This is a genomic window from Cellulomonas sp. P5_C6 (assembly GCF_054049635.1).
In genome coordinates, this window is the sequence record NZ_JBFULZ010000005.1 from 1 (window position 1) to 45478 (window position 45478).

General features: G+C 72.4%; 39 protein-coding genes, 1 tRNA gene, 1 other RNA gene and 1 pseudogene. 21 read left to right on the forward strand and 21 right to left on the reverse strand.

Features of this window, described 5'->3' with window-relative positions; genetic code table 11:
* The 3 genes from ACXJKG_RS01200 to ACXJKG_RS01210 form a co-directional block, all read left to right on the forward strand.
* On the forward strand, positions 1-303 hold a 303-nt coding region (locus ACXJKG_RS01200; RefSeq protein WP_456843933.1), incomplete at its 5' end, for a hypothetical protein.
* A 178-nt stretch (positions 304-481) separates the two neighbouring features.
* A complete protein-coding gene (gene glnA, locus ACXJKG_RS01205) occupies positions 482-1906 on the forward strand; it encodes a type I glutamate--ammonia ligase (protein ID WP_456843934.1) in 1425 nt (474 codons plus the stop codon).
* Between the two features lie 638 nt (positions 1907-2544).
* Positions 2545-6750 (forward strand): nSTAND1 domain-containing NTPase, encoded by a 4206-nt coding sequence (locus tag ACXJKG_RS01210; RefSeq protein WP_456843935.1) that lies wholly within the window; start codon positions 2545-2547, stop codon positions 6748-6750.
* 126 nt (positions 6751-6876) lie between these two features.
* On the opposite strand, the gene ACXJKG_RS01215 is transcribed toward ACXJKG_RS01210, so the two are convergent.
* From ACXJKG_RS01215 to ACXJKG_RS01235, 5 genes are all read right to left on the reverse strand, one after another.
* Positions 6877-8400, reverse strand: a complete 1524-nt coding sequence (locus tag ACXJKG_RS01215) for a Ppx/GppA phosphatase family protein (RefSeq protein WP_456843936.1) — start codon at positions 8398-8400, stop codon at positions 6877-6879.
* The gene (locus tag ACXJKG_RS01220; protein ID WP_456843937.1) at positions 8387-9178 is read right to left on the reverse strand and encodes a hypothetical protein; all 792 of its coding nucleotides are present in this window, start codon (positions 9176-9178) and stop codon (positions 8387-8389) included. The genes ACXJKG_RS01215 and ACXJKG_RS01220 overlap by 14 nt, the downstream gene beginning before the upstream one ends.
* Before the next feature lie 120 nt (positions 9179-9298).
* Positions 9299-9628, reverse strand: a complete 330-nt coding sequence (locus ACXJKG_RS01225) for a hypothetical protein (protein WP_456843938.1) — start codon at positions 9626-9628, stop codon at positions 9299-9301.
* The gene (locus ACXJKG_RS01230) at positions 9621-10604 is read right to left on the reverse strand and encodes a hypothetical protein (RefSeq protein WP_456843939.1); all 984 of its coding nucleotides are present in this window, start codon (positions 10602-10604) and stop codon (positions 9621-9623) included. Before ACXJKG_RS01230 ends, ACXJKG_RS01225 begins: the two co-directional genes overlap by 8 nt.
* A gap of 66 nt (positions 10605-10670) precedes the next feature.
* Positions 10671-11234, reverse strand: coding sequence for a YqgE/AlgH family protein (locus ACXJKG_RS01235; protein ID WP_456843940.1), 564 nt, complete (start codon positions 11232-11234; stop codon positions 10671-10673).
* 135 nt (positions 11235-11369) lie between these two features.
* Between ACXJKG_RS01235 and ACXJKG_RS01240 the strand changes: the two genes are divergently transcribed.
* Positions 11370-13226, forward strand: coding sequence for a carboxypeptidase-like regulatory domain-containing protein (locus ACXJKG_RS01240; protein ID WP_456843941.1), 1857 nt, complete (start codon positions 11370-11372; stop codon positions 13224-13226).
* 41 nt (positions 13227-13267) lie between these two features.
* Here ACXJKG_RS01240 and ACXJKG_RS01245 read toward each other — a convergent pair whose 3' ends face one another.
* Complete coding sequence (locus tag ACXJKG_RS01245) at positions 13268-13813, reverse strand: NUDIX domain-containing protein (protein WP_456843942.1); 546 nt, start codon at positions 13811-13813, stop codon at positions 13268-13270.
* A 162-nt stretch (positions 13814-13975) separates the two neighbouring features.
* Here ACXJKG_RS01245 and ACXJKG_RS01250 point away from each other — a divergent pair, with 162 nt between their 5' ends.
* A complete protein-coding gene (locus tag ACXJKG_RS01250) occupies positions 13976-15529 on the forward strand; it encodes a DUF4153 domain-containing protein (RefSeq protein ID WP_456843943.1) in 1554 nt (517 codons plus the stop codon).
* 7 nt (positions 15530-15536) lie between these two features.
* On the opposite strand, the gene ACXJKG_RS01255 is transcribed toward ACXJKG_RS01250, so the two are convergent.
* Entirely contained in the window at positions 15537-17270 is a 1734-nt protein-coding gene (locus ACXJKG_RS01255; RefSeq protein ID WP_456843944.1) for a hypothetical protein, read from the reverse strand.
* A 207-nt stretch (positions 17271-17477) separates the two neighbouring features.
* On the opposite strand from ACXJKG_RS01255, the gene ACXJKG_RS01260 reads away from it, so the two are divergent.
* Positions 17478-18644, forward strand: coding sequence for an AI-2E family transporter (locus ACXJKG_RS01260; RefSeq protein ID WP_456843945.1), 1167 nt, complete (start codon positions 17478-17480; stop codon positions 18642-18644).
* Here the strand turns inward: ACXJKG_RS01260 and ACXJKG_RS01265 are convergent.
* Complete coding sequence (locus tag ACXJKG_RS01265; protein ID WP_456843946.1) at positions 18635-21685, reverse strand: bifunctional [glutamine synthetase] adenylyltransferase/[glutamine synthetase]-adenylyl-L-tyrosine phosphorylase; 3051 nt, start codon at positions 21683-21685, stop codon at positions 18635-18637. The genes ACXJKG_RS01260 and ACXJKG_RS01265 overlap by 10 nt on opposite strands.
* Positions 21682-23019 (reverse strand): type I glutamate--ammonia ligase, encoded by a 1338-nt coding sequence (gene glnA / locus ACXJKG_RS01270; protein WP_456843947.1) that lies wholly within the window; start codon positions 23017-23019, stop codon positions 21682-21684. The genes ACXJKG_RS01265 and glnA (ACXJKG_RS01270) overlap by 4 nt, the downstream gene beginning before the upstream one ends.
* A 141-nt stretch (positions 23020-23160) precedes the next feature.
* Here glnA (ACXJKG_RS01270) and ACXJKG_RS01275 point away from each other — a divergent pair, with 141 nt between their 5' ends.
* From ACXJKG_RS01275 to ACXJKG_RS01285, 3 genes are read left to right on the forward strand one after another with little or no spacing between them, the layout of a single operon-like run.
* Positions 23161-24846 (forward strand): NAD+ synthase, encoded by a 1686-nt coding sequence (locus tag ACXJKG_RS01275; RefSeq protein ID WP_456843948.1) that lies wholly within the window; start codon positions 23161-23163, stop codon positions 24844-24846.
* A 23-nt stretch (positions 24847-24869) separates the two neighbouring features.
* Positions 24870-25682 carry a 3-methyl-2-oxobutanoate hydroxymethyltransferase gene (gene panB, locus ACXJKG_RS01280; protein ID WP_456843949.1) on the forward strand — a complete coding sequence of 271 codons (813 nt, stop codon included), beginning with the start codon at positions 24870-24872 and terminating at the stop codon, positions 25680-25682.
* Positions 25679-26650: an endonuclease/exonuclease/phosphatase family protein gene (locus tag ACXJKG_RS01285; RefSeq protein WP_456843950.1), complete on the forward strand. Its 972-nt coding sequence runs from the start codon at positions 25679-25681 to the stop codon at positions 26648-26650. Before panB ends, ACXJKG_RS01285 begins: the two co-directional genes overlap by 4 nt.
* On the opposite strand, the gene ACXJKG_RS01290 is transcribed toward ACXJKG_RS01285, so the two are convergent.
* On the reverse strand, positions 26647-26820 hold the full coding sequence (locus tag ACXJKG_RS01290) for an SPOR domain-containing protein (RefSeq protein WP_456843951.1): 174 nt from the start codon (positions 26818-26820) through the stop codon (positions 26647-26649). The two genes, ACXJKG_RS01285 and ACXJKG_RS01290, sit on opposite strands and share 4 nt — an antisense overlap.
* Before the next feature lie 70 nt (positions 26821-26890).
* Between ACXJKG_RS01290 and map the strand changes: the two genes are divergently transcribed.
* The 5 genes from map to ACXJKG_RS01315 are packed head-to-tail and all read left to right on the forward strand — an operon-like array spanning position 26891 to position 30066.
* Positions 26891-27763, forward strand: a complete 873-nt coding sequence (gene map, locus ACXJKG_RS01295; RefSeq protein ID WP_456843952.1) for a type I methionyl aminopeptidase — start codon at positions 26891-26893, stop codon at positions 27761-27763.
* Positions 27760-28536 (forward strand): polyphosphate--glucose phosphotransferase, encoded by a 777-nt coding sequence (ppgK, locus tag ACXJKG_RS01300; RefSeq protein ID WP_456843953.1) that lies wholly within the window; start codon positions 27760-27762, stop codon positions 28534-28536. Before map ends, ppgK begins: the two co-directional genes overlap by 4 nt.
* 4 nt (positions 28537-28540) lie before the next feature.
* Positions 28541-29314, forward strand: a complete 774-nt coding sequence (locus ACXJKG_RS01305) for an MBL fold metallo-hydrolase (RefSeq protein WP_456843954.1) — start codon at positions 28541-28543, stop codon at positions 29312-29314.
* Between the two features lie 5 nt (positions 29315-29319).
* Positions 29320-29607, forward strand: coding sequence for a DUF6191 domain-containing protein (locus ACXJKG_RS01310; RefSeq protein ID WP_456843955.1), 288 nt, complete (start codon positions 29320-29322; stop codon positions 29605-29607).
* Between the two features lie 39 nt (positions 29608-29646).
* Positions 29647-30066 (forward strand): VOC family protein, encoded by a 420-nt coding sequence (locus ACXJKG_RS01315; RefSeq protein WP_456843956.1) that lies wholly within the window; start codon positions 29647-29649, stop codon positions 30064-30066.
* Between the two features lie 313 nt (positions 30067-30379).
* On the opposite strand, the gene ACXJKG_RS01320 is transcribed toward ACXJKG_RS01315, so the two are convergent.
* Positions 30380-30829, reverse strand: coding sequence for a GatB/YqeY domain-containing protein (locus tag ACXJKG_RS01320; protein WP_456843957.1), 450 nt, complete (start codon positions 30827-30829; stop codon positions 30380-30382).
* 183 nt (positions 30830-31012) lie between these two features.
* Here ACXJKG_RS01320 and ACXJKG_RS01325 point away from each other — a divergent pair, with 183 nt between their 5' ends.
* Positions 31013-31942 carry a hypothetical protein gene (locus ACXJKG_RS01325; protein WP_456843958.1) on the forward strand — a complete coding sequence of 310 codons (930 nt, stop codon included), beginning with the start codon at positions 31013-31015 and terminating at the stop codon, positions 31940-31942.
* A gap of 59 nt (positions 31943-32001) precedes the next feature.
* Here the strand turns inward: ACXJKG_RS01325 and rnpB are convergent.
* An RNA gene (gene rnpB, locus ACXJKG_RS01330) (RNase P RNA component class A) lies at positions 32002-32384 on the reverse strand.
* Between the two features lie 78 nt (positions 32385-32462).
* On the opposite strand from rnpB, the gene ACXJKG_RS01335 reads away from it, so the two are divergent.
* On the forward strand, positions 32463-32756 hold the full coding sequence (locus ACXJKG_RS01335) for a LuxR C-terminal-related transcriptional regulator (protein WP_456843959.1): 294 nt from the start codon (positions 32463-32465) through the stop codon (positions 32754-32756).
* Here the strand turns inward: ACXJKG_RS01335 and ACXJKG_RS01340 are convergent.
* Positions 32738-33121 (reverse strand): tautomerase family protein, encoded by a 384-nt coding sequence (locus tag ACXJKG_RS01340; RefSeq protein WP_456843960.1) that lies wholly within the window; start codon positions 33119-33121, stop codon positions 32738-32740. The two genes, ACXJKG_RS01335 and ACXJKG_RS01340, sit on opposite strands and share 19 nt — an antisense overlap.
* A 47-nt stretch (positions 33122-33168) precedes the next feature.
* On the opposite strand from ACXJKG_RS01340, the gene ACXJKG_RS01345 reads away from it, so the two are divergent.
* Positions 33169-33948, forward strand: coding sequence for a YaaA family protein (locus tag ACXJKG_RS01345; protein ID WP_456843961.1), 780 nt, complete (start codon positions 33169-33171; stop codon positions 33946-33948).
* A complete protein-coding gene (locus ACXJKG_RS01350) occupies positions 33949-35118 on the forward strand; it encodes an SLC13 family permease (protein WP_456843962.1) in 1170 nt (389 codons plus the stop codon).
* Between the two features lies 1 nt (position 35119).
* Here the strand turns inward: ACXJKG_RS01350 and ACXJKG_RS01355 are convergent, their stop codons facing one another.
* From ACXJKG_RS01355 to ACXJKG_RS01385, 7 genes and pseudogenes are all read right to left on the reverse strand, one after another.
* Positions 35120-35851, reverse strand: coding sequence for a histidine phosphatase family protein (locus ACXJKG_RS01355; RefSeq protein WP_456843963.1), 732 nt, complete (start codon positions 35849-35851; stop codon positions 35120-35122).
* A gap of 39 nt (positions 35852-35890) precedes the next feature.
* Positions 35891-36091 (reverse strand): C4-type zinc ribbon domain-containing protein, encoded by a 201-nt coding sequence (locus ACXJKG_RS01360; protein ID WP_456843971.1) that lies wholly within the window; start codon positions 36089-36091, stop codon positions 35891-35893.
* Positions 36068-36700, reverse strand: a pseudogene (locus ACXJKG_RS01365) (zinc ribbon domain-containing protein); the annotation flags it as partial. The gene ACXJKG_RS01360 and the pseudogene ACXJKG_RS01365, both read right to left, overlap by 24 nt.
* Positions 36634-37833, reverse strand: coding sequence for a Nif3-like dinuclear metal center hexameric protein (locus tag ACXJKG_RS01370; RefSeq protein WP_456843964.1), 1200 nt, complete (start codon positions 37831-37833; stop codon positions 36634-36636). The pseudogene ACXJKG_RS01365 and the gene ACXJKG_RS01370, both read right to left, overlap by 67 nt.
* A 22-nt stretch (positions 37834-37855) precedes the next feature.
* Positions 37856-38710 carry an MOSC domain-containing protein gene (locus ACXJKG_RS01375; protein ID WP_456843965.1) on the reverse strand — a complete coding sequence of 285 codons (855 nt, stop codon included), beginning with the start codon at positions 38708-38710 and terminating at the stop codon, positions 37856-37858.
* 47 nt (positions 38711-38757) lie between these two features.
* A tRNA-Val gene (locus tag ACXJKG_RS01380) sits at positions 38758-38831 on the reverse strand.
* Between the two features lie 60 nt (positions 38832-38891).
* Positions 38892-39362 (reverse strand): peroxiredoxin, encoded by a 471-nt coding sequence (locus ACXJKG_RS01385; protein WP_456843966.1) that lies wholly within the window; start codon positions 39360-39362, stop codon positions 38892-38894.
* 390 nt (positions 39363-39752) lie between these two features.
* On the opposite strand from ACXJKG_RS01385, the gene ACXJKG_RS01390 reads away from it, so the two are divergent.
* A complete protein-coding gene (locus tag ACXJKG_RS01390; RefSeq protein WP_456843967.1) occupies positions 39753-41645 on the forward strand; it encodes a hypothetical protein in 1893 nt (630 codons plus the stop codon).
* 79 nt (positions 41646-41724) lie between these two features.
* On the opposite strand, the gene ACXJKG_RS01395 is transcribed toward ACXJKG_RS01390, so the two are convergent.
* Positions 41725-42147, reverse strand: coding sequence for a DUF3052 domain-containing protein (locus ACXJKG_RS01395; protein ID WP_456843968.1), 423 nt, complete (start codon positions 42145-42147; stop codon positions 41725-41727).
* Positions 42148-42316: 169 nt separating this feature from the next.
* Here ACXJKG_RS01395 and ACXJKG_RS01400 point away from each other — a divergent pair, with 169 nt between their 5' ends.
* Together ACXJKG_RS01400 and aceE are read left to right on the forward strand one after the other, a co-directional pair.
* Positions 42317-42784, forward strand: a complete 468-nt coding sequence (locus ACXJKG_RS01400; protein WP_456843969.1) for a hypothetical protein — start codon at positions 42317-42319, stop codon at positions 42782-42784.
* A gap of 194 nt (positions 42785-42978) precedes the next feature.
* The coding region (aceE, locus tag ACXJKG_RS01405; protein WP_456843970.1) for a pyruvate dehydrogenase (acetyl-transferring), homodimeric type at positions 42979-45478 on the forward strand (2500 nt) is incomplete at its 3' end.

A 45478-nucleotide genomic window follows, 5' to 3' on the forward strand; every position in this document is an offset into this window, starting at 1 on the left:
CGGCACCAGACCGACGTCGCCCTGAACATCGGCGCGCTGAAGTCCGTCGGCGTCGACGTCGACATGGCCCCGCTGGACGAGGTCAGCACCCCCGTCGCCGCCCTCCGTGCCGGTCTGACCACGCTGCGAGAGGCTCTGAAGGCCGACGTGGGCCACTCGGCGCTGGCCGAGGCCGAGCACGCCCGCGACGCCCTGCTCCCCGCGATGGCGGAGGTCCGGGCGGCCGCGGACGCCCTCGAGGAGATCGTGGCCGACGAGCTGTGGCCCCTGCCGACCTACCAGGAGATGCTCTTCATCCTCTGACCGTCCTAGGGCCGGGCACCCTGACGAACCGGCGCCCCGGGGGCATAGGGTCCAACAGTCGTCACACGGGGTGCGAGTTCGTAACGCCGTCGAAACACTTGGTACACGGCGGAGAAACGGCCCGCTCGTAACCTCACCTTGCCCGACCCCACGGGTACCACCGACCGAGGAGCAGCGGATGTTCAGCAAGCCAGAGGAAGTCCTGGCGTTCATCAAGAGCGAGGACGTGAAGTTCGTCGACGTCCGGTTCTGTGACCTGCCCGGCACGATGCAGCACTTCAACGTCCCGGCCTACTCGCTGGAGCTGGACTTCTTCACGGACGGCCAGATGTTCGACGGGTCCTCGATCCGCGGGTTCCAGGCGATCCACGAGTCGGACATGAAGCTGATCCCGGACATCAGCACCGCCTACATCGACCCCTTCCGGGTCGAGAAGACGCTGAACATCAACTTCCACATCGTGGACCCGTACACCGACGAGCCCTACAGCCGCGACCCGCGTCAGGTCGCCGCGAAGGCCGAGGCGTACCTCAAGTCGACCGGCATCGCGGACACGGCGTTCTTCGCCCCCGAGGCCGAGTTCTACATCTTCGACGACGTCCGCTTCCACACGAAGCAGAACGAGTCGTTCTACTCGATCGACTCCTTCGAGGCGGCCTGGAACACCGGCCGCGAGGAGGAGGGTGGCAACCTCGGCCACAAGATCCCCTACAAGGGCGGCTACTTCCCCGTCCCGCCGGTCGACGGCTTCTCGGACATCCGCGACCAGATCAGCCTGCAGCTGGACGCCCTCGGCCTCGGTGTCGAGCGCGCCCACCACGAGGTCGGCACCGCCGGCCAGCAGGAGATCAACTACCGCTTCGACAAGCTCGCCATCTCGGGCGACAAGGTCATGCTCTTCAAGTACGTCGTGAAGAACGTGGCGCACGAGAACGGCAAGACGGCGACCTTCATGCCGAAGCCGCTCTTCGGCGACAACGGCTCGGGCATGCACGTCCACCAGTCCCTCTGGAAGGACGGCGAGCCGCTGTTCTTCGACGAGAAGGGCTACGGCGGCCTGTCCGACCTGGCGCGCTGGTACATCGGCGGCCTGCTCAAGCACGCGCCCTCGCTGCTGGCGTTCACCAACCCGACGGTGAACTCGTACCACCGCCTGGTCCCCGGCTTCGAGGCCCCGGTCAACCTGGTCTACTCGGCCCGCAACCGCTCCGCGTGCATCCGCATCCCGGTCACCGGTTCGAACCCGAAGGCCAAGCGCATCGAGTTCCGCGTGCCGGACCCGTCGTCGAACCCCTACCTGGCGTTCGCGGCCATGCTCATGGCCGGCATCGACGGCATCCAGAACCGGATCGAGCCGCCGGACCCGGTGGACAAGGACCTCTACGAGCTGCCCCCCGAGGAGCACGCCCTCATCCAGCAGGTCCCGGGCTCGCTCGGCGAGGTGCTGGACAGCCTCGAGGCCGACCACGACTTCCTCACGGCCGGCAACGTCTTCACGCCCGACCTGATCTCGACGTGGATCGACTACAAGCGCAACGCCGAGGTCGACCCGATCCGCCTGCGCCCGCACCCGCACGAGTTCGAGCTCTACTACGACGTCTGAGTTGTCCGCTCTCCCCTAGCGAGAAAAGCCGCTGGTCGCTGCTCCGACCAGCGGCTTTTCTGTGCTCTGAGCAGTTCCCTCGCTCTCAAATCTCCGGCGGAGCGAGAGCGGAGCGGAAGACGCTCCCCCAGACGCGGAGTACCCCTGCCACCACGGGACCGGGACCCGCCTGGCGCGCGGACCGGGCGGACGTCGGGGCCTGAGGACGATCAGGCCGGACGATGCGCTCCAGCCATGCATCACGCTCGACGATCGCCCGGATGGCCGGGCAAGGACAGCCCAGCCACCCCCTGCGATGGCTGGGCCGGCGCTCGTGCGGCGACAGCGATCAGACCGCGCAGAGGAACCGTGAGCAGCGGGTCGATGGGCGCTCGGGCGAGTGCACCTGGCTGACGGTGGGCGGGCCCGCCGGCGACGAATGGGACTGGGCGGTGCTGCAGGCGCTGAGCCCAGCCGTGAACACGAGTGCGACGAGGAAACTGATGCCCTTCTTCATGATGCCCTCCGAGGTGGTCGGCGCCGCCGAGTACGGCGCTGGTGACCGTTGTCGTCCTCGCCGGTAACACGGCGCCGGGCAGCGGTAACACGGCGGTATCGCGGCCGTTGACCGGCCGGAACCCAGGGCGGACAGTCGGACGGTGGGCATCCAGGTGCTCGGTCCCCTCGCCGTCGGCGGCTCCGACGGCTACGGCCTGCGCGATCGCGTGGTCCTCGAGGTCCTGGTGGTCCGGGCCAACGCAGCGGTCGACACGGAGGTCCTCGCGGACGCTCTCTGGGCGCAGGCTCCGCCGGTCACCTGGCCGAAGGTCGTCCAGGGGTGCATCAGCAGGCTGCGGAAGCAGCTCGGCCCGGACGCGATCGAGACCACCGCCTACGGCGCCTACGTGCTGCGCGTGCACGAGGACCAGATCGACAGCCGGCGGTTCGAGCGCCTGCTGGGCCGGGCGCGCGACCATCTCGCCGACGGGGACCCGGACCGGGCGTCCTACGTGCTCGACGAGGCGCTGTCGCTGTGGCGGGGCCGGGCCCTGGCCGACCTCGACGAGTGGGAGCCCGGCCGCACCGAGGCGGAGCGGCTCGACGGCCTGCGGATGGAAGGCCAGGAGCTGCGGGTCGAGGCCGAGATCGCCGCCGGTCGCGCACGGGCAAGGCTGGACGACGCGCGGGCGCTGGTCAGAGAGGCGCCATTCCGTGAGCGACGGTGGGCGCTGTTCGCCCGGGCGCTCTACCAGTCGGGACGACAGACCGAGGCCTTGGACGTGCTGGGTCGAGCCAAGCGGATGCTGCGCGAGGAACTCGGGCTGGACCCCGGGACGGAGCTGCTGACCCTCGAGGCCGCAATCCTGAGACAAGACCCGGACCTGGATGGTGCGGAGTCGCTGACCACGAGCCTCGTCTGCCCATACCGAGGGCTGCTGCCCTACGAGAGCGAGGACGCGGAGACGTTCTTCGGCCGAGAGGTAGACGTGGAGTCGTGCCTGTCCCGGCTGCGTGAACGCGGGGTGCTCGCGGTGGTCGGTCCGTCGGGGACGGGCAAGTCATCCCTGGTCCGTGCCGGTGTCGTCGCCGGCCTCCGAGCCGAGGGTGTGGCGGTCGTCGTGACGACTCCGGGGAGCCGGCCGCTCGACTCCCTCGCGGCCCTGGCGGCTCGGCCACCGTTCCCGGTGCTCGTTGTCGACCAGGCCGAAGAAGCGGTGACCCTGTGCACTGAGGCGACCGAGCGGACGGCGTACCTCGACCGTCTCGCGGCGTACGACGCTCCGGTGGTACTCGCCCTGCGCGCGGACCGGCTGGGCGAGCTCTCGACGCATCTGGGGTTCGCCCGGCTCGTCGAGAAGGGTCTGTACCTGCTCTCTCCGATGAGCGAGACCAACCTCAGAGCCGCGATCGAGGGTCCGGCCCGGCAGGCGGGGCTGCGCCTCGAGCCCGGACTCGTCGACCTGCTTGCGCGCGAGGTGGAGGGCGAGCCGGGCGCGCTGCCGATCCTGTCGCACGTCCTGCGGCAGACCTGGGAGCGCCGGGAAGGGCCGACGCTCACGGTCGAGGGCTACCGCGCCACCGGCGGTATCCGGGACGCCGTCGCCCAGTCAGCGGAGAACCTCTACAACGGGTTCGACGAGCACCAGCAGGCCCAGGTCCGGGGAATGTTCCTGCGTCTCGTCGCACCCAGCAGCAACGACGGCGCGCCGATCCGCGCCCGCGTGCCTCGGGACAGGCTGGCGCTCGACGCGTCTCACGAGCGGCTCATCGACCTCCTGGCTGCAGCCCGCCTGGTCAGCAGCGACGAGGGTGATGTCCAGATCGCCCACGAGGCTCTCGCGCGGGAGTGGCCGCGACTGCGCGGCTGGCTGGAGGACGACATCGAGGGCCAGCGCGTCTTCCGCCACCTCACGGGTGCCGCCGAGGCGTGGGACGTCATGGAACGCCCCGACAGCGAGCTCTACCGGGGCGTCCGGCTGGCCGCCGCCACCGAGTGGGCCGACCGGCACCACGGGGAGCTGACGGAGACCGAGCAGTCGTTCCTGGACGCGTCAGGGAGGAACGCCGAGCGAGAGCTCCGGGCGAAGGCACGCAGCAACCGTCGGCTGCGGCTCGCGCTCGCGGGCGTCGCCACGTTGCTGGTCGTCGCGCTCGTCGCCGGAATCACTGCACTCGGTGCGGCCCGCCGGTCCGACGACCAGGCTCGGATCGCCGACTCGCGCCGACTCTCGGCCGAGGCCCTGACCACGACCGAACCCGATCTCGCCGCGCTGCTCGGCGTGCAGGCCGTGCGGCTCGACGACTCCGTCGCGGCACGCTCGGCGCTCCACGACATTCTCGAGCGGACCGGTGACCTGGTCGCCGTCACCCGCGGAGCCGGCAAATACCTGGACGTCAGCCCCGACGGGCGGACCGTAGCCGTGACCAGCGCATTCGGTACCGGCGACGGGGGTCAGACGACCTTCGACGCGCAGGACCTGACGAGAACGGGCGGACGGCCGGACCTGCGCACGTTGTCCCTCACGTACTCACCGGACGGCGCGAGCCTCGCCGTTGCGGTCGTCGACCCGGACCCGTCGGGGACCGACGTCGACCTGCCCGACCCGCACCCCGTCCGCATCCTCGACGCGCGGACGCTCGAAGAGAAGGAGACCCTGGGCGGCTTCCCCGAGGGCGCCTGGGTCGATTGGGATGCCCTGGTCTTCAGCGCGGACGGTTCACGGATCGCGGCCGTGACCTGGCGTGACAACTGGACCGACGAGGCCGTGGTCTGGGACGTCGCCCGGCCCGCCGAACCGGTCCTGCGCATCGCCATGCCGCAGATCTACGGCCGCGTCCTGCTCAGCCCGGACGGGCGGACCGTCTACGTCATCCAGAGGTACGGCACGGACAGTCTTCGCGCGTTCGACGTCGACTCCGGCAGGCTGCTGCTGGCCAGAACCCCCGAGTACCGGGGCGAACGGGAGGCGATCATCGCCCTGAGCCCCGACGGCTCGACGCTGGTCCACTCCGACGCCGACGGGGTGGTGGTCCTCGACGCCGCGACGTTCGAGCCGCGGTTCACCCTCGTCGGCGAGTCCGAGGGGGTCAACGCGCTCGAGTTCGGTCCGGACGGCAACCGGCTCGCGGCGGGCTACACCGACGGGAAGATCGTCGTCTGGGACCTCCCGACCCGTGGTCAGGCGCACGACTTCCTGGGGCACACCAAAGAGGTGACGGACCTCGCCTTCAGCCCCGACGGGGGCACCCTGTACTCCGTCGCACCGGACCAGATGCTCCTCGCGTGGGACCTGGACGGGACAGGCGGGTTCCCGGGGTGGCGTTCGTTCCCGACAGAGCCAGAGGGGATCGACCTCGCGCGCAGCATCCCGTCGCCGGACGGGGCAAAGGTCATGTACCAGTCGTACGGCAACGGCCTGGAGGGCCAGTCGATCCAGTTTCGCGACCTGGCCACGGGGGACCTCACCCCGCTCACCGAGGTGAGCTCCGTGGGGCCGGCCCTGTTCGCGTGGAGCCCCGACTCGAGCATGTTGCTGTCCGCGGACACCGACCCTGAGACGGGTACGCCCTGGCTGGAGCTGTGGGACCCCGAGACGGGAACGTCGATCCGGCGCAACGACCACGCGCCTGGAAACGCCGTGACCTTCACGCCCGACGGGCAGAAGATCGTCGCGATGAGCGTCGAATCCGTCTGGATGATCGATCCGACGACGCTCGAGGTAGATAAGCAGCCCGTCGCGCTGCCGGCGCTGAACGCCGAGGAGTGGGATGTCCCGGCGCTCAGTCCCGACGGCCGCACCTTGCTGGCGCGTCGATGGAGCGTCAACAAGACGCTCGCGGTGGTGGACCTCGCGACGGGTTCGACCCGCGACGTCCTGCTCGACGGCTACGCCGACACGGTGGCCTTCTCCCCCGACGGCACCAGGCTCGTCGTCTACTACGGCCTCGAGAGCCTGTGGGCCGTGATCGACGTCGCGGCCCTCCGCGCAGGACGACTCGAGTACGTCGTCGACAAGACCCGCTTCCCGAACAACCACGTCTGGGAGATGACCTACAGCGCCGACGGCTCGCAGATCATCACGGCCGGCAACGGCGTGGTGGACCTCTGGGACGCGAGCACCCTCGAGCCGCTGGGCAGCCTCACCGCCGGGAGCCCTGACGACGTCGCGATGGCACGACCGATGAAGGACGGGCACACCATCGTCATCGCTCAGCCGCGGGGAAAGGTGCTCACGTGGGACTCCCGGCCGCAGCACGTGATCGACATCGCCTGCCGCCTTGCAGGCCGGAACCTCACGCAGGCCGAGTGGAACCGGTACGTGGTGAACCGCGACTACGAGCCCACATGCCCCCACGTCGAGTAGCGGCCAGTTCGGCAGCCGGAGCCGTGGCCCGAGGGTCCGCCCGCGACCGCCCGGGTCGCCAAGCCCTGCCGACGTTCCAGGGCGCTGCTCCGCGAGATCATCGACCCCCACGCGTGAAGTCCGGCGTCATCTGCTGTTCGCCTCCAGCTCGCCGCGGCCGAACCGTTCGACGATGAGGCCGTGCCGCAGTCCGCGGTCGCTGACCGTCAGACGATCCATGCCGAGCTTGTCCATGACGGTGCGCACGATGCAGGCGCCGGCGAGGATCACCTCGGCGCGCTTGGGCTGCAGCCCGACGATCGACCGGCGTCCCTCGGCGTCCTGGGTCCGGTACAGCTCGATCTGCCGGTCGACCTCGGCGCGCTCGAGGACGGAGCCCTGGACCGCGTCCGCGTCGTACGTCTCGAGGCGCAGCGTGACGGCGGTGAGGTTCGTCATCGCGCCGCCCATGCCCACCAGGACGTCCGGGGTCGGCCGGTCGTCGAGCCGGTCCAGGTCGTCGCCGATCGCGGCCAGCGCCGCCTCGAGCGTCTCGCGGGTGACCTGTCCGTCGAGCCCGAAGCGCTCGGTGTAGCGGGCGGCTCCGACGTCGACGCTGAAGCGCTCGTCGACGGCAGCGCCCTGGCCGAACGTGAACTGGGAGCTGCCCCCGCCGGTGTCGAAGACCACGATCGAGCCGTCGGACGCCCCGAGGCCGGCGAGCGCGGCGACGTAGGCCAGCCGGCTCTCCTCCTCACCGGAGACGACCTCGATGGACACCCCCGTCTCCGCGTGGATGGTCTCCAGGACCTCAGCCCGGTTGCCGGCGATGCGCAGCCCGGCGGTCCCGACGGCAGCGATCTCCCTCACCAGGTACCTGCGGGCCTCCTCGACCATCCCCCGGATGGCCTCAGCCGTCCGTTCGAGCGCCTCGGGCGAGATGCTGCCGGTCTGTGCGAGGCCCGCACCGAGCTGGGTCACCTCGGCGCGGTCGACCAGCGTCTCCCACCCGCCGTCCGCGGCAGGCTGGCCGACGTGGAACTTCACGGAGTTGGTGCCCACGTCGATGGTCGCGTAGCGGGGCGGCTCCCCGTCGAACAGCGCACCCATGCCGCGCGGGTAGCTGGTGTTGACCCGGTTGCCCAGTCCGACGGCTCGGACGGCGGCCACGACCGCGTCGAGATCCTCCGACTCGATCGCGATCGTCCTGGTCGCCCACTCACCGAGCTCGACCTCGGAGAACTCGCCGATGCAGCCCTCGACGGTGTACCGGACGCGCCGCTTGTGGACGGGCACCGCGCGCACGCCCGGGTGGGGGTCCACGACCTCGCGGAGGAGCTCCTCGAGGCTGTACGTCTCGCGCGTCAGCTCGGGCACGGGCTCGCGCAGTGCCGCGAAGACGGCGTCGATGTCGCCGCGGCCGAGCGGGAACGCGGCCTTGAGGACCGGTTCCCACCGTTCCAGGCCGGCGGTGCCGACCTCGCGGAGCAGCTTGATGTCCATGAGCCCGTCGCGCACCTTGACGGTGTCGCCGCCCACCGACAGGAGGTAGAGCTCGTCGCTCTCCTTGCTCCCCGTCGGTGTCAGGCGGGCCAGGTAGTCCTCCGCGGGGCCGAACTGGACGCCGAACGTCCGCCACTCCCACCGCGGGATGATCTCAGTGCTCGACATCGGTCACCGGCTTGGCCTGCAGCTCCGCGGAGAAGAACTCCAGGGCGGTCTTGGTCTTGGTCTGCTGCGCCCCGGTGAGGTCGACGCCCTTGTCGGCGAGGAGCCGCCGCAGCTCGGCGGTGACGCCGAGCGCTTCGCCCGGGAGGCACTTCGTCGACAGCTCGAGGATGCGGGAGCCGTCCGGGTAGAACCACATCTCGGCGACGAGGCTGCGGTGGAACGTCTCCGGCACCACCTTCAGCTTGAGCACGAAGATCGGGCCCAGGACCGCCAGGTCGTCGATCGTCAAACCGTCGGGGGCGTGCTCGGCGAAGAACGCCCGCTGCTCCTTGGAGAACAGCTTGCGCAGCGGCTGCTCGCCCGACACCGCGGAGCGCACCGCCCTCGGCGGAAGCTTGCCCTTCAGCGACGCGGAGCACACGTAGCTGCCCGGCACGATGTCGACCTCGACGTTGAAGTTCGGCGACTTGCGGATCTCCCTGGGGAGGTCGGTGGGCACCACGGGCCGCAGCTTCACGACCGAGTCGTTCCCCCGTCCCTGGATCCGCCGCGCTCGCACCACGACACCTGCCTTGCTGAGCCGGAGATCAGGGGTGTCGAAGAAGTACACGTGGCGGATCTGGGCGTCGAGCGGGTCCAGCCCGAGAGTCGCCGTCGTCGATCGATGGGAGATCTCGGGCACCGTCAGCTTGAGCTCGACACTGTCAGCGCCCTGGATCAGCTCTCGGAGCCGAAGCAGGTCGTCCGACAGCAGTGGCAGGCTCCCCGTCGCAGTCACGTCACTCGCTCTCCGCCCGCGCCGCACGGGGCGCTCCGACACTTCGCAATCTACGCCCGCCGAGAGCCAGAAACAGGTCCTGACGTGGCCCGATACGCCCGTGTCACGCCGGCCCGCCGCTCACCCCTCGGGCGTCGCCCATCCCAGGTCGTCGCAGGTCTCGAGGAACTCCGCCGACGCCTTCTGGCGAGCCTCCGGGTCCCCGGCCGTGGCGGCCTCGAGGGAGCCGATCGCGGCCTCGAGACCGTGCTCGTCGCTCCGACCGGCGTGCTCGCGGGCCGTCGCCACGGCGTCCGGGTACGCGTCGTCCTCCTGGCCGCTGATCACCCACACGAAGACGTCGTGACAGGCGTCGGAGATGTCGGGGTCGGGGCCGCCGGCGCACCCGGTCAGCAGCAGGACGACGGGCACGAGGGCGAGACAGCCGCGGCCGCGGCGGCCGTCACGCACGGGGACGCTCGCCTGCGTCGCGGGAGAACTGCCAGCCTTCCGGAGCCGGGGGCCAGCTCGGGTCGGGCTCCCACCCCGGCGGGGGTGTCCATCCGGGCGGCGGTGGTGGCCACCCCGGCGGCGCCGCGAACACCGGTCGTCGCCGCGGGGTTGCGGCATAGACGACGAGCATCACGAACGATGCCGGCGCGACGAGCACGACCGCCAACGTGGCCAGCGAGGCGGCCTGGACCCAGGTGTCCGACGCCACGCCCGCGACGCCGAGGTTGTTCGGCAGGACCGCGCCGGCCCGGAGCACGACCAGCACGGAGACGGCCAGCGCACCGGCGGCCAGGATCATCGCGCGGGCGCGACGGCGCCGACGGACGTACGTGACGACGGACCAGACGAGCAGCGCCAGGCCCAGCCCGGTCAGCAGCACCGCCATGACCCCGAGCCAGGGTGCGGGCGACATCACGAGCTCGCCGTACGGCGCCGTCGTTCCGTCGGTGATCCCCCACCATGCCCACGTGGACTCGTCCTCCCCACGGGACGGGGTCCACGACGAGGTCAGCGGTACCCGGGGCGAGTCGATGGAGACGTCGACGACGTCCACGCCGTCCGGGCCGTCGGCCAGCAGCCACGTCACGGCATCGCGGGTGTCGAGCGAGACCTGGGGCTGCGGCCCTGGCCGGTACAGGTCCTGCGCGTCCACGACGACGAACGGGTACCCGCCACCGTTGGGGTCGACGCGGACCGTGCGCGACGACGCCGACGGGAACAGGCGTGCGCCGACCTCGTCGCCCCAGGCGCGCAGCTGCGCGTCGCTGCGGACGGTGGTGTCGTCGAGGTACAGCTCCGCCGTACCGGAGCCGTCGGCGTTGACGACGACGTCGAGCTCGGCCCCGTTCGTCTCGCCGGACGGCATGGCGGGGTCGCACGCCGACAGCGCCAGCGCCACGACCGCGGCCAGGGCGGCGGCAACCCATCGCTTCACGCTCGCACTGTGCCAGCCCGCGACCCGTGAGGGCCCCCCGCGCGGACGATGTTGCGATTCTGTGACTCAGTTCAGCGACGCGTCCTCGGCGAACGTCGAGACGATCGCCAGGTCGCCGCCCTGCCGTCGCAGCACCCGCCGCCACAGCTGCTCGGGCTCCGGGGTGAGCAGGTCGTCGGGCAGCGCGTCGAGCAGGTACCACGAGCGCTCGGCGAGCTCGCCCTCGAGCTGGTCGTCGCCCCAGCCCGCGTAGCCGGCGAACACACGGACCCCCACGACGTGCGGCTCGATCTCCTCCGGCGCCGCATCCAGGTCGACCAGCCCGAACGGGCCCGTCAGCGTGTCGACGCCGGGCGAACGGCCGGCACTCCCCGCCAGGACGGCGACCCCCATCGCCGTGTCGGGACCGACGGGTCCGCCGACGAACAGCCGCGCCGGGTCGGTGACGTGAGCGTGCCACTCGGGCAGGACCGCGCCGACGTCCACCGGCGACGGGCGGTTGAGCACGACACCGAGCGCACCGTTGGCGCCGTGGTCGAGCAGCAGGATGACGGTCCGGTGGAAGGCGGGCTCGCGCAACGCAGGGGCGGCGACCAGGAGGTGGCCTCGCAGCTCCGGGCGGTCCGACATGTCCCCATCATCGCCGAGACTTCCCGCAGCGCCCGGGTGATCCGCCCCGCGCCCCGTATCTCCCCCTCGGCGCACCCCTCCTGATGAGCAGGCGGGCACACCGACGTGCCGGCCACTCATCAGGGGGTGGGCACGGTGGCATACGAGATTCGCGGGTCCTTGTGGGGCACGCTGTGTCACGACGTCCGGGAGCCGCTCGCGGGCCTCGAGCTGCGGGCGTACCGGTCGACAGGTGATCGGGCCACGGAGCAGGCGGTCGCGGCCGAGAAGGAGACCTTCCGCGAGGTGGCCGAGGGCGAGCGCACGGGTGCGCCGCTCGCGGTGGCCCGCATCGAGGAGTCGGGGAAGTACGTCCTGACGATCGACGACAAGGAGTACGACGGCGGCGCCCTCGACCTCGACCTGTTCGTCGGCACACCGCCGCGCCCGAGGCACGAGCCGGGCGCGAAGGCCCGACAGCTCGCCGTCACGACGCTCCAGCCGCGGTGGCGGCAGCGGGAGGACGCGTACCTCGCGGTGTGGGAGTACGCGATCCCGAACCGCTTCTGGTGCCACATCCTGGCGCTCTTCGGCATCTGGACCATCAGCGGCCGGATCACCACGTGCGACGACCACACGCCGATCCCGGGCGCGGTCGTCACCGCCTTCGACGCCGACTGGCTGCAGGACGACGCCCTCGGCACGGCCACGACCGACGGGTCCGGCCACTACGTCCTCACCTACCTCGCGTCCGACTTCCGCCGCACGCCATTCTCGCCGTTCATCAACGTCGAGCTGACCGAGGGCCCCGACGTCTACGTCACGGTCACGCTCGGCGGGCAGCCGATCATCACGGAGACCCAGTCGGACGGGCGCAGGACGGGCCGGCAGAACGTCGGGCACTGCTTCTGCCTCGACCTCTGCACGGACAAGGTCATCGGTGACCCGGAGACGACGCCGCACTGGCAGCAGGTCGAGGTGTTCGACATCCACCCCGGGAACGGGCTGCCGGGCTCCACGTTCGACTCTCTCGGCTACGCCGACCCGGCCGGCGGCGCGTACGTCTTCGGCGGCTCCGTGCGGCTGCGCGGCAACTGCCCGCTCACCGACGTCGGCACCGGGCACGCGCTGAAGTACCGGTTCCTCGTCGGCGAGTACACGTGGACGGGCGGCACGGAGGACCCGACCAACCCGCCGACGGTCGCCCCCGCCACGCTCACGCCGGTGACGACGCAGGTCACGGGCACGCACGTCGGCTACCTGTTCTACACGGACGGCAACGGCGCCACGCAGTCCGCCCCGGTCGTCGTCACCGCGGCCGACGTCGCACCCGACGGCTTCGTCACGGTCGACGGCCTGCAGGTGACCGTGCCGATGTACAACCCGCCGGGCTCGACCGCCGTGATCCCCGTCGACCCGTCGCACTTCCTGCGGACGTTCGACCTGCTGAACCTGAACACCGCGGCGTTCACGGCCCTGCACCCGCCGAAGAAGCCGGGCGGGCTGCCGAAGGCCCAGGCCGGCGAGACGCTCCCGGTCAACGAGCGGGAGCCGGTGCGGCGGTACCAGGTGCGGTTCGAGGTCCGCGACGCCAGCAACGACAACCCGCTGTTCGCCGACCAGCTCGACTCGATCATCTTCGACAACTCGGCGGTCGTCGCCACCCTGGACCTCGAGGAGCTCCGCTTCAACGGCTGCAACCCGCTGTCCGGCGCGACGACGATCCACCTGCTGCACACGGTCGACCACGCGCACCTGTCGAGCTTCTCGGTCTCGATCGCCAACAACGGCGGCACGGTGCACGCACCGCCGCAGACACCGTCGGGGGCCTTCACGACGGGGGCCTACTCGTTCCGGGGCGGGGCGTCCGGCCCGCACAACGGCACGAACACGGGCGGCATCCCGATCGACGTCTCCGCCGACCCGGCCTGCGCCTACTCGGTGAACCTCGGGTGGGTCACGCGCCGCTACGGCGACACGGGTCAGTCGCTCCAGCGGCTGTACTGCCACTGACCGCCGGCACGGAGGGCGTCGGGCGACGCCCTCCGTGCCCGTCAGGAGACCCGGCCCAGCGCGATCGCCGCGTACATCAGCGCCGCCACGGTCTCGCCGTCGGTGATCGTCCCGTCGGCCACCAGCCCCAGGACCTCGGACCACGGCACGGTCCGCACGGCGGTGATGCCTTCCTCCGCCTGCTCCGTCGGCTCGTCGGCCGGGCGCAGCACGCGCGCGAGGAAGACGTGCTCGGGGGCGCGGGCGATCCCGTTGAGCGCGAACATCGACCCCAGCCGCTCCCAGCGGGCCGCCACCAGCCCGGTCTCCTCGCGCAGCTCCCGACGCGCCGCGAGCACCGGGTCCTCCCCGTCGGAACCGCCGGCGGGCACCTCGAGCGAGAGCCCGCCGGTCGCGTACCGCGCCACCTCGACGAGCACGACCTCGTCGTCGTCGGTGAGCGGGACGACGAAGACGGCGTCGTGGCGGACCTCGACGACGCCATAGATCCCGGGGGTGCCGTCCGGGCGGTCGACCTGGTCCTCGCGGACGCGGATCCAGGGGTTCTCGTAGACGGTCGTGCTGCTGCGGGTGTGCCACGGGCTCATGGCGACCACCCTGGCAGAGCACCGGTCGCGGCCGCGCCGGGCCGCCTGTGTGCGGGCTGGGCAGCAGTTGTGCGCGGATCGCCGGCCGCTGCACAGAACGTGCACGAGACCCCCGCCGCAAGTCTCTGACGTGCAGGGATGCCGGTCCTTAGCGTGGCGCTCATGAGCGACTCCGGTGCACCGACGCCCCCGTCCACCCCCTCCCGTCCCGCTCTCCTCGGCCCGCCGCCCTCCTGGGTGGCGGGCGGTCCTGTGGCGGTCCTCCGCGAGCCCGGCCGGCTCGCCCGGGTGCTCGTCCCGTTCTGGGCGGAGCGCCGACGACCGATCGCGACCCGCACGATCGCCCTGTGCGCGACGGCCGGGGTGCTCGGCGGAGCGCTGCTCGTCGGTCACCGGCCGGGCCTGGGAGCGGCCCTCGTCGGTCTGCTGGTCTGGGCGGCCGCCGCTCCGGCCCTCGTGCGCCGACGCGACGTCAACGACCTCGCGACGGCCGTGCTGTCGATCGGGCTCTTCGCCGTGGTCGCGTTCCGCGACGCCGGTTGGGTGGTCGTGCTGTGCGCCCTGGTCGCCGCGTGGGCGGGGGCGGTCGCGGTGACGTCGTCGAGGTCGGCCCCGGCGGCCGTGCTCGCCCCGCTCAGCTGGGCCGCCGGGGCCGTCCGCGCGCTGCCGTGGGTGGCCAAGGGCATCGAGACGCGGCTGGGCGAACGCCGCGGGCAGCTGCTGGTGGCGCTGCGCAGCGTGGCGATCACCGTCGGGCTGCTGCTCGTGTTCGGGCTCCTGTTCGCCAGCGCGGACCGCGTCTTCGCCAGCTACCTGCCGCACGTCCAGGCCGACCTGCTCCCCGGCCAGGCCGTCGTCGGCCTCCTGGTCGCGCTCGTCGCGGCGAGCCTGGCGCACCTCGCGATCGCCCCGCCCAGCTGGTCAGACGCACGCCTCCCCGAGAAGGCGCCCGCGCGGCGAGCCGAGTGGCTCCTGCCGGTGGTGGCCCTCGACGCGATGGTGCTGGCGTTCGTCGCCGTGCAGGTGGGTGCGCTGCTCGGTGGGCACCGCCACGTGCTGGAGACGGCCGGCCTCACCTACGCGCAGTACGCCCGCGAGGGCTTCGCGCAGCTGGTCGTCGTCACCGCGCTCACGCTCGTCGTCGTGGCCGTCGCCGCCCGGCGCGCACCCCGGCAGACCCCGCAGGACCGGCTGCTGTCCCGGATCGCCCTCGGGGTGCTCTGCCTGGGCACGCTCGGGGTCGTGGCGTCGGCCCTGCGCCGGATGGACCTGTACGTCGAGGCGTTCGGCCTGACCCGCCTGCGCGTGTTCGTCGCGGTCGTCGAGGTGACGCTCGCGGCGGTGTTCGTGCTGGTGATGGCCGCGGGCGTGCGGTGGCGCGGCCGGTGGCTCCCGCGCGCGGTCGTGCAGGTGGTCGCGGTCGCGATGCTGGGCCTCGCGCTGGTGAACCCCGACGCCCAGATCGTCCGGCACAACACGACCGCGGACCTCGTCAACGGTGTCGACGTCGGCTACCTGGCCGGACTGTCCGCCGACGCCGTGCCGGCGGTCGACCAGATCGAGGGCGATCCCGTCCTGCGCCGGTGCCTGCTCGGCTCGGCCGACGTCACCGCGGCGACCGGCCTGGCCGACTGGAACCTCGGTCGGCAGCGCGCAGCGCAGGTGCTGGCCGACGCGGACGTCAGGCAGACCTTCCCGTGCGGCAGCGGGCAGTGACCCGCCCTCACACCAGGACGGGCGGCTCCTCCTCGACCTCGGCCTCGACCTCGGCGGTGCTGCGCGGACGGGCCGCCAGCGTCGCCAGACCGAGGACCACGAGCGCGATCACGAAGACCGCGATCACGTACGCGGGCGTGAGCATGTCCGCCAGCACGAGCGCGAGGGCGGCCAGCGCGATCACGACGACCCGCACGAGCGTGCGCTGCTCGTCGAGCCAGACGCCCACCGGCCCGGTCGAGATGCCCCGACGGTCGCCCGCGTTGCGCAACCAGCTCGAGGCCTGCGACGACGACGCGCGCAGCTGACGGGCCGCCGTCGTGCCGCCGGCCGCGAACGCGATGATCGCCACGAGCAGGCCCAGGACCAGGCCGACGCGCAGCTCGATGCGCAGCAGCGAGATGACCTGGTCGTAGATGGACACCGCGGTGTCGACCCGTTGCACGGTGGGCGGCAAGGAGTTCGCGTACAGCGAGCGACCGATGGTCAGCGCCGCGCCGAGCAGCACCATCGCCCCGGCCAGCGAGAGGCCGGCGACGACCAGGGCGCGGGACCGGCGCTGCGCCAGGAGCACGCCGGCGCCGAGCAGGGCCAGGGACAGGTACGGCAGGATCCCGCCGACGATGTCGATCAGCCGGTAGGCGTTCTGCAGCCGCACCAGGTCGGCGCTGGACGCGATCGGGAACGTCACCTTGATGTCCGGGATGCGGCTCACCAGCCCGAACCCGGCGTCCTCCAGCGACGTCTTGACCTGGTCGATGATCGGCGTGATGTCGAGGGTGAGCACCCCGCTGTCGCTGATCTTGGCCAGCGCGTCCGGATCCCCGCGCAGCGTCGCGACGATCTGCTCGTGCGCCACCTTGTTCGCCTGCTCCCACGTGTTCGAGAACGCGTCGGAGCTCACGACCTTGGTGACCTGCTTGTGGATGAAGTTGGTGATGGCGTCCTGGAGCGGCGCCTGGAGCGACTGGACGGCGGTCGAGATGAGCGGCGGCAGGTTCAGGTTCGCCACGGCGTCGGTCGCCTGCGTGGTCAGCTCCGGGACGTTCAGCGCGTCGACCACCGCCGTGGTGACCCGGTTGGTCACCGCCGACTGGACCAGCGGGTCGTCGGCGATCGGCGCCACCGTGTTGACGTACCGGTCGGTGTCGACCACGAGGCCCCGCGCCCAGCTGCCGACCACCGCGAGCGGCGCGAGCAGGGCGCCGATGAGGATGAGGATCACCGCACCCGTCGAGCGACCCCACTTGCGGCGGGGGCGCGGTGGCGGCGGCTGCATCACGACGACCTGCGGGGTCGCGGACGCCGAGCGCAGGCGCGCGTTCTCGGTCTCCAGCAGCTGAAGGCGTGCGAGCAGGACCGCCGTCTCGTCGGCGGCCGTCGACGCGGGGACCTCGACGTCCAGGGTGTCGGGGAGCTCCGAGGTGTCGAGCGGGAGCGTGTCGTTCTCCGCCGGGCTCGCCGCGTCGTCGGCGGGGGCCTCGACGGCCGGCGTCGCCTCGTCCGCGGTCGTCTCCTCCGGCGTCGCCTCGTCCGCGGTCGTCTCCTCCGCAGTCGCGTCCTCCGGGGTCGCCTCCGCCGGGGTCGCCTCGTCCGGCGTCACGTACGGCGAGGTCGTGTCGGGGATCTCCGGCGTCTCGTCCGCGGCCTGCGCGTCCGCCGCCCCGGGGTCCGGCGCCGCGACCGGCGGCTCGGCAGGAGCCCGCCGGGGCTTGCGGGGCGACGGATTGTTCTCGACCACGGGATACCCCCATATGTCCGGATTCACGACGACCACCCGAGCATGTCAGTTCCGCAGGTCAGAGCGCGACACCGACCGCCGGGCGAACTGTCCGAGTTGCGCGACCGACCGCGCCGGACCGCGAGGAGGCACCGCCCGGCCGGTACCGTGCGACTCGAGCCGAACGTCGCACGCGAGCCAGCTCGCCCACCCTTCCGGGGGACCCTGATGCCGAAACGAACCGTCGCCGGTCCCGTCGTCCTGGCCACCGGCGACCCGCGCAAGCCGCCTCAGTGGCTGCCGCGCGCCCTGCTCATGGCGGCCGTCGCGGTCTTCCTCGGCCTCTTCGCGTGGAAGGCGCTGGCCCAGCTGGGCAACGTCATCTTCATCATCGTCATCTCGTGGTTCCTGTCGCTCGCCATGGAACCGCTGATCCGCTGGCTGGTGGCGCGCGGGCTGCGGCGCACGCGGGCCACCGGCGTCGTCATGTCGGTCTCGCTGCTGGCCATCCTGGCGGTGATCGCGCTCTTCGGGGGCCTCTTCATCACGCAGCTCGTCGAGCTGGTGCAGTCCCTGCCCGAGTACTACGCGCAGTTCGCCGACTGGGTGACGACGACCTTCGCGGTCGACATGCCCGAGGCCGACGACCTGCTGATCAACCTCAGCGCGCACTGGCAGGAGCTCGCTCCGGGGCTCATCGGGCTCGGCTCGTCGATCGTCGGCGGCCTGTTCACCGCGAGCTCGGTGCTGCTGGTCGTCTACTACATGGCGAGCGCCGGACCTCGGCTGCGCGCGGCGATCTGCCGGATGCTGGCCCCGGCCCGGCAGCGCGAGGTGCTGCGGCTGTGGGAGGTCTCGCAGGAGAAGGTCGCGGACTTCATCAACTCGCGGATCGTGCTCGCCGCGCTGTCGACGGCGTTCACGTTCCTCTTCCTGAGCCTGCTCCACATCCCCTACGCGCTCCCGCTGGCCGCGTTCACCGGGGTGGTCTCGCAGTTCGTGCCGACGATCGGCACGTACATCGGCGGTGCGCTCCCGGTGGCTGTCGCCCTCGCGATCGACCCGGTCAAGGGGCTCCTGGTGCTCGCATTCATCATCGCGTACCAGCAGGTGGAGAACCTCGTGTTCTCCCCCAAGGTGTCGTCGCGGTCGCTCGAGATCAACCCGGCGGTGTCGTTCCTCGGGGTCATCGGGTTCGGCGCGGTGTTCGGACCCATCGGGGCGTTCCTCGCCCTCCCGGTGGTCGCGACGGTCCAGGCCGTCTCCTCGACCTACATCCGCCGGCACGACCTGATCGACGACGAGCTGCTCAAGGAGGACGAGGCCGCCCTGCGCCGCCAGCGCGGCTGGGTCGAGGTGCCCGAGGAGTCCCCCGGCGAGCCGGATCAGCCGTAGAAGACGCGCTCCACCACGGCGCGCGCGCGCCGGGCCGTGCGCAGGTAGTCCTGCTCGAGCTCGCCGCCGGAGCCCGCCGGGTACCCGACGACCCGCGCCAGCCCGGCCAGCGCCTGCCGGTCGTGCGGCAGCACGTCGGCGTGCGACCCACCGCGGCCGCTCCACAGCACGTTGGCGTCCCGCAGGCGGCTCGCCAGCAGCCACGCCTCGCTGAGCACCCGGGCGTCGTCGGCGTCGAGCAGGCCGGCGGCCGCCGCGGCGTCGAGCGCCTCCAGGGTCGCCGTCGTGCGCAGCGCGGGCACCACGTGGGCGTGCTGGAGCTGGAGCAGCTGCGCCGTCCACTCGACGTCCGAGATGCCTCCCCGACCCAGCTTGAGGTGCCGGGCCGGCTCCACCCCTCGTGGCAGCCGCTCGGACTCGACGCGCGCCTTGATCCGGCGCACCTCCCGCTCGGCGGCCGGGTCGACGCCGCCGGCCGGGTACCGCAACGGGTCGATCAGCCGGACGAAGCGCTCCCCGAGCTCGTCGTCGCCGGCGACCGGTCGGGCGCGCAGCAGCGCCTGGCTCTCCCACGTCGACGACCAGCGCTCGTAGTACTCGGCATAGGCGTCGAACGACCGGACCAGCGGCCCGTTGCGACCCTCGGGGCGCAGGTTGGCGTCGACCTCGAGCGTCGGCTCGGGTCCGACGGTGCCGAGCAGCGACCGCAGCGACATCGTGACCTGCAGCGCGAACTCCTGCGCCGCGACGGGGTCGGCACCCTCGACCGGGTCGTGCACGAACAGGACGTCGGCGTCGGACGAGTACCCCATCTCCCCGCCGCCCCAGCGGCCCATCGCCACCACCAGCAGCCGGGTGGGGCTCTCGGCCAGGCCGCGCTCCCGGCGCGCCTCCCACTCCGCCACCCGCAGCGCACCGACGAGCACCACGTCGGCGGCGGTGCTCAGGCTCCGCGACGCCCGCTGCCCCGTGACCACGCCGAGGACGTCGGCGGCGGCCGTGCGGGACAGCTCGCGGCGGCGCAGCCCGCGCAGCGCCGTGACGGCGGGCACGGGCTCGTCGGACCGGGTGAGGATCGCGTCGGCCTCGGCGGTCAGCCGCTCGAACGTGCGCGGCACCAGGTCCGCGTCGTCGGCGAGCCACGTGACCGACTCCGGCGAGCGGGCCAGCGCGTCGGCCACGTAGCGGGACGTCGAGAGCACGCGCGCCAGCCGGCGGGCCGCCGTCCCGGAGTCGCGCAGCAGCTTGAGGTACCAGTGGGTGGCGCCCAGCTCGTCCGACAGCCGACGGAACGCGAGCAGCCCGCCGTCGGGGTCGGCGCCGTCCGCGAACCAGCCGAGCATGACCGGCAGCAGCTGGCGCTGGATCGCCGCTCGGCGCGAGACGCCCTCGGTGAGGGCCGCGATGTGCCGCATGGCGCCGGCGGGGTCGGTGTAGCCGATGGCCGCGAGCCGGGCCTTGGCCGCCTCGGGCGCGAGGCTGGCCTCCTCCGTCGAGAGCTGGGCCGTCGCCGGGAGCAGCGGGCGGTAGAACAGCTCCTCGTGCAGCCCCCGGACCTCGCGGCGGGCGGCGCGCCACCGCTCGAGCAGCCCCGCGGCACCATCGGCCCGCATCCCGATCGACCGGGCGAGCCGGCGCAGGTCGGGCTCGGAGGTCGGCATGAGGTGCGTGCGCCGCAGCCGGTGCAGCTGGATGCGGTGCTCGAGCACCCGCAGAAGGCGGTAGCAGACGGCCAGCTGCGCGGCGTGCGACCGGCCGACGTACCCGCCGGCGGCCAGCGAGGCGAGCGCGGTCAGCGTGCTCGGGCTGCGGATCGACTCGTCGGCCCGGCCGTGCACCAGCTGGAGCAGCTGGACGGTGAACTCGACGTCCCGGAGCCCTCCGACGCCCAGCTTGAGCTGCCGGTCCGCCTCCGCGGCGGGCACGTGGCTCTCCACCCGTCGACGCATCGCCTGCGAGTCCTCGACGAAGTGCTCGCGCGTCACGGCGCTCCACACGAACGGCTGCGTCATCTCGACGTACTCGGCCCCGAGGGCCTGGTCGCCCGCGAGCGGGCGCGCCTTGAGCAGCGCCTGGAACTCCCAGGTCTTGGCCCAGCGCTCGTAGTACGCCTTGTGGCTGGCCATCGTGCGGACCAGGGGCCCGTCCTTGCCCTCGGGCCGCAGGGCGGCGTCGACCGGCCACAGCGCCGGCTCGGCCGACGGGGTCGAGCACGCCCGCGCCAGGCCGGCCGCCAGCCGAGAGCCTGCAGCGAGGGCCTCGGCCTCGTCGACGCCGTCGACCGGCTCGGCGACGTAGATGACGTCGACGTCGCTCACGTAGTTGAGCTCACGGCCGCCGCCCTTGCCCATGCCGATGACCGCCAGCCGGACCCCCCGACCGTGGTCGTCCAGGTCCGCCCGGGCCAGCGCGAGGGCCGCCTCGAGGGCCGCGCCGGCGAGGTCCGCCAGGGCTGCGGCGACGCCGGGCAGCCGGCTCAACGGCTCCGAGCTGGTCAGGTCGGTCGCGGCGATCCGCAGCAGGCGGGACCGGTAGGCCAGCCGCATCGCGTCCGTGCCGGCGGCGCCGACCATCGTCGCGACCGGCACGTCGGCCTGTGCGTCGGCACCGACGGCCGCCAGCAGCTCCGCACGCACCGCGGCGACCGGCACGCCCGTGCCCGCGGTGTCGTCGAGGATGACCCGGAGGTTCTCCGGGTGCGCCACGAGCGTGTCGCCGAGCGCCACCGACGCCCCGACCACCGCGAGCAGCCGCGCGCGCGGCGGGCCGTCCTCCTCGAGGATGCCGCGCAGGACGCCGAGCAGCTCGGGGCTGCCGACGACCGCACCCGCGAGCTTCGCCAGCGCCAGCAACGCCTGGTCGGGGTCCGCCACCTCGGCCAGCGGCGCGATCAGCAGCTCGGTCGGAGCCTCGACGACCCGCAGCAGCGCCGGGTCGGCCAGGAGCTTCTCGGCCCGTGCGGCGTCCGAGACCCCGACGCGGGTGAGCCGGCCGGCCAGCGACGTCCCGCGACCGGCCGTGCGGCCCTCCGGAACGCTCACAGGACCGGCAGGAACCGCCGCAGCTCGTACGGCGTCACCTGAGCGCGGTAGGCCTCCCACTCCTGGCGCTTGTTGCGCAGGAAGTAGTCGAACACGTGCTCGCCGAGCGTCTCCGCGACGAGCTCCGAGCGCTCCATGATCGAGATCGCGGCCTCGAGCGACGACGGCAGCGGCTCGATGCCCAGCGCACGACGCTCGGCGTCCGTGAGCTCCCACACGTCGTCCTCGGCACCCTCGGGCAGCTCGTAGCCCTCCTCGACGCCCTTGAGGCCGGCGGTGAGCAGCAGCGCGAACGCGAGGTACGGGTTGGTGGCAGAGTCGATCGCGCGGTACTCGATGCGGCTCGAGTTGCCCTTGCCGGGCTTGTACATGGGCACGCGCACGAGGGCCGACCGGTTGTTGTGGCCCCAGCAGACGTAGCTCGGCGCCTCGGCGCCGCCCCACAGCCGCTTGTACGAGTTCACGAACTGGTTGGTCACGGCCGTGATCTCGGGGGCGTGCTTCAGCAGGCCCGCGATGAACGAGCGCGCGGTCTTGGAGAGCTCCAGGTGGCCGCCCGCCTCGTGGAACGCGTTGCGGTCGCCCTGGAACAGCGACAGGTGCGTGTGCATGCCGGAGCCGGGCTGGTCGGCCAGCGGCTTGGGCATGAAGCTGGCGAAGACGCCCTGCTCGAGCGCGACCTCCTTGACCACGGTGCGGAACGTCATGATGTTGTCCGCGGTGGTCAGGGCGTCGGCGTAGCGCAGGTCGATCTCGTTCTGGCCCGGACCGGCCTCGTGGTGGGAGAACTCCACCGAGATGCCCATCGACTCGAGCATCGTGATCGCGGCGCGGCGGAAGTCGTGGGCGGTGCCGCGCGGCACGTGGTCGAAGTAGCCGCCCTGGTCGACCGGCACCAGCGGCTGGGTCGGGTCCGCGGGGGCGTCGAACAGGTAGAACTCGACCTCGGGGTGCGTGTAGAAGGTGAACCCCTGGTCCGCGGCCTTGGACAGCGCGCGCTTGAGCACGTTGCGCGAGTCCGCCAGCGACGGCTCCCCGTCGGGCGTCAGCAGGTCGCAGAACATGCGGGCCGTGCCGTGCCGCTCGCCCCGCCACGGCAGGACCTGGAACGTCGACGGGTCGGGCTTGGCGATCATGTCCGCCTCGTACACCCGCGTCAGGCCCTCGATCGCGCTGCCGTCGAAGCCGATCCCCTCGGAGAAGGCGGCCTCCAGCTCGGCCGGGGCGACCGCCACCGACTTCAGGATCCCGAGCACGTCGGTGAACCAGAGACGGATGAAGCGGATGTCCCGCTCCTCGACCGTGCGGAGCACGAACTCCTGCTGCCTGTCCATGCGGTACATCCTGCCTGATGAACGGCGTCGCCGAGCGTCACTGACCGAGGTGCGTCGGCGACGGCTTTGCGCACGCGCGCACCGGCCCGTTCCCGCAGGCGGGCGCGCTGCGACATCGGCGCGATGGTTAGGCTCGACCCCATGCCTCACCCCCGCATCGCGCTCGCGCAGATCGACACGCGCGTGGGCGACGTCGACGCGAACGCCCTGGCCGTCCTGGACTGGGCCCGCACCGCCGCGCACGCCGGCGCGGACCTGGTCGTGTTCCCCGAGATGACCCTGACGGGCTACCCGATCGAGGACCTCGCGCTGCGGGCGTCGTTCCGGCGGGGCGCCGAGGCAGCGCTGCAGAGGACGGCGGCTGCGCTGGCCGACGAGGGTCTCGGGGAGCTCGCCGTCCTGGTCGGCACCGTCGGGGAGCGGTCGGTCACCCCGGTGCACGAGCCCGGCGCACCCGAGGGGCCGCGGCGGCCCACCAACCAGGCGGTCCTCCTGCAGCACGGCCAGGTGCAGGTGCGGTACGACAAGCACCACCTGCCCAACTACGGCGTGTTCGACGAGTACCGGATCTTCGCGGCCGGCGACGACGTCTGCGTGATCGACGTCCAGGGCCGCCGGGTCGGGGTGGTGATCTGCGAGGACATCTGGCAGGACGGCGGCCCGGTCTCGCAGATGGACGAGAACGAGGTCTCGCTGCTCGTCGTGCTCAACGCCTCCCCGTACGAGGAGGGCAAGGGCTACCAGCGGGTCGAGCTGGCGGCCCGGCGGGCGCACGAGGTCGAGGCGCCCGTCGCCTACGTCAACCTGGTCGGGGCGCAGGACGACCTCGTCTTCGACGGCGGGTCGTTCGTCATCGCCCCCGACGGCACGGTCCTGACCCGCGCGCCGCAGTTCGAGGAGCACCTGCTGGTCTGGGACCTGGTGGCCGACGACGACGCCCCGGCCACCGGCCCGGTCGCGCAGCCGCTGGCGCCCGACGAGGAGGTGTACCGCGCGCTGGTCACCGGGCTGCGCGGGTACGTGACCAAGAACGGGTTCCGCTCGGTGGTCTTCGGGATGTCGGGCGGCATCGACTCCGCGCTGGTGGCGGCCATCGCCGCGGACGCCATCGGGGGCGAGAACGTGGTCGGCATCTCGATGCCGTCGGTCTACTCCTCGGAGCACAGCCTGGACGACGCCGCGGACCTGGCCAAGCGGATCGGCGCCGACTACCGCGTGCAGCCGATCAAGCCCATGGTCGACGCGTTCGAGGGCTCGATGGCACTCGACGGGCTGGCGGCCGAGAACCTGCAGGCGCGCATCCGGGGCGTCATCCTGATGGCGCTGTCCAACTCCGAGGGCCACCTGGTGCTGGCGCCGGGCAACAAGACCGAGCTGGCGGTGGGCTACTCGACGATCTACGGCGACGCCGTCGGCGGGTTCGCGCCCATCAAGGACATCGACAAGTCGCGGGTCTGGGCGCTCGCGCGGTGGCGGAACAACGCCGCGCTCGACGGCGTCTTCGGGCCCGACGAGCTGCCGCCCATCCCCGAGTCGTCGATCACCAAGCCGCCGTCCGCGGAGCTGAGGCCCGGTCAGGTCGACCAGGACTCGCTGCCACCGTACGACCTCCTCGACGAGGTGCTGGACGCCTACGTCGAGAACGCCGAGGGCCGGGCCGAGCTGCTGGCCCGGGGCTTCGACCCCGCGGTCGTCGACAAGGTCCTCGCGCTGGTCGACCGAGCCGAGTGGAAGCGGCGCCAGTACCCGCCGGGCACCAAGGTGACCGCACTCGCGTTCGGCCGCGACCGCCGCCTGCCCATCACCACCCGCTGGCGCGAGCCGTGAGCACCCCGACAGGAGCATCAGCAATGACCCAGAGCCCGAAGCGCGTCCGCGTGCACCACCTGCGCGAGGCCAAGGAGCGCGGCGAGCGGCTGACCATGCTCACGGCCTACGACGCCGTCACCGCGCGGATCTTCGACGAGGCCGGCATCGACATGCTGCTGGTGGGCGACTCGATCGGGAACACGATGCACGGTCACACGACGACCCTGCCGGTCACCGTGGACGACCTGATCCCCCCGGCCCGGGCCGTCGCCGGGGCTGCGAGGCGCGCGTTCGTCGTCGCCGACCTGCCGTTCGGCTCGTACGAGGCGGGACCGGCGCAGGCGCTGGAGACCGCGGTGCGGATGATGAAGGAGACGGGCGTCGCCGCCGTGAAGTTCGAGGGCGGCAAGCGGGTCACCCCGCAGATCAGGGCGCTGACCGACGCCGGCATCCCGGTCGTGGCCCACCTCGGCTACACCCCGCAGTCGGAGAACCTGCTGGGCGGGCCCCGGGTCCAGGGTCGCGGTGACCTCGCGGCGGAGCTGCTCTGCGAGGACGCCGTCGCGATCGCCGAGGCCGGAGCCGTCGCCGTCGTGCTCGAGATGGTGCCCGCCCCCGTGGCCGCGCGCGTCACCGAGATCCTGCACATCCCCACCATCGGCATCGGCGCGGGCTCGCAGTGTGACGGGCAGGTGCTCGTCTGGGTCGACATGGCGGGCATGACCGACTGGTCGCCCCGGTTCGCCAAGCGGTTCGGCGAGGTGGGCGCAGCGCTCAAGGCCGCGGCGTCGGCCTACGCCGACGAGGTGCGCGGCGGCACGTTCCCGGACGCGGACCACCAGTTCGACGCGTGACCGCAGCCGCGCGAGTCCTCGTGTGGGTCGTCGCGGCCGCCGTCCTCGTCGTGCTCGTCGCGCTCGCCGTACCGGTCGCGTCCGGGGTCTACCTCGTCGCGCAGGTGGTCTCGTTCCGCGCGCTGCTCGCCCTCGGCGCCGCCGGAGCGGCCGCCGTCCTGCTGGTCGTCCCCGCGACCCGGCGCCCGCTCCTGCCGCTCGCGGTCGCGTTCGCGGTCGGGGCGGTCGCGCAGGCCGCGGTGCTCGTCGAGCGGTCCGTGCCGCAGCAGGTCGCCGCGGTCTCGCCGGACGACCAGCTGGTGGTCCTGTCGTTCAACACCCTCGACACCGTGGACGCGTCCGTGCTCGCCCCGCTGGTGCTGGACCACGACGCCGACGTCGTCGTCCTGCCCGAGACGTCGGACTACACGGCCCGGATGACCGCCAAGCGGCTCGCCGCGGCCGGCCACCCGATGCAGCTGCTCACCGCCGAGGGGCACACGTCGTTCGTCGCCGGGACCGCCCTGCTCGTGTCCGCCCGGGTGGGCACGTACCCGACCGCGGTCCCCCTGCCGACGAGGCTCGGGACCCTGCGGGCGGACCCGACGGACCCGGCGACCTCGCCCGTGCTCGTCGCGGCCCACCCGATCTCCCCGGTGGGCCGACGCGCGATGCCCGAGTGGCGGGCCGAGACCCGGCTGGTCGCCGACACGTGCGGCGCGACGCCCGGGGTGATCGTGGCGGGCGACCTCAACTCGACGCTCGACCACCCCGGTCTGCGGGACCTCGGCCCGTGCGTCGACGCGGCCCGGGCCGTCGGGGCCGCGGCGCTGGGCACCTGGCCGGCCAGCGCACCCCGGTTCCTCGCCGCACCCATCGACCACGTCCTCGTGGACGGCCGGGCCTGGCGTGTGGTCGGCTTCCAGGTGCTCCCGCGCACGGGCGGCAGCGACCACCGCCCGATCCTGGCGACGCTGGCCCGCCGCTAGGACTTGTCCTCGTCCTCGGCGTCCCAGTCCTGGTTGCGCTTGCGTGCCTTCTCCAGCGCGTGCGTCGCCTCGTCGCGTGTCGCGTACGGACCCATCAGCTTGGTCCAGTCGCTCTGGCGCCCCTCCTCGACCTCGTGGGTCTCGGTGTTGAACCAGTAGTCGCCTGCCATCGCGCGCTCCCTTCGTCGAGGCACCGGCCCTGACCGGCCACGATGCCCTCCAGTCCGTAGACTGCCAGGTATGTCGACCGTGCACGCGCCACGAGGCGCCCTCGTCCCGGGCACGCAGAGCCCCCGCCGGTCGGTCCCGTCCTCCATCGCCCGGCCCGAGTACGTCGGCCGGCCCGGCCCCGCGCACTGGTCGGGCAGCAACGTCCTCGAGCCCGAGATGATCGAGCGGATCCGGGTCGCCGCGCGCATCGCCGCCCAGGCCCTCGAACTCGTCGGCAGCCACGTCGCGCCGGGCGTCACCACGGACGAGCTCGACGCCATCGGCCACGAGTTCCTGGTCGACCAGGGCGCCTACCCGTCGACGCTCGGCTACCGCGGGTTCCCCAAGTCCCTGTGCACCTCGATCAACGAGGTCATCTGCCACGGCATCCCCGACTCGACCGTGGTCGAGGACGGCGACATCGTGAACATCGACGTCACGGCCTACATCGGCGGCGTGCACGGCGACAACAACGCGACCTTCCTGGCCGGCGACGTCGACGAGGAGTCGCGGCTGCTGGTCGAGCGCACGCGCGAGTCGCTGAACCGGGCGATCAAGGCGGTCGTCCCGGGCCGGGAGATCAACGTGGTCGGCCGGGTCATCGAGAAGTACGCGGCGCGGTTCGGGTACGGCGTGGTCCGTGACTACACGGGGCACGGCGTCGGGCCCGCGTTCCACACAGGGCTCGTCGTCCCGCACTACGACGCCGCGCCGGCCTACGACACCCTGATAGAGCCGGGCATGGTGTTCACCATCGAGCCCATGCTCAACCTGGGGACCCCGGACTGGGTCATGTGGGACGACGACTGGACGGTCCTGACGGCCGACGGACGGCGCAGCGCGCAGTTCGAGCACACCCTGCTGGTCACCGACACCGGAGCGGAGATCCTGACCCTGCCATGAGCGACCACAAGCACTCCAAGTCCCCCCAGACCGCGTTCGGCATCGACATCGGCGGGAGCGGCATCAAGGGCGCCCCCGTGTCGCTCCAGGACGGCGAGTTCGCCGCCGACCGGCTGCGCATCCCGACCCCGCAGCCCTCCACGCCCGACGCCGTGGCGGAGACGGTCGCGAAGGTCGTGGACTCGTTCCACCTGGACAAGGACGTGCCGATCGGCGTCACGTTCCCGGCGGTGATCCTGCACGGAGTCGCGCAGTCCGCCGCCAACGTCGACAAGTCCTGGATCGGCACCGACGTCGAGAAGGCCGTGCAGGACACGACAGGACGCCGGGTGCTCGCCGTCAACGACGCCGACGCCGCCGGGTACGCCGAGGTGCTCTACGGTGCGGCCAAGGACGTCGACGGCGTCGTCCTCGTGGTGACGCTGGGCACCGGCATCGGCTCCGCGCTGATCGTCGACGGGCACCTGGTGCCCAACACCGAGCTCGGCCACCTCGAGATCGACGGGTACGACGCCGAGTCGCGGGCCGCCGAGAGCGTGCGCGACCGGGACGGACTCGACTGGGCGCAGTGGGCCGAGCGCCTGCAGCGGTACTTCACGGTGGTGGAGAACCTCTTCTGGCCCGACCTCATCGTGGTGGGCGGTGGCGTGAGCAAGCACCACTCGGACTTCCTGCCGCTGCTCGACCTACGCACGACGATCGTGCCGGCGCAGCTGCGCAACGCGGCCGGCATCGTCGGAGCGGCCGCCCTCGCCGCCGAGGCCCGCGGCTGACATCGTGCGCGACCTGGTGGAGGTCGCGCCGGGCGTACACGTCGCGACGAGTCAGGTGTACGCGACGACCTCGACGGTCGTCGTCGGCGCCGACGGGACCTGCCTGGTGGTCGACCCGGCTGTCACGGCCAGCGAGGTCGACGCGCTCGCGGACGCGATCCGGACGCACGGCTGGACCCCCGTCGCGGTGTGGTCGACCCACGCGCACTGGGACCACGTGCTCGACGGTCGGGGGCTGACCGGGCTCCCCCGCTGGTCGGCCGGCGCGTCGGGCACCGATGCGGAGACCCTGGCCGCCGAGCGGGATGCCGACCCCGAGCTCGCCCGGACCGGGGAGGCCCCCGCGCCGATCGCTGCGCTGGTGACGCCGTACCCGCAGCGCGCCGCCGGGGTGCTCGACTGGGCCGGACCGCCGGTGCACGTGCTGCAGCACTCCGCGCACGCGAACCCGCACACGGCGCTGCACCTGCCCGACGCCGGGGTGCTCGTCGCGGGCGACATGCTCTCCGACGTCGAGATCCCGTTGCTCGACCTGTCCGCCGACGACCCCGTCGGCGACTACCTCGCCGCGCTGGACCTGCTCGCGTCCGTCGAAGCGACGGTCGTCGTCCCGGGGCACGGCCGCGCCGGGAGCGCGGACGAGCTCCACCGCCGGCTCGTCGCCGACCGCGCCTACCTGGCCGCGCTGGTGTCCGGCGACGACCGCGCCGACGGCCGCCTCGCTCTGCCCTGGACGGTGGCCGCCCATGCCGCCCACGTCGCGGCCGTGGGACCCTGAGCGACATGGGAGGGGTTGTCGCGGGAAGCGTCGTCGCCGTCGCGCTCGTGCTGCTCGCGGTCGACCGCATGGTCGCGCGCGGGTGGTTCGACCGCCGACGCCCGCGCGAACGCCCGTCCGGCGAGGGCGTCGGTGCCAGCGGCATGCTGGGCGATTTCATCGAGGTGTTCCAGCCCAACCGGGTGCACCTGACCGCCGAGCAGGAGCGACAGAAGCTCGACATCCACCAGACCGGCGACGCCGCTCCCCCGCTCGACCTCGACTCCGGCGTCGTGCGGATCGACCCGAGATAACTCTCGCGCGTGCCGGCGACTGCCTCTAGCGTGCCGAGCATGACGATCGCCGTGTCGCACCTGACCATCGACTGCGCCGACCCGCACACCCTCTCCCGCTGGTGGTGCGACGTGCTCGGGTGGAACTACGTCTGGCCCCCGTCGGCCGACGACGAGGAGATCGGCATCGACCCGCCCGAGGGCGGCGCGACCGGCTGGCTGTTCATCAAGGTCCCCGACGCGAAGGTCGTGAAGAACCGGCTGCACGTCGACCTGCGGCCGGCCAACGGCTCCGACCAGGCCACCGAGCTCGAACGGCTCCTGTCTCTCGGCGCCACCCGCGTCGACATCGGCCAGCAGGACGTCCTCTGGCACGTGCTGGCCGACCCCGAGGGGAACGAGTTCTGCCTGCTGCGCCGCACGCCCGAGCAGGCCGCAGCGGCCCTCGCGGAGGAGCTCGCCGCGCTCGCGGAGGGCTGACCGGGACCACTCGCACGGGTGACAGGTGTGCGCCGGGCTCGAAATCGGGCAGCGTCACCTGGACGCGCCTGTGGACGTCGCGGGACCTCGACAGCGATGAGCAGATCCAGGACCCGTCCGCGTGGCTGTTCAACGTCGCGTTCTCGGCGAGCGACCTGGGCCTGCACGTCCGCGACACCTACGCGTTCGACGGCGACCTGCGGTTCTTCGACCGGGATGGCTCGTGGCTCGTCGTGATGCCCGAGCCGCCCCTGGACGAGCGACGTCGCCTCGGTGCTCCCGGGACGGTCCTACCAGCGACTCGACGCGACCGTCAGCTGAGGGCCGCGCGCACCAGCGTCGACAGCTTCTTGCCGTCCGCCGACGCCCCGGCCCGCGCCGTGGCCTCCTTCATGACCGCGCCCATGTCCCGGACGGTTGTGGCACCGACGTCGTCGATGACGGACGACACCAGCGCCGCGAGCTCGTCGTCCGACAGCTGCGCGGGCAGGTACGTCTCGATGAGGTCCGCCTCCGCCGTCTCGGTCGCGGCCCGCTCGGGCGCGTTGGCGTCGGCGTAGATCTGGGCGGAGTCGCGCCGCTTCTTCACCTCGCGCGCCAGTATCTTGAGCACCTCGTCCTCGGACAGCTCCTTCTCGACCGTCCCGGCCTTCGCCTCGAACCGCACCGCGCCGATGATCTGGCGCAGGACGCCCGTCCGGTCGGTGTCCCGGGCCTTCATGGCGGTGGTCAGGTCGGACGTCAGCTGGTCGAGGGTGCTCATGGGAGCCATCGTGCCCCGCCGACGTGGATCGGCGCAGTCGGAATCCCGGGGCCGGCGTCGATCGAGGCGAGCCGGGTGAAGACCGCCCGGCGATTCCCGACCAGGACAAGTGACCAGTTAGGCTCCCGCCGGTCCGCGCGCCGCGCGCCCGACTCCCTCCTCCTCGAACGGAACCGCTCCCCCATGCGCCGAACGCTGTTCGCCCGTGTCAGCGCGCTGACGCTCCTCGCCGTCGCCGCCCTCGTGCCCGCCGGCGCCGCGGTGGCCGCACCGATCCCGCCGGCGAACCTGGTTCCGGCCCTCGGCTTCTACTCGGTGCCGTACAGCGACCAGCTGCTCTGGGCCCACGCCATCGCGTACGGCACCGAGTACCGCTGGGCCACCTACGCGGAGTGGTCGGGCCAGGGCTTCCCGTCGCCGATGCGCGCCTCCGCGCAGTACGTCAAGGCGCCGTGGTTCAGCACCATCGTCGCGACGCCCGTGCTGCCGGCCAACAACCCCCGGCCCCTGCCCGGCGAGGCGCAGTCGATCACCTTCGACCAGTGGGCGCGCGCGGGCTACCCGACGCCGACCGTCACGACGAGCGTGCCGTTCATGCAGTACACCAAGGAAGCGAACGGCTCGACGATCTGGGCGGTCCAGGGACCCCTGCGCCACGCACTGACCTACGCCGAGTGGGCGAGCGCGGGCTACCCCACGCCGACCATCACGCAGCCCTCGTACCGCGTCCTGGGGTGGTCGACCTCGTCCGAGCTGTTCACCGCGCCGAACGACAACAGCGCCTTCCACAAGCTCAGCTTCGCCGAGTACGCCGGCATGGGGTACCCCTCGTTCGGCGGCTTCCTGCCCGGCGGCTTCTACAAGCTCAGCTGGGACGACAACATCGTGCTCAGCACCCCGTCCGGTCCCGGCGAGGTCCTCACCTTCGACCGATGGAAGTTCTACGACTTCCCGACGCCCGTCGTCGCCTCGACCATCCCCGGCGACGAGTACTGCTTCGACACCGAGGTCGGCGAGCTGTACTACGACGGCGTGACGGTCCGGGACTACCTCACCGACCAGGAGGCCCGCACCTTCCTCGGCATCGACCCCACCGTCCAGACCGCCTGCTGAGGTCCGACCGAGCCGGGCCGGCCACGAGTCGGCCCGGCGCTCGGCCGGGCCGGAGTGGGCGGATGAGTCAGTCGATACGCCGGGTTCTGTCCTCGCGCGCGGTTGCCCGCAGCTGCGCGAGTGGCGGCCATCCCTCTACGACGTACGTTGCCGCACGCCTCCAGCGGCCTACCCGGGAGCTCGGGCGAGCAGCCCTCGAACGCTCCCTGTCTGACCTTGCTCCGGGTGGGGTTTACCAAGCCGCACCGGTCACCCGGCACGCTGGTGGTCTCTTACACCACCGTTTCACCCTTACCCGACCGGCGGACCGGTCGGGCGGTCTGTTCTCTGTGGCACTGTCCCGCGGGTCACCCCGGGTGGGCGTTACCCACCACCCTGCTCTACGGAGCCCGGACGTTCCTCGGCGAGCCCGAGGGCTCGACGCGGCCGCCTGACTGACTCATCCGCGGCGACAGCCTACCGGGCCGAACGTTCGGCGAACTTCACCCATCCGTCGTCCCCACCGCTCCGAACCACGGGCATGGAGACCACACACGGACTGACCCGGCGCGAGCGCGTGATCCTCGCCCACCTGGCCCTGCCCCTCACGCTCGGCGAGATCGCCGCGTCGTTGTTCGTCACCCGGAACACGGTGAAGTCGCAGGTCCGCTCGATCTACATGAAGCTCGGCGTCGCCGACCGCGAGTCGGCGCTCTCGGTGGGACGCGCGCGTGGGCTGGTGCCGGCCGACCTCGGGATGCCCGAGGTGGACGAGGCGCGGCGGCGCCGACCGATGGACGTGCCGGTGCCCGCGGTTCAGACGTCGACGCGATAGGTCAGCGACAGCTCGTCGCCCGAGACCCCGCGGATGCCCCAGTTCTCCGGGGGGCTCTCGATGATGATGACCTCGAGGTCGTCGGGGGACAGGCCCAGCGTCGGCGCGACATCGTCGAAGAAGGCGGCGATGAGCGCGCGGCGGGCCTCCCGGCTCCGTCCGGTGAAGCAGAGGATCTCGACCACCAGGTAGTCCTTGCCGCGAGGCGCCACGAGGTCGTCGCCGTCGAGGAGCAGGAAGCGGTGGAACCGCTTGTCCTGCGGCAGTCCCCAGGTGCCGGTGATGACGCGGTGGATCGCGTCCGACACGGAGCCGCGGCGGTCCTGCCAGACGTCGCGGCGGCCGTAGATCTTGACGTGCGCCATGCGGTCCTCCTCGCGCTCGGGCGTCGCGCGGAGCCTACAGTTCAGGCGTGCTCGTGCTCCTGCCGCCCTCCGAGGGCAAGACGCCGCCGCGCGCCCGCGGCCCCCAGCTCGATCTCGACGGCCTCTCCGCGCCCGGGCTCACACCCGTCCGCGAGAAGGTCCTCGACGCGTTGATCGAGGTCAGCGCCTCGCCCGACGCGATGCAGGTGCTCGGTGTGGGTGCGAGCCTCGCCGACGAGGTCGCGCGCAACACCGGGCTGCGGGCGGCTCCGACGGCCCCCGCGAAGCGCGTGTACTCCGGCGTGCTCTACGCCGCGGCCGGCCTCGATCGCCTCACGCCGACGGGCCGGGCGCGCGCGGCGGAGAGCGTCCGGATCGTGTCGGGCCTGTGGGGGCTGGTGGCGCCCGACGACCAGATCCCCGCGTACCGACTCTCCATGGCCACGCACCTGCCGGGCATCGGCCATCTCCCGGGTGCGTGGCGCGACCCGCTCGGCGTGGAGCTCACCGGCCGGCCCGAGGGTGAGCTGGTGGTCGACTGCCGGTCTGCGACCTACCTCGCGGCGTGGCACCCGCCGGCGTCGGCGGACTGGGTGGCCGTCCGCGTCCTGCGCGAGCTCGACGGGCAGCGGTCCGTGGTCTCGCACAACGCCAAGCACACCCGCGGCGTGCTCACACGGCACCTGCTGACGCGGCGCGGCCGGGCACCGCACGACGCGGCGTCCCTCGCTCGGGTCGCCCACGAGCTGGTGGGCACCGACCTGCTGGCGGTCGAGCTGGGTCCGCCGGCGCGCGGTGCCCGCACCCTCTCGCTCGTCGTGGCCTGAGTGGCACGCCGCCGGCACGTGCCCTGGTGGCTCGTCGCCGTCGTCGTGAGCACGGCGGCGGTGGCGACGGGCGCGTTGCCCGCCGAGGACGCCCGGGCCCTGGCCGAACGGACGCTGCCGGTGCTCGTGTTCGTCGCCGGCCTCACGGTCGTCGCCGAGATGTGCGCGGGCGCAGGGCTCTTCGACTTCGCCGCCGGGCTGGCGTCCCGCCTCGCATGCCGCCGCCGCTGGGCACTGTGGGGTCTGGTCGTGGTGCTCGCGACGGTGAGCACGGCCGTGCTGTCGCTCGACACCACCGCGGTGCTGCTCACACCGGTGGTCATCGCGCTCGCCCGACGCACGCACACGCCGCCGCTGCCGTTCGCGCTCGCCGTGCTGGCGCTGGCCAACACGGCGTCCCTCGTGCTCCCCGTGTCCAACCTGACCAACCTGCTGGCCGACCACAACCTGCGCCAGGCCGGCGTCGGCTACCTCGGGCTGATGTGGGCCCCCGCGCTCGCGGCCATCGTCGTGACCCTGATCGTCCTGGCGATCCGGGACCGACGCTCGTTGGCCGGCCGCTACGACTCGCACCCGCCGCGCCCCCCGCGGGACCGCGTGCTGCTCGGGCTCTGCGCGGCCGCGGTCGGCGTGCTCGCCGTCGCCTTCGTCGTCGGCGCCCCGACCGCGCCGACCGCCGTCGGCGTCGCGGTCGTGCTGCTCGCCGCCACGTTGCTGCGGCACCAGAAGCTGCCCGTCGCCGCGCGCGACCTCGTCCCGTGGCGGACGCTGCTGGTCGTCCTCGGGCTGTTCGTCGTCGTCGAGACGGCGCACGCCCACGGCCTCGGCACCCTGCTCGCGCACGCGGCCGGGACCGGCGGCACGGCGGGCGACCTGCTCCGGCTGGCCGCCGTGGGCGCGCTGACGTCGAACGCGATCAACAACCTGCCCGCCTACCTGGCGCTCGAGCCCGCCGCCGCGACCGACCCGGTGCGGCTCGCCGCGCTGCTCATCGGCACCGGTGTCGGCCCGCTCCTCACGCCGTGGGGCTCGCTGGCGACCGTGCTGTGGTGGCAGCGGTGCCGGACCGTGCTGCTCGACGTCCACGCCGGGACGATCGTGCGACAGGGCCTCGTGCTCGCGCCACTGGCGGTCGTCGCCGCCACGCTGGCGCTCGTCGCGACCAGCTGACTCAGCCTCGCGACGACCAGCCCTCGCTCGGCACGCCGACCACGGCGATCTCGTCGCGCCGGTCCGCGAACAGCCGCACGATGCTCACCGAAGCCGGCGCCACCCGCAGCTGGCTCCACGACGACGGCTGGGCGCCCATGGTCACGCCGAGCGCCGCCCGGATCGACACGGCATGGCTGACGACGACCACCGTCCGGTCGACGCCGCCCGCCAGCAACCCGTCGAGGCCGGCCTGCAGGCGGCGGCCGACGTCCTCGATCGACTCTCCGCCGGGCGGCCGCACGTTCGCCCTGGTGTGCCACGGCTCGAGCTGCCCCGGCCACCGCTCCTCGATCTGCTCGGCTGTCAGCCCCTGCCACTCGCCGAAGTCGGCCTCCTGGAACGTCGCGTCCGTCCGGACCGCGAGGCCCAGCCGCTCGGCGATGATCGCGCTGGTCTGCTGCGTGCGCACCATAGGTGAGGCGATGACCTCGGTGGGGTACGAGATGTCGCCCCACAGGTCACGGCCGACGCGGTCCACCAGGTCGGCCGCGTCGCGCGCCTGCCGGAGGCCGGTCTCGTCGAGCGGCGGACCGGGCTCACCGGACCCCGAGTACCCGCGGGCGACGGTCATGGTCGTCTGGCCGTGCCGGACGAGCACCACCGTGACGGGCTGCTCCTGGTCGAACCGGACGCCGGCCCCCGACGGTCGAGGGGCGCGGCCTGGTGAGCTGGGCGAGGCGACGTCGGTCACGATCGCAGTCTTGCCCTCACGCCCACGATTGGCGACCGGTCAGCCCCGGGCGGGCTCCGGGAGCCGGACCAGGATGCGCCCGCACTCCTCACACCGGACCACCTGGTCCTGCGGTGCGTTGACGATCGCCTCCACGTCGAGCGGGTTGAGCTCGAGCCGGCAGCTCTCGCACCGCCGCCCGCGCAGCGCGCCGGCGCCCTTGCCGCCCAGCTGGGCGCGCAGCTTCTCGTAGAGGGTCACCAGCCCGGCGTCCAGGCCCTCGACCGCCTTCGCGCGCTCGGCACGCACAGAGTCGGCGTCCGCGTCCAGCGCCGCGAAGGCCGCATCGCGCTCGGCCACGACCTCGGCCCGGTTGCCCGCGAGCGACCCGTGCGCAGTGGTCACCTCGGCCAGCGCGGTCTCGTGCGCCTCGAGCCGCTACATGACGTCGAGCTCGACCTCCTCGAGCTCCGACTGCCGACGACCCAGCGCGACGAGCTCGCTCTGCAGCGCCTGCAGGTCCTTCGGGCTGCCCTGACCGGAGTCGAGCCGGGCCTGGTCGCGCGCCGCGCGGACCCGCACCTGCTCGACGTCGGCCTCCGCCTTGGTGAGCTCGCGCCGCAGGTCGCTCACCGCGGTCTGCGAGGTCACCAGCGCCGTGTGCAGGTCGGTGACCTGGGAGTCCAGCTCGATCAGCCGGGCCAGCTCGGGCAGCGTGCGCTTCTTGTGGGCGATCTGGTCCAGGCGGGTGTCGAGCTCCTGGACGTCGAGCAGTCGGCGCTGGTCCGCTGCGGGGGCTGTGGTCACGGGTGTCCTTCGGTCGAAGCGTGTGGTGCGGCCGGCTCGGGGCTCGCGACGCGACCCGTCCACGGGTCGGTGCGCAGCGTGCTGACGCGCGTCTCCACCGTAGTCCCCGCGGCCGTGAGGTCGGCCTCGAGCGCCCGGGCGGCGTGGGCGAGCCACGGCCACTCGGAGGCGAAGTGGGCGACGTCGACGAGGTATGGCGTCGCGGCACCCTCGAAGGCCGCCCGCTCCCGCAGCTCGGACGTCGGGTGGTGGCGCAGGTCGGCGGTGACGTAGGCGTCGACCCGCGCCGCGCGCACGGCGTCGAACAACGAGTCGCCCGATCCGCCGACCACGGCGACGCGCTGGACCCGACCGTCGGGGTCGCCGGCGAAGCGCACGCCCTGGACGGTCGCGGGAAGGGCAGAGGCCACGGCCGTGGCGAAGTCGCGGAGCGTCGTCGGCCGCTCCAGCGTGCCGACCCGGCCGGTTCCCGTGTCCCCGGGCCACGTCGCCAGCTCGAGCACGTCGAACGCGGGCTCCTCGTAGGGGTGCGCCGCGCGCATCGCGGCGACGACCGCACCGCGCAGCCGCCGCGGCGCCACCATCTCCACGCGCGCCTCGACCACGCGCGACACCTGTCCGGCGGACCCGAGCGTGGGAGAGGCGTCCGACGACGGCGTGAACGTCCCCTCGCCCGTCGACGTCCAGGCGCACCGCGAGTACTCGCCGATCGCGCCGGCGCCGGCCGCGGCCAGCGCGTCGACCAGCCGTTCGGCGCCGTCGACCGGGACGAACACGACGTGCTTGTCCAGCGGCCCGGCCGGGGCCGGGTCCAGGGGCATGGTGCCGTCGAGCCCGAGGGCCTCGGCGAGCGCGTCGGCGACCCCGCCGGTCGCCGCGTCGGCGTTCGTGTGCGCCGTGAAGAGCGCGGTCCCCGAGCGGACGAGCCGGTGCAGCAGCGCCCCCTTGAACGTCGTCGCGGCGATCGAGTGGACCGGTCGCAGCAGGAGCGGGTGGTGGGTCACGACGAGGTCGGCCTGCCACTCCACCGCCTCGTCGACCACCGCGGCGACGGGGTCGACGGCGAACAGCACACGCCGGACAGGCTGGTCCGGGTCACCCGTCACGAGCCCGACGGCGTCCCAGGACTCGGCGGTCGCCGGGGGGTACCGGCGCTCGAGCAGCGAGAGGACGTCGGCAAGTCGGGGCACGCTCACGCCCAGCACGCTACCTGCCGGCTCATCGCACCTCGACGGCATCGCCGACCGCGACGTTCCCCGTCCGCACGGGGACCATCTGGATGCCGAACCACAGCTCGCCGTCCCAGCGTCGGTGCCGGGCGAGCGTCACCAGCGGCTCCCGACCCTTCACCTGGGTGTCCGGGTCGATCGTCGTCATCACGCACCGCCCGCACAGGTCCGCGAACCGCAGCTCGACGTCACCGACGACCAGCGTGGACCAGCGGTCCTCCGCGAACGCCTCGAGGTCGCCGTCCACCACCAGGTTGGGCCGGAACCGGCGCATGTCCAGCGCCTGACGTGGCCCGGGTGCGGCCTCGCCGCGCGTGAGCGCACGCTCCACGCGCTCGTCGTGCAGCTCGGACGCCCAGGCGTCGAGCCGGGCGAGCGAGGCCGTGGTGGTCACGTGCAGCGGGCCGCTGTCGTTGAGGGACATCGGGTCGTCCAGGGTGCCGCCGTGCTTCTCCGCCATGCCGCGCCGGGCCGGGTCGTCCAGCCAGAGCAGCCGTGCGGGACGACCCAGCAGCGCGGTGCACCACGCGTCGGCCTCGGCACCGGCCCCCGTGGCGGTCTCGATGCGGCTCATCCGCACGGGCACGTCGGCCCGCCCGCTCGGCTCGGGGACCACCAATGGTCCGCGTCCCGGGGCGGTGAGGAGCACGCCGCCGTCGACCGTGGTCGCGCGAGCCCCGAGCATCACGGGGTGCTTGCGCGCGGTGAGCGTCTCGCCGGACTCGTCGACGAGCATCCACCGGCGGTCGCCGCGCGGCCCGGAGGTGTCGACGCTCATCGCGTCCAGCGGGGTCCCCGCGAGGGACTTCACCGGGTAGACGGTGAGGGCGGAGACGAAAGGCATGGCCGGACCTTAACAACGGCCGGCTCTGCCGACGGTGACGTGCAGGGTGGGCCCGGCCGGTTTCGAACCGGCGACCTCCGCGGTGTAAGCGCGGCGCTCTGACCAGCTGAGCTACAGGCCCCGACGGGCGCCCGGTTGGCGGGCGTCTCGACGGGCGCTCAGCCTACCGGCGCGCCCACCGTCAGGCGGCGAGGTCCGCGAGGGCCGCACGGTAGGACGAGAAGTCCCGCGCACGCCCCGGAGGGTTGATCACGCTCCAGCGCAGCACGCCCTCCGCGTCCACGAGGAAGCTCCCCCGCACGGCGAACCCGCGGGAGTCGTCGAAGACGCCGTACGCGCGCGCGACCTCGCCGTGCGGCCAGAAGTCGGACAGCAGGTCGAACCCGAAGCCCTCCTGGGCCGCCCACGCGCGCAGCGAGTGCCCCGGGTCGCAGGAGACGACGAGGACGTGGACGCCGGCCTCCTCGAACTCGCTGATGTTGTCCCGCAGCTCGCACAGCTCGCCGGTGCACGTCCCCGAGAACGCGAACGGGACGAAGACGATCACGACGGGTCCGCCGCGCAGCCCGCTGAGGGTCACCGGCGTGCCGTGGGTGTCGCGCAGGGAGAAGTCGGGGGCCGGGGCGCCGAGCGCCGGGGTGCTGTCTGCCATGCCGCGGACTGTAACAACTGCGGACCACTCTTTCGTGTCGAGCCAAGTGTCCACATCGTGGACACGACCCTCGTCGACATCTGGCCGCTCTCCGTTGACGCGGGCACGGTCGCCGTGCTCCCCCCGTCGTCACGCGTCTCACCAGGCGTTCTATAACGTTTAGGTCACGACGTACCACGCCATGACACCCGGTTTCAGGGCCAACCGGGTGAACCCGACACGAGCGGCGCAAGTGGGCGACCTGGACATCCGATCTACTCGTGGGCACCATTCTTCCCAACTCGCGCGCAGGACGGCCGTCCAGCCGTTCGGCGCGGTCGGGAAGAGATGCCAGAACGACGCCCGTCCCACCGCCTGGCGGGGTCCCGCCGCCATGACAGAGGAATGTGCATGCTGACTCGCTTCCGCAAGACACTCGTCGCCGCCGCCCTCGCCGCCGGCCTGCTCGCGATCCCTCTGGCCCTCCCGCAGATGGCCCAGGCAGACACCCAGGCGTGCGCCCCATCGCGGAGCGATCGGCTGATCCCGGGTGAGAGCCTCGCGGCCGGCCAGAAGATCACGTCGCTGAACGGCAAGTACACGTTCGGCCTCGAGACCGACGGCACCGTGGCGATCCGGACGGCTGCGGGTGGCGCCCTGTGGAAGAAGGGTCCGTTCGGCAGCGGCTCGACGCTCGCCGTCGAGGCCGGCAGCGACCTGGTCCTGCGCGACAAGGCCGACGTCGTCCGCTGGCACACGGGCGTGCTGTCCGACTGCGCCGCCGTCGTGATGCTCGGCGACGGGCGTGTCGTCCTGGCCGAGAACACCACGGAGCTGTGGAGCGTCCCCGCGTCCCGCCCCAAGAGTGTCTCGGTCGAGGGCTGGGACCCGACCAAGCCGCCGACGGCGACGTGCGCCCCCGTGGCCGCCGACCGTCTCGTCCCTGGCCAGAGCCTCAAGGTCGGCCAGCAGATCTCGTCGACGGGGGGCAAGTTCGCCTTCGTCCTCGATGCCAACGGCGACCTCATCATCCGGACGGCGGCCGGCGGGTCGATCTGGAAGAAGTCCGGCGGCGCAGGCGCGCACCTCGACCTCACGACCAGCGGTGACCTCCGGCTCCTCAAGGCCGACGGCACGCTCGTCTGGCACAACGAGGTGGCCTCCAGCTGCGCACCGGTCGTCGTCCAGGACGACGGTCGAGTGGTCGCGATCTCCGGCGGCGCCGTCGTCTGGGCGATCCCGACCAACCGGGGCACGGCGACCGCGACCCCCTCCGCGACGCCGACGCCGGTCCCCTCGGTCACCGCGAAGCCGGCGCCGGCCCCCACGGCCACGCCCACCGCCACGCCGAAGCCGACGCCGACTCCCACGCCGACGGTCAAGCCGACCCCGACCCCGACGCCCACCGCGCCGGCGGCGCCGGCCAAGCCGGGCAGCCGCGACGCCACGTACTACCCGTTCTCCTCGACCGCGCCGTGGAACATCGCCATCGGCTCGGGCGCGAAGTACGAGTCCGTGACGGCGCCCCGCACGCACGACTTCCTCGCCGAGACCTCCGTGGTCAACTCGGTGCGCTGGTCGATCGCGGTGAAGGTGGCCACGTCCGCCGACCCGGTCGCCACGGTCACCAACCTCTCCAACGGCGCCGTCTACAAGGTGCGGGTCCCCCGTGACACGCAGCCGACGTACGGCACGGACATGCACGTGGGCGTCATCCAGCCCGACGGCATCACCGGCTGGGAGTTCTACAAGTTCACCAACGTCGGCACCGACAAGTGGACGACGACCCGCGCCGTGCAGACCGACCTGCGTGGCGACGGCATGGTCGATGGCGCGCGCGCCTCGGGCATCTCCTTCTACATCGGCCTGATCCGCGAGAAGGAGCTGAAGGCGCTCTCGATCAAGCACGTGCTGGCCATCGGGCTCCCCGACGAGCTGCTGAAGGACGGCCCGGTCTGGCCCGCCCGGACGCAGGACTCCAACGGCGCCACCGCCTACTCGGGCAACGTGCCGATGGGGACCATGGCGGCGATCCCGCCGTCGGTCAACATCGACGCCATGAAGCTGAGCCCCGAGGGCAAGGCGCTCGGCCACGCGCTGCAGGACTACGGCGCACTGGTGCTGGTGCGCTCCGGCACGGCGTCCCTGTTCTGCGAGCAGTCGTGCGACCCCGCCCAGGCGACGGCCGCGAACAACGACTTCCGCCAGCTGTACCCGCTGATGCGCGTGGTCACCAACAACACCGCGGCGACCCCGGGTGGCGGCGGCACGCCGCGCCAGCCGGCCCTGCCGGGCGTCAAGTGACGGTTCGTCGCACCTGACACGAGCAGAGGGGGTCCCGGCCGATTCGGCCGGGACCCCCTCCGTCGTCGTCTGCGTGCGGTCAGCGGCCGCGGCCCCGGGCACCGAGCCGGGTGGCGGACCAGTCGGGCGCGATCGAGAACGTGCTCATCGCGTGCAGCCCCGAGGTGGTCGCGGCCTCCTCGATGTCGCTGTGCGAGACGTGCCCGGACCGTCCGGCCTTCGGCGTGAGCACCCAGATGGGTCCCCCGTCGTCGAGCACCGTCATCGCGTCCACGAGCGCGTCTGTGAGGTCCCCGTCGCCGTCGCGGAACCAGATCACGGCGCCGTCGGTGACGTCGTCGAACTCCTCGTCGACCAGCTCGGTGCCGGTCACTGTCTCGAGGCCGGCGCGCAGCTCGTCGTCGACGTCGTCGTCGTAGCCGAACTCCTGGATCACCTGACCCGAGGAGAAGCCCAGGCGGGCGGCCGCCTGCGACGCGCCTTCGTCCGCGGTGGATGACACGTCCGGACCGCTCCCTTCCGTCTGTGCGGCCCCCGTCGGGGACCACCTGCTCATTGCCGCACACGCTAGCCCACCGCACAGGGACGGGCGCACGCAAGACCTGCAGAGATGATGGTGTCGGGACCCCCCGGCCGCTATGTTCGAGCTCCGCCGACACCCTGGAGGCCCGATGCGCCCCGAAACCCTGTGGTGGATGTCGTGCCGCCTTCACCGGAGCCGCCTCACGCCGCTCGCGCGGGTGCTCAAGGCCGTCAACTTCCTCCTCTTCCACGCGGTCCTGCCGTACGAGTGCGACGTCCCCCGGGACGTGACCCTCTGGCACCACGGGCTGGGCACCGTGGTCCACCCGAACACCCGGATCGGTCACCGGGTCAAGATCGGCCACAACGTGACCATCACGGCCGGGTCGCAGGCGGCCGGCTCGGACCTCGCGGTGGTCCTCGGCGACGACGTCGTCGTCGGGACGGGGGCGCTCGTCAAGCCGCGCCGGGGTCACCGGCTCCTCGTCGGCGACGGTGCCCAGGTCGGCGCGCACGCCGTCGTCGTGGACGACGTGCCGGCGGGGGCCCTGATGCTGCCGCCCGTGGCGCAGCGGCGCGAGCGGACGGCACCGGAGGCCTTCGCGGAGGCGGAATGACCGCACTGTCATGGACGTCACGTGGAGGTTCTCGGTACTCGGTGTGACTTTCGGGCCCTCGGGGTCCGAGAATGGGTGGACTACCCGCACCCCGTCGCAGAGCGCCTACCCAGGCGTGTCCGGCGGGGCACGGAACAGATGCGCCGCCGATGCCGACCGGGCTCGTGCGCGCGGACGAGACGCAAGGAGCGCAGGTGGCTTCGATCGACGAGACGGGACCGCTCATCGGCGGCCTGCTCAGCCAGGTGCCGGACATCGATCCGGACGAGACCGGCGAGTGGGTGGAGTCCCTCGACGGACTCATCGACGAGAAGGGCGGCCCGCGCGCGCGTTACGTGCTGCTGAGCATGCTGCGGCACGCGCGCCAGCGGAACGTGGCCATCCCGGCCTCGCTCAACACGCCGTACGTCAACACCATCGCGGTGGACGACGAGCCGTACTTCCCCGGTGACGAGGCCCTCGAGCGGCGCTACCGCTCGTGGATCCGCTGGAACGCCGCCGTCATGGTCACGCGCGCGCAGCGCCCCGGCGTCGGCGTCGGCGGGCACATCTCGTCGTACGCGTCGGTCGCGACGCTGACCGAGGTGGGTCTCAACCACTTCTTCCGCGGCAAGGACCACCCCGGCGGCGGCGACCAGGTCTACTTCCAGGGTCACGCCTCCCCCGGCGTCTACGCCCGCGCCTTCCTCGAGGGCCGCCTGAGCGCCCACCAGCTGGACGGGTTCCGCCAGGAGCTGTCGCACCCGGGCGGCGGCCTGCCGTCGTACCCGCACCCGCGCCTGGCGCCGGACCTGTGGGAGTTCCCGACGGTCTCGATGGGCCTCGGCCCGTCGTCGGCCATCTACCAGGCCTGGACCAACCGGTACCTGCACCTGCGCGGCATCAAGGACACCAGCCAGCAGGACGTCTGGGCGTTCCTGGGCGACGGCGAGATGGACGAGCCCGAGTCCCGCGGCATGCTCCAGCTGGCCGGCCAGCAGGGCCTGGACAACCTCACGTTCGTCGTCAACTGCAACCTGCAGCGGCTCGACGGCCCGGTGCGCGGCAACGGCAAGATCATCCAGGAGCTCGAGGCGCAGTTCCGCGGCGCCGGCTGGAACGTCATCAAGGTCGTCTGGGGCCGCGAGTGGGACGCCCTGCTCCAGGCCGACAAGGACCGCGCGCTCGTCAACCTGATGAACACGACGCCCGACGGCGACTTCCAGACGTACCGGGCCGAGAACGGCGCCTTCATCCGCGAGAACTTCTTCGGCCGCGACCCGCGGACCAAGGCGCTCGTGGAGCGGATGACGGACGACGAGATCTGGGCGCTCAAGCGCGGCGGTCACGACTACCGCAAGATCTTCGCCGCCTACAAGGCCGCCCGCGAGCACACGGGCCAGCCGACCGTCATCCTGGCGCACACCATCAAGGGTTACGGGCTGGGCTCCGGCTTCGCCGGGCGCAACGCGACGCACCAGATGAAGAAGCTCAAGGGCGACGACCTCAAGACGCTGCGCGACTCGCTGCGGATCCCGATCACGGACGAGCAGATCGACGAGAACCCGTACCTCCCGCCGTACTTCCACCCGGGCGCGGAGGACGAGGGCATCCAGTACATGCTCGAGCGTCGCCGCCAGCTGGGCGGGTTCGTGCCGGAGCGCCGGACGACGCACAAGCCGCTGACGCTGCCGGACGCCAAGGTCTACGAGGGCATGGCGAAGGGCTCGGGGCACCAGGAGGTCGCCACCACGCAGGCGCTCGTGCGCCTGTTCAAGGACCTCGTGCGGGACAAGGAGTTCGGCCACCGCCTGGTTCCGATCATCCCCGACGAGGCCCGCACGTTCGGTCTCGACTCGATCTTCCCGAGCGCCAAGATCTTCAACACGAACGGCCAGAACTACATGGCCGTGGACCGCGAGCTCATGCTCTCCTACAAGGAGTCCGAGTCCGGCCAGATCATGCACACCGGCATCAACGAGGCGGGGTCGGCATCGGCGTTCCAGGCCGTCGGGACGTCGTACGCGACGCACGGCGAGCCGCTGATCCCGTTCTACTTCTACTACTCGATGTTCGGGTTCCAGCGGACCGGCGACCAGTTCTGGGCCGCCGGCGACCAGATGGCCCGCGGCTTCCTCATCGGCGCCACGGCCGGCCGGACCACGCTGACCGGCGAGGGCCTGCAGCACGCCGACGGCCACAGCCCGCTGCTGGCCGGCACCATGAGCCACGTCGTGCACTACGACCCGGCCTACGGGTACGAGATCCGGCACATCGTCAAGGACGGCATCGAGCGGATGTACGGCGAGGGTCAAGACCGTGACCGCGACGTCATCTACTACCTCACCGTCTACAACGAGCCCATGCACCAGCCGGCGGAGCCCGAGGGCGTCGACGTCGAGGGCATCCTGCGCGGCATCCACCTGGTGTCGCCGGCCGAGGGTGACGGGCCGCGCGCCCAGATCCTGGCGTCGGGCGTCGCGGTGCCGTGGGCGCTCGAGGCCAAGAAGCTGCTGGCCGAGGACTGGGGCGTCCAGGCCGCGGTGTGGTCGGTGACCAGCTGGAACGAGCTGCGTCGCGACGGCCTCGCCGCCGACCAGCAGGCGTACCTGCACCCCGGCGAGGAGGAGCGCGTCCCCTACCTCACGCAGAAGCTGCAGGGGGCCGAGGGTCCGTTCGTCGCGACGACGGACTTCGACCACCTCGTCGCGGACC

Coding starts and splice junctions, on each gene's coding strand:
- glnA (WP_456843934.1), top strand. CDS start 482: ATGTTCAGCAAGCCAGAGGAAGTCCTGGCGTTCATCAAGAGCGAGGAC.
- ACXJKG_RS01215 (WP_456843936.1), bottom strand. CDS start 8,400: ATGTCGAGCACTGAGATCATCCCGCGGTGGGAGTGGCGGACGTTCGGC.
- ACXJKG_RS01235 (WP_456843940.1), bottom strand. CDS start 11,234: ATGTCGGACCGCCCGGAGCTGCGAGGCCACCTCCTGGTCGCCGCCCCT.
- ACXJKG_RS01245 (WP_456843942.1), bottom strand. CDS start 13,813: ATGAGCCCGTGGCACACCCGCAGCAGCACGACCGTCTACGAGAACCCC.
- ACXJKG_RS01250 (WP_456843943.1), top strand. CDS start 13,976: ATGAGCGACTCCGGTGCACCGACGCCCCCGTCCACCCCCTCCCGTCCC.
- ACXJKG_RS01260 (WP_456843945.1), top strand. CDS start 17,478: ATGCCGAAACGAACCGTCGCCGGTCCCGTCGTCCTGGCCACCGGCGAC.
- glnA (WP_456843947.1), bottom strand. CDS start 23,019: ATGGACAGGCAGCAGGAGTTCGTGCTCCGCACGGTCGAGGAGCGGGAC.
- ACXJKG_RS01275 (WP_456843948.1), top strand. CDS start 23,161: ATGCCTCACCCCCGCATCGCGCTCGCGCAGATCGACACGCGCGTGGGC.
- panB (WP_456843949.1), top strand. CDS start 24,870: ATGACCCAGAGCCCGAAGCGCGTCCGCGTGCACCACCTGCGCGAGGCC.
- ACXJKG_RS01290 (WP_456843951.1), bottom strand. CDS start 26,820: ATGGCAGGCGACTACTGGTTCAACACCGAGACCCACGAGGTCGAGGAG.
- map (WP_456843952.1), top strand. CDS start 26,891: ATGTCGACCGTGCACGCGCCACGAGGCGCCCTCGTCCCGGGCACGCAG.
- ppgK (WP_456843953.1), top strand. CDS start 27,760: ATGAGCGACCACAAGCACTCCAAGTCCCCCCAGACCGCGTTCGGCATC.
- ACXJKG_RS01310 (WP_456843955.1), top strand. CDS start 29,320: ATGGGAGGGGTTGTCGCGGGAAGCGTCGTCGCCGTCGCGCTCGTGCTG.
- ACXJKG_RS01315 (WP_456843956.1), top strand. CDS start 29,647: ATGACGATCGCCGTGTCGCACCTGACCATCGACTGCGCCGACCCGCAC.
- ACXJKG_RS01320 (WP_456843957.1), bottom strand. CDS start 30,829: ATGAGCACCCTCGACCAGCTGACGTCCGACCTGACCACCGCCATGAAG.
- ACXJKG_RS01325 (WP_456843958.1), top strand. CDS start 31,013: ATGCGCCGAACGCTGTTCGCCCGTGTCAGCGCGCTGACGCTCCTCGCC.
- ACXJKG_RS01335 (WP_456843959.1), top strand. CDS start 32,463: ATGGAGACCACACACGGACTGACCCGGCGCGAGCGCGTGATCCTCGCC.
- ACXJKG_RS01340 (WP_456843960.1), bottom strand. CDS start 33,121: ATGGCGCACGTCAAGATCTACGGCCGCCGCGACGTCTGGCAGGACCGC.
- ACXJKG_RS01375 (WP_456843965.1), bottom strand. CDS start 38,710: ATGCCTTTCGTCTCCGCCCTCACCGTCTACCCGGTGAAGTCCCTCGCG.
- ACXJKG_RS01385 (WP_456843966.1), bottom strand. CDS start 39,362: ATGGCAGACAGCACCCCGGCGCTCGGCGCCCCGGCCCCCGACTTCTCC.
- ACXJKG_RS01390 (WP_456843967.1), top strand. CDS start 39,753: ATGCTGACTCGCTTCCGCAAGACACTCGTCGCCGCCGCCCTCGCCGCC.
- ACXJKG_RS01400 (WP_456843969.1), top strand. CDS start 42,317: ATGCGCCCCGAAACCCTGTGGTGGATGTCGTGCCGCCTTCACCGGAGC.